Origin of the sequence: Spongiactinospora sp. TRM90649, from assembly GCF_029382225.1 — a bacterium.
Classification (GTDB): Bacteria; Actinomycetota; Actinomycetes; order Streptosporangiales; family Streptosporangiaceae; genus Spongiactinospora.
On the sequence record NZ_JARLTC010000006.1, the window covers coordinates 344564 to 400827 of the forward strand.

At 72.0% G+C, this 56264-nt stretch carries 54 protein-coding genes (1 of these 54 cut by a window edge); 30 read left to right on the forward strand and 24 right to left on the reverse strand.

Annotated features, from left to right (window positions below; all coding sequences use genetic code 11):
- The first annotated feature begins 34 nt into the window (after positions 1–34).
- From rpsB to P3X83_RS08925, 5 genes are all read left to right on the forward strand, one after another.
- Positions 35–1048 carry a 30S ribosomal protein S2 gene (gene rpsB / locus P3X83_RS08905; protein WP_277304409.1) on the forward strand — a complete coding sequence of 338 codons (1014 nt, stop codon included), beginning with the start codon at positions 35–37 and terminating at the stop codon, positions 1046–1048.
- 218 nt (positions 1049–1266) lie between these two features.
- Positions 1267–2100 carry a translation elongation factor Ts gene (gene tsf, locus P3X83_RS08910; protein ID WP_277304410.1) on the forward strand — a complete coding sequence of 278 codons (834 nt, stop codon included), beginning with the start codon at positions 1267–1269 and terminating at the stop codon, positions 2098–2100.
- Positions 2101–2215: 115 nt separating this feature from the next.
- The gene (gene pyrH, locus P3X83_RS08915; RefSeq protein ID WP_277304484.1) at positions 2216–2911 is read left to right on the forward strand and encodes a UMP kinase; all 696 of its coding nucleotides are present in this window, start codon (positions 2216–2218) and stop codon (positions 2909–2911) included.
- A gap of 83 nt (positions 2912–2994) precedes the next feature.
- Positions 2995–3552: a ribosome recycling factor gene (gene frr / locus P3X83_RS08920; protein WP_277304411.1), complete on the forward strand. Its 558-nt coding sequence runs from the start codon at positions 2995–2997 to the stop codon at positions 3550–3552.
- Positions 3553–3639: 87 nt separating this feature from the next.
- Positions 3640–4545: a phosphatidate cytidylyltransferase gene (locus tag P3X83_RS08925; protein ID WP_277304412.1), complete on the forward strand. Its 906-nt coding sequence runs from the start codon at positions 3640–3642 to the stop codon at positions 4543–4545.
- A 15-nt stretch (positions 4546–4560) separates the two neighbouring features.
- On the opposite strand, the gene P3X83_RS08930 is transcribed toward P3X83_RS08925, so the two are convergent.
- The gene (locus P3X83_RS08930; protein ID WP_277304413.1) at positions 4561–5637 is read right to left on the reverse strand and encodes a suppressor of fused domain protein; all 1077 of its coding nucleotides are present in this window, start codon (positions 5635–5637) and stop codon (positions 4561–4563) included.
- A gap of 178 nt (positions 5638–5815) precedes the next feature.
- On the opposite strand from P3X83_RS08930, the gene rlmN reads away from it, so the two are divergent.
- On the forward strand, positions 5816–6910 hold the full coding sequence (gene rlmN / locus P3X83_RS08935; RefSeq protein ID WP_277304485.1) for a 23S rRNA (adenine(2503)-C(2))-methyltransferase RlmN: 1095 nt from the start codon (positions 5816–5818) through the stop codon (positions 6908–6910).
- 4 nt (positions 6911–6914) lie between these two features.
- Here rlmN and P3X83_RS08940 read toward each other — a convergent pair whose 3' ends face one another.
- The 3 genes from P3X83_RS08940 to P3X83_RS08950 form a co-directional block, all read right to left on the reverse strand.
- Positions 6915–7589, reverse strand: a complete 675-nt coding sequence (locus P3X83_RS08940; protein WP_277304414.1) for a hypothetical protein — start codon at positions 7587–7589, stop codon at positions 6915–6917.
- A complete protein-coding gene (locus P3X83_RS08945) occupies positions 7586–8353 on the reverse strand; it encodes an ATP-binding cassette domain-containing protein (protein WP_277304415.1) in 768 nt (255 codons plus the stop codon). Before P3X83_RS08945 ends, P3X83_RS08940 begins: the two co-directional genes overlap by 4 nt.
- A 79-nt stretch (positions 8354–8432) precedes the next feature.
- Positions 8433–9944 carry a PucR family transcriptional regulator gene (locus P3X83_RS08950; RefSeq protein ID WP_277304416.1) on the reverse strand — a complete coding sequence of 504 codons (1512 nt, stop codon included), beginning with the start codon at positions 9942–9944 and terminating at the stop codon, positions 8433–8435.
- Positions 9945–10173: 229 nt separating this feature from the next.
- On the opposite strand from P3X83_RS08950, the gene P3X83_RS08955 reads away from it, so the two are divergent.
- The 3 genes from P3X83_RS08955 to P3X83_RS08965 all read left to right on the forward strand — a co-directional run bounded on the left by P3X83_RS08955 (position 10174) and on the right by P3X83_RS08965 (position 13382).
- Positions 10174–11772, forward strand: a complete 1599-nt coding sequence (locus P3X83_RS08955; protein ID WP_277304417.1) for a cytosine permease — start codon at positions 10174–10176, stop codon at positions 11770–11772.
- Between the two features lie 32 nt (positions 11773–11804).
- Positions 11805–12455, forward strand: coding sequence for a cyclase family protein (locus P3X83_RS08960; RefSeq protein ID WP_277304418.1), 651 nt, complete (start codon positions 11805–11807; stop codon positions 12453–12455).
- Positions 12456–12524: 69 nt separating this feature from the next.
- The gene (locus P3X83_RS08965; RefSeq protein WP_277304420.1) at positions 12525–13382 is read left to right on the forward strand and encodes an LLM class flavin-dependent oxidoreductase; all 858 of its coding nucleotides are present in this window, start codon (positions 12525–12527) and stop codon (positions 13380–13382) included.
- Here the strand turns inward: P3X83_RS08965 and P3X83_RS08970 are convergent.
- Complete coding sequence (locus P3X83_RS08970; RefSeq protein WP_277304421.1) at positions 13379–14206, reverse strand: metalloregulator ArsR/SmtB family transcription factor; 828 nt, start codon at positions 14204–14206, stop codon at positions 13379–13381. The genes P3X83_RS08965 and P3X83_RS08970 overlap by 4 nt on opposite strands.
- A 105-nt stretch (positions 14207–14311) precedes the next feature.
- Positions 14312–15265, reverse strand: coding sequence for a hypothetical protein (locus tag P3X83_RS08975; protein ID WP_277304422.1), 954 nt, complete (start codon positions 15263–15265; stop codon positions 14312–14314).
- A gap of 231 nt (positions 15266–15496) precedes the next feature.
- Between P3X83_RS08975 and P3X83_RS08980 the strand changes: the two genes are divergently transcribed.
- The 4 genes from P3X83_RS08980 (at position 15497) to P3X83_RS08995 (ending at position 18631) form a co-directional block, all read left to right on the forward strand.
- The gene (locus P3X83_RS08980) at positions 15497–16081 is read left to right on the forward strand and encodes a TetR family transcriptional regulator (protein WP_277304423.1); all 585 of its coding nucleotides are present in this window, start codon (positions 15497–15499) and stop codon (positions 16079–16081) included.
- A 99-nt stretch (positions 16082–16180) separates the two neighbouring features.
- Positions 16181–17134: an ATP-binding cassette domain-containing protein gene (locus P3X83_RS08985; RefSeq protein WP_277304424.1), complete on the forward strand. Its 954-nt coding sequence runs from the start codon at positions 16181–16183 to the stop codon at positions 17132–17134.
- A 14-nt stretch (positions 17135–17148) separates the two neighbouring features.
- Entirely contained in the window at positions 17149–17811 is a 663-nt protein-coding gene (locus P3X83_RS08990) for a methionine ABC transporter permease (RefSeq protein WP_277304486.1), read from the forward strand.
- A complete protein-coding gene (locus P3X83_RS08995; protein WP_277304425.1) occupies positions 17804–18631 on the forward strand; it encodes a MetQ/NlpA family ABC transporter substrate-binding protein in 828 nt (275 codons plus the stop codon). The genes P3X83_RS08990 and P3X83_RS08995 overlap by 8 nt, the downstream gene beginning before the upstream one ends.
- Positions 18632–18638: 7 nt before the next feature.
- On the opposite strand, the gene P3X83_RS09000 is transcribed toward P3X83_RS08995, so the two are convergent.
- Both P3X83_RS09000 and P3X83_RS09005 read right to left on the reverse strand, forming a co-directional pair.
- A complete protein-coding gene (locus P3X83_RS09000; protein WP_277304426.1) occupies positions 18639–19772 on the reverse strand; it encodes an AI-2E family transporter in 1134 nt (377 codons plus the stop codon).
- A gap of 45 nt (positions 19773–19817) precedes the next feature.
- Entirely contained in the window at positions 19818–20315 is a 498-nt protein-coding gene (locus P3X83_RS09005) for an Lrp/AsnC family transcriptional regulator (RefSeq protein WP_277304427.1), read from the reverse strand.
- A gap of 240 nt (positions 20316–20555) precedes the next feature.
- On the opposite strand from P3X83_RS09005, the gene P3X83_RS09010 reads away from it, so the two are divergent.
- The 4 genes from P3X83_RS09010 to P3X83_RS09025 are packed head-to-tail and all read left to right on the forward strand — an operon-like array spanning position 20556 to position 22746.
- Entirely contained in the window at positions 20556–21290 is a 735-nt protein-coding gene (locus P3X83_RS09010) for a GNAT family N-acetyltransferase (RefSeq protein WP_277304429.1), read from the forward strand.
- Positions 21283–21840 (forward strand): hypothetical protein, encoded by a 558-nt coding sequence (locus P3X83_RS09015; RefSeq protein WP_277304430.1) that lies wholly within the window; start codon positions 21283–21285, stop codon positions 21838–21840. The genes P3X83_RS09010 and P3X83_RS09015 overlap by 8 nt, the downstream gene beginning before the upstream one ends.
- Before the next feature lie 4 nt (positions 21841–21844).
- The gene (locus tag P3X83_RS09020) at positions 21845–22099 is read left to right on the forward strand and encodes a zf-HC2 domain-containing protein (RefSeq protein ID WP_277304431.1); all 255 of its coding nucleotides are present in this window, start codon (positions 21845–21847) and stop codon (positions 22097–22099) included.
- Positions 22096–22746 (forward strand): hypothetical protein, encoded by a 651-nt coding sequence (locus P3X83_RS09025; protein ID WP_277304432.1) that lies wholly within the window; start codon positions 22096–22098, stop codon positions 22744–22746. The genes P3X83_RS09020 and P3X83_RS09025 overlap by 4 nt, the downstream gene beginning before the upstream one ends.
- A 7-nt stretch (positions 22747–22753) precedes the next feature.
- Here P3X83_RS09025 and P3X83_RS09030 read toward each other — a convergent pair whose 3' ends face one another.
- Together P3X83_RS09030 and P3X83_RS09035 are read right to left on the reverse strand one after the other, a co-directional pair.
- A complete protein-coding gene (locus P3X83_RS09030) occupies positions 22754–25210 on the reverse strand; it encodes a hypothetical protein (protein WP_277304434.1) in 2457 nt (818 codons plus the stop codon).
- On the reverse strand, positions 25207–25566 hold the full coding sequence (locus tag P3X83_RS09035; protein WP_277304435.1) for a hypothetical protein: 360 nt from the start codon (positions 25564–25566) through the stop codon (positions 25207–25209). The genes P3X83_RS09030 and P3X83_RS09035 overlap by 4 nt, the downstream gene beginning before the upstream one ends.
- Before the next feature lie 274 nt (positions 25567–25840).
- Between P3X83_RS09035 and P3X83_RS09040 the strand changes: the two genes are divergently transcribed.
- A complete protein-coding gene (locus P3X83_RS09040) occupies positions 25841–27022 on the forward strand; it encodes a DUF418 domain-containing protein (RefSeq protein ID WP_277304437.1) in 1182 nt (393 codons plus the stop codon).
- Here the strand turns inward: P3X83_RS09040 and P3X83_RS09045 are convergent.
- From P3X83_RS09045 to P3X83_RS09085, 9 genes are all read right to left on the reverse strand, one after another.
- Positions 26950–28968 carry a hypothetical protein gene (locus P3X83_RS09045; RefSeq protein ID WP_277304438.1) on the reverse strand — a complete coding sequence of 673 codons (2019 nt, stop codon included), beginning with the start codon at positions 28966–28968 and terminating at the stop codon, positions 26950–26952. The two genes, P3X83_RS09040 and P3X83_RS09045, sit on opposite strands and share 73 nt — an antisense overlap.
- Before the next feature lie 108 nt (positions 28969–29076).
- Positions 29077–31638 (reverse strand): PEP/pyruvate-binding domain-containing protein, encoded by a 2562-nt coding sequence (locus P3X83_RS09050; RefSeq protein ID WP_277304439.1) that lies wholly within the window; start codon positions 31636–31638, stop codon positions 29077–29079.
- A gap of 60 nt (positions 31639–31698) precedes the next feature.
- A complete protein-coding gene (locus P3X83_RS09055; RefSeq protein ID WP_277304440.1) occupies positions 31699–32421 on the reverse strand; it encodes an SDR family oxidoreductase in 723 nt (240 codons plus the stop codon).
- 97 nt (positions 32422–32518) lie between these two features.
- On the reverse strand, positions 32519–33448 hold the full coding sequence (locus P3X83_RS09060) for an acyl-ACP desaturase (RefSeq protein ID WP_277304441.1): 930 nt from the start codon (positions 33446–33448) through the stop codon (positions 32519–32521).
- Positions 33449–33556: 108 nt separating this feature from the next.
- On the reverse strand, positions 33557–34240 hold the full coding sequence (locus tag P3X83_RS09065) for a DUF998 domain-containing protein (protein ID WP_277304442.1): 684 nt from the start codon (positions 34238–34240) through the stop codon (positions 33557–33559).
- Positions 34237–35481, reverse strand: coding sequence for a glycosyltransferase (locus tag P3X83_RS09070; protein WP_277304443.1), 1245 nt, complete (start codon positions 35479–35481; stop codon positions 34237–34239). Before P3X83_RS09070 ends, P3X83_RS09065 begins: the two co-directional genes overlap by 4 nt.
- A 15-nt stretch (positions 35482–35496) precedes the next feature.
- Entirely contained in the window at positions 35497–36306 is an 810-nt protein-coding gene (locus P3X83_RS09075) for a DMT family transporter (RefSeq protein ID WP_277304444.1), read from the reverse strand.
- A gap of 263 nt (positions 36307–36569) precedes the next feature.
- Positions 36570–37223, reverse strand: a complete 654-nt coding sequence (locus P3X83_RS09080) for a DedA family protein (protein WP_277304445.1) — start codon at positions 37221–37223, stop codon at positions 36570–36572.
- Positions 37224–37460: 237 nt separating this feature from the next.
- Entirely contained in the window at positions 37461–38147 is a 687-nt protein-coding gene (locus P3X83_RS09085) for a VC0807 family protein (RefSeq protein ID WP_277304446.1), read from the reverse strand.
- A 279-nt stretch (positions 38148–38426) separates the two neighbouring features.
- Here P3X83_RS09085 and P3X83_RS09090 point away from each other — a divergent pair, with 279 nt between their 5' ends.
- Positions 38427–38765, forward strand: coding sequence for a luciferase family protein (locus P3X83_RS09090; protein WP_277304447.1), 339 nt, complete (start codon positions 38427–38429; stop codon positions 38763–38765).
- Between the two features lie 19 nt (positions 38766–38784).
- Here the strand turns inward: P3X83_RS09090 and leuE are convergent, their stop codons facing one another.
- On the reverse strand, positions 38785–39423 hold the full coding sequence (gene leuE, locus P3X83_RS09095; protein WP_277304448.1) for a leucine efflux protein LeuE: 639 nt from the start codon (positions 39421–39423) through the stop codon (positions 38785–38787).
- Between the two features lie 48 nt (positions 39424–39471).
- Positions 39472–39624 carry a hypothetical protein gene (locus tag P3X83_RS09100; RefSeq protein ID WP_277304449.1) on the reverse strand — a complete coding sequence of 51 codons (153 nt, stop codon included), beginning with the start codon at positions 39622–39624 and terminating at the stop codon, positions 39472–39474.
- A 424-nt stretch (positions 39625–40048) separates the two neighbouring features.
- On the opposite strand from P3X83_RS09100, the gene P3X83_RS09105 reads away from it, so the two are divergent.
- The 9 genes from P3X83_RS09105 (at position 40049) to P3X83_RS09145 (ending at position 50517) form a co-directional block, all read left to right on the forward strand.
- On the forward strand, positions 40049–41893 hold the full coding sequence (locus tag P3X83_RS09105) for a cellulose binding domain-containing protein (protein ID WP_277304450.1): 1845 nt from the start codon (positions 40049–40051) through the stop codon (positions 41891–41893).
- Positions 41894–41915: 22 nt separating this feature from the next.
- On the forward strand, positions 41916–42287 hold the full coding sequence (locus tag P3X83_RS09110) for a hypothetical protein (protein WP_277304451.1): 372 nt from the start codon (positions 41916–41918) through the stop codon (positions 42285–42287).
- 111 nt (positions 42288–42398) lie between these two features.
- Positions 42399–44249 (forward strand): glycoside hydrolase family 18 protein, encoded by a 1851-nt coding sequence (locus P3X83_RS09115; RefSeq protein ID WP_277304452.1) that lies wholly within the window; start codon positions 42399–42401, stop codon positions 44247–44249.
- A gap of 206 nt (positions 44250–44455) precedes the next feature.
- Complete coding sequence (locus P3X83_RS09120) at positions 44456–44851, forward strand: phage holin family protein (RefSeq protein WP_277304453.1); 396 nt, start codon at positions 44456–44458, stop codon at positions 44849–44851.
- Entirely contained in the window at positions 44848–46122 is a 1275-nt protein-coding gene (locus tag P3X83_RS09125) for a DUF3618 domain-containing protein (protein ID WP_277304454.1), read from the forward strand. The genes P3X83_RS09120 and P3X83_RS09125 overlap by 4 nt, the downstream gene beginning before the upstream one ends.
- Positions 46123–46146: 24 nt before the next feature.
- Positions 46147–46401 (forward strand): DUF4235 domain-containing protein, encoded by a 255-nt coding sequence (locus P3X83_RS09130; RefSeq protein ID WP_277304455.1) that lies wholly within the window; start codon positions 46147–46149, stop codon positions 46399–46401.
- Positions 46402–46902: 501 nt separating this feature from the next.
- Positions 46903–47808 carry an LLM class flavin-dependent oxidoreductase gene (locus P3X83_RS09135; RefSeq protein ID WP_277304456.1) on the forward strand — a complete coding sequence of 302 codons (906 nt, stop codon included), beginning with the start codon at positions 46903–46905 and terminating at the stop codon, positions 47806–47808.
- A 98-nt stretch (positions 47809–47906) separates the two neighbouring features.
- Positions 47907–49097: an MFS transporter gene (locus P3X83_RS09140; protein ID WP_277304457.1), complete on the forward strand. Its 1191-nt coding sequence runs from the start codon at positions 47907–47909 to the stop codon at positions 49095–49097.
- Positions 49098–49173: 76 nt separating this feature from the next.
- The gene (locus P3X83_RS09145) at positions 49174–50517 is read left to right on the forward strand and encodes a hypothetical protein (RefSeq protein WP_277304458.1); all 1344 of its coding nucleotides are present in this window, start codon (positions 49174–49176) and stop codon (positions 50515–50517) included.
- On the opposite strand, the gene P3X83_RS09150 is transcribed toward P3X83_RS09145, so the two are convergent.
- The gene (locus P3X83_RS09150; RefSeq protein WP_277304459.1) at positions 50514–50963 is read right to left on the reverse strand and encodes a hypothetical protein; all 450 of its coding nucleotides are present in this window, start codon (positions 50961–50963) and stop codon (positions 50514–50516) included. The two genes, P3X83_RS09145 and P3X83_RS09150, sit on opposite strands and share 4 nt — an antisense overlap.
- 53 nt (positions 50964–51016) lie before the next feature.
- Between P3X83_RS09150 and P3X83_RS09155 the strand changes: the two genes are divergently transcribed.
- Entirely contained in the window at positions 51017–51886 is an 870-nt protein-coding gene (locus P3X83_RS09155) for a hypothetical protein (protein WP_277304460.1), read from the forward strand.
- Here P3X83_RS09155 and P3X83_RS09160 read toward each other — a convergent pair.
- Positions 51865–52539 carry a helix-turn-helix domain-containing protein gene (locus tag P3X83_RS09160; RefSeq protein ID WP_277304461.1) on the reverse strand — a complete coding sequence of 225 codons (675 nt, stop codon included), beginning with the start codon at positions 52537–52539 and terminating at the stop codon, positions 51865–51867. The genes P3X83_RS09155 and P3X83_RS09160 overlap by 22 nt on opposite strands.
- A gap of 10 nt (positions 52540–52549) precedes the next feature.
- On the reverse strand, positions 52550–53632 hold the full coding sequence (locus tag P3X83_RS09165; protein ID WP_277304462.1) for an AI-2E family transporter: 1083 nt from the start codon (positions 53630–53632) through the stop codon (positions 52550–52552).
- A gap of 170 nt (positions 53633–53802) precedes the next feature.
- Here P3X83_RS09165 and P3X83_RS09170 point away from each other — a divergent pair, with 170 nt between their 5' ends.
- Positions 53803–56264: the 5' portion of a BTAD domain-containing putative transcriptional regulator gene (locus P3X83_RS09170; protein WP_277304463.1), read on the forward strand. Its footprint extends 736 nt past the window's final position; the window shows 2462 of its 3198 coding nt (coding positions 1–2462); its start codon is at positions 53803–53805; its stop codon lies beyond the right edge, outside the window.

Genomic DNA, 56264 nt, shown 5'->3' on the forward strand with positions numbered 1-56264 from the left:
CGCCCAGTGATGGGCGCCCCGACCAGGAGGCACCATGGCTCCCGTCGTCACCATGCGACAGCTTCTCGAAAGCGGCGTTCACTTCGGTCACCAGACCCGCCGCTGGAACCCCAAGATGAAGCGCTTCATCTTCACGGAGCGCAACGGCATCTACATCATCGACCTGCAGAAGTCGCTGTCCTTCATCGACCGTGCCTACGACTTCGTCAAGGAGACCGTCGCCCACGGTGGCACGATCCTCTTCGTCGGCACCAAGAAGCAGGCCCAGGAGGCCATCGCCGAGCAGTCCACCCGCGTCGGCATGCCCTACGTGAACCAGCGCTGGCTGGGCGGCATGCTCACCAACTTCTCCACCGTGCACAAGCGGCTCCAGCGCCTGAAGGAGCTGGAGGAGCTCGACTTCGACAACGTGGCCGGTTCCGGGCTCACGAAGAAGGAGCTCCTGATGCGCCGCCGCGAGAAGGAGAAGCTGGAGCGCACCCTGGGCGGCATCCGCGACATGGCCAGGGTCCCGAGCGCGGTGTGGATCGTCGACACCAAGAAGGAGCACATCGGCGTCAACGAGGCGCGCAAGCTGGGCATCCCGGTCGTCGCGATCCTCGACACCAACTGTGACCCCGACGAGGTCGACTACCCGATCCCGGGCAACGACGACGCCATCCGCTCGGTGAGCCTGCTCACCCGCGTGATCGCCGACGCCGTCGCCGACGGTCTGATGGCGCGCGCCGGCGCCGGGCGCGGCGACGAGAAGCCCGCCGGTGCCGAGCAGGCCGAGCCGCTGGCCGAGTGGGAGCGGGAGCTGCTGGAGCGCGCCGAGGGCGAGGCCCCCAAGGACGAGGCGCCCAAGGACGAGGCCCCCGCCGAGGCCGCGAAGGACGAGGCTCCTAAGGACGAGGAGCCCAAGGACGAGGCTCCTAAGGACGAGGAGCCCAAGGACGAGGCTCCCGCCGAGGCCGCTCCGGAGGCCCCGGCCGTGGAGACCACCGAGGCCGCGGAGACCACCGAGGCTCCTGAGGCCGCCGCCGAGGGCGAGCAGCAGCAGGGCTGAGCCCCCGCCGCACGGTCGCGCGGGCACGCGAGCGGGGTCACCCCCGCTCGTGTCCCCCGGCAAAGACCCGCGGCGAGGCGAAGCGTCCCGTGGCCCCATCCGCAGCACGGTTCCACGGCACCGGTCCGGCCGGGTCGCCGGGAATCTCCCCGGGTGGGTGGGCTTGACCGCCCACCCGGTCCCACGAAGACTTCAGACGACTCCCACGAGGGAAAACAATGGCTTCTGTGAACATGGCGGACGTCAAGCGGCTCCGCGAACTGACCGCCTCCGGCATGATGGACTGCAAGAAGGCCCTTGAGGAGGCCGACGGCGACTTCGACAAGGCCGTCGACCTGCTCCGCATCAAGGGCGCCAAGGACGTCGGCAAGCGCGAGGCCCGCACCGCCTCCAATGGCCTGATCGCCGTCAAGCACGTCGGCGACTCGCTCGCCGCGCTGCTCGAGCTCAACTGCGAGACCGACTTCGTCGCCAAGTCCGAGCGCTTCCAGGAGGTCGCGGCCACCGTCGTCGAGCACATCGCCGACGCCAAGCCCGCCGACGTCCCCGCCCTGCTGGAGTCCCAGGTCGGCGGCAAGTCCGTCAAGGAGCTGCTCGACGAGACCAACGCGGCGCTCGGTGAGAAGATCGAGATCCGCCGCTTCGCCGTCCTCGAAGGCGGATTCATCCTCAGCTACATGCACAAGACCGACCCGCAGCTTCCCCCCGCGGTCGGTGTGCTGGTCCAGCTCGACGAGCCGAACGCCGAGGTCGCCAAGGACATCGCACAGCACACCGCGGCCATGGCGCCCAAATACCTCGACCCGGACAGCGTGCCGGCCGACGTGATCGAGAAGGAGCGCGCGGTCTTCGAGCAGATGACCCGCGAGGAGGGCAAGCCGGAGGCGGCGCTGCCCAAGATCGTGGACGGCCGGATCAACGGCTGGTACCGCGACTTCACCCTGCTCCAGCAGGCGTTCGTCAAGGACAACAAGAAGAGCATCGCCAAGGTGGCCGACGAGGCCGGGGTGAAGGTCCTGGGCTTTGTCCGGTACAAGGTGGGACAGGCTTAGGCTTACTAGCAGCTTGAACAGCCCATACGAGGAGGCCGCCGTCGTGCAGGAGAACCCCGAACCCGCTACGCCGGCGGTTTCATCGCATTCGGCGCCGTTGCGCTGGAAGCGAGTGATGCTCAAGCTCTCCGGGGAGGCGTTCGCCGGGCGGGAGCCGCTGGGCATCGACGGGGCTGTCGTCGGTCAGCTCGCCGACTCCATCGCCGAAGTGGTGCGCGAGGGCGTACAGGTGGCGGTGGTGGTCGGCGGCGGCAACATGTTCCGCGGCGCCACCCTCTCCGAGCAGGGAATGGACCGTGCCCGCGCCGATTACATGGGCATGCTGGGCACGGTCATCAACTGTCTGGCCCTGCAGGACTTCCTGGAGAAGCGCGGGGTCGAGACCAGGGTCCAGACGGCCATCACCATGCAGCAGGTCGCCGAGCCGTTCCTGCCGAGGAGGGCGATCCGGCACCTGGAGAAGGGCCGGGTAGTTATCTTCGGGGCCGGGCTGGGCTCGCCGTACTTCTCCACCGACACCTGTGCCGCCCAGCGCGCGCTGGAGATCGGGGCGGAGGCCCTGCTGAAGGGCACGCAGGTCGACGGCGTCTACGACTCGGATCCTCGCAAGAACCCCGATGCCGTACGCTTCGACCATCTGGAGTACGGCGAGGTCCTCACCCGCGGGCTGGGAGTCATGGACGCCACCGCGATCAGCCTGTGCATGGACAACGGCCTGCCCATCGTGGTCTTCGACCTGCTGGGCGATGGAAACGTGCTCCGGGCGGTCCGCGGTGAGAAGATCGGCACGCTGGTGAGTCCGGCAAGGTAAGTCAAGCCCGCGGTCCGCGGAGGCCCATTCTCTTCGCGGGCGGGGAGGACAACCCCTCGTGGGCAGCGAATTAGGGAGCCGCAGTGATCGACGAAACTCTCCTCGAAGCCGAGGAAAAGATGGACAAGGCCGTGACCGTGGCCAAGGAGGACTTCGCGGGTATCCGCACCGGCCGGGTCGCGCCGTCGATGTTCAACAAGATCAACGCTGACTACTACGGCACGCCGACCCCGGTCCAGCAACTGGCCTCGTTCCATGTGCCCGAGGCCCGCATGGTCATCATCCAGCCCTACGACAAGGGCGCGATGACCGCGATCGAGAAGGCGATCCGGGACAGCGACCTCGGCGTGAACCCGGGCAACGACGGCCAGATCATCCGCGTGGTCTTCCCGGAGCTGTCCGAGGAGCGCCGCAAAGAGTACATCAAGGTCGCCAGGTCCAAGGCGGAGCACGCCCGCGTCGCGGTGCGCAACATCCGCCGGCACGCCAAGGAGGCCCTGGACAAGCTCGTCAAGGACGGCGAGACCGGGGAGGACGAGGTGCGCCGCGCCGAGAAGGAGCTGGACGACCTCACCCAACGGCACGTCGCGCAGATCGACGAGCTGCTCAAGCACAAGGAAGCCGAGCTGCTCGAAGTCTGACAAGCGGCTCGATCGCCCGATCGAGAGCCCTGGCCGAGGCCCGGCCCGGGGCGCTGGCCGCGAAGTGCGTGAGAGAGTGAGACGTGCGTGGAATCTGCCGCCGACGGCGCCAGTCCCCCCGACGCCGGCGGTGACGGAAAGAACCGGCCCGACGGCGTGACCGGCCGCACCGGCCGGAACCTCCCGGCCGCGATCGCCGTGGGCCTGGGCCTCGGTGCGCTGGTCATCGGGTCGCTCTACGTGTTCAAGGTGCTGTTCCTGGTCGTCGCCGCCGTGGCCGTGGGTATCGGGGTGACCGAGCTGGTGCGGGCCTTCGCCACGCGGGGCATTCACGTGCCGCTGGTCCCGGTGCTGGCCGGGCTGGCGCTGATGGTCGCGGGCGCGTACTGGGGCGGCCCCGCCGGGTTGGTCGGCGGTTTCGCGGTCACGCTCTTCACGTTGCTCGTGTGGCGCATGTTCCGGCGAGGCGACGGCGAGTCCGGAGGCCATGTCACCGACGGTTACGTCCGTGACGCTTCGGCGAGCGTGCTGGTCGCGGCGTATCCGGCGTTCCTCGCAGGTTTCGTCGGGCTGCTGCTGGAACCGGCCGACGGCCCGCACCGCGTGGTGATCTTCGTCGCGGTGACGGTCGCCAGCGACATCGGCGGCTACGCGGCCGGGGTGCTGTTCGGGCGGCACCGGATGGCCCCGGTGATCAGTCCGAAGAAGACCTGGGAGGGCTTCGCCGGTTCGGCGCTCACCTGCGTGGTCGTGGGCGCGTGGCTGGTCACCTGGCTGCTGGACGGCGAGCTCTGGCAGGGCGCGCTGCTCGGCGCGGTGTTCGTGGTCTTCGCGACGGCGGGCGACCTGGTGGAGTCCGTGATCAAGCGCGATCTGCGGATCAAGGATCTGGGCACGCTGCTGCCCGGCCACGGCGGGATGATGGACCGCCTCGACTCCCTGGTGGTGACGCTCGTCCCCGCGTGGGTGCTGCTCGAACTGTTCGCCCGCTAGATCATCCGCTGGGCGCTACGCCGTGAAGCGGGAGTCCGGCAGCCGGGCCTCGCCGCGCAGTTCGGCCTCGGTGGCCGGGGCCAGCCACAGCCAGCGCACCGCCTCGCCGCCAAAGGCGAATCCTGAGATGTCCGGCACGCCGGGCGGGTCCGCGCGCATGATGACCCCCGCGTAGCCGGGCCCCAGCGGGAACGTCGCGGGCTCGTGGTACCACTTGGCGCTGTGGCCGTGCCCCAGCCAGGTCACCGAGTGCCAGGGATACTGCGCCAGCCACAGGAACAGCCTGGCGGCCTCCCTGGCGTCGCCACGGGTGGCCAGGGCCAGCTCCACCCGCGCGTACGCCTCCGGCCGGTCGATGTACTGCTCGACCGTGGGCATCCGCTGGCAGCTCATCCCCACCGTGGACAGCACCGTGTGCGCGCGGTCGCGCTCCGGCGGGCGCTCGCTGATGCCCACCGTGGGCAGGCGCTCGCCGCTGATGTCCCAGTAGCGGCCCGCCGTGCCGACCCGGACGTCGAGATGGCCGAGCACGAACTGCTGGAAGGACGGCCACGCGCCGTCGGCCGTCCGCCACTGCCAGTAGGCGGCGGCCTTGGTGACCCGGGGCGACAGGCCTTCCATGGCCTCGTCGAGCCCCCACGCGAACGAGGTCTCGCCGATCGCGTCGCGGGAGTAGCCTGGCATGCCCCGTGTCATGTCGGCCCAGCCGGGGATGACGGCCAGCAGCTCGTTCCCCTCGTACAGCGCGGCGCCGTCGCCCTCCTCGAACCAGAGCACGGACAGCGTGCCGAGGTGGCGGCGTCCCTCCGGGTGGCGCGTGTTGGCGCGGGGCATCACCGGCGGCAGGCCCGCGACCAGCCTGCCGGGGTCGGCGTCGGCCGGCGCGGGGCCGTGGTTGGCCAGCCAGACGGCTCCGTGCACCTCTCCCGTCGGAGCGCACAGGTAAGCTACTGAGGAGATCTCGTCGCGCTCGACCACGAGCGTGCGGCTGCCGTACGGGTTGGCGTCGGTCAGCAGGACCTCGGCGCCGTCCGCGGGCCGGCGGCCGTCGCCGTGGTCGCCTGCCGGGTCGGCCGCACGGGATGTCGCCATACATCCGCACTTTAGATCAACGCCGCCCCCGGTCCACGGGATGTCGCGACAAAGTCGGAGCGATTGTCGGAGCGAGTCAGTGTCGAGCGAGTCAGTGTCGAAAGAGAGCGTCCAGACGGTGCCGTCCACGTCATCCACGTCCTCCAGCCCGAACGAGGTGTCCGCCGACGGGCGTCCGCTGCTGACCTTCGCGGCGCCGCGCCGGGCCAAACCCGCCCGTCACCTGGCCGACCTGTCGATGGCCGAGCGGCGCGACGCCGTGGCCGAGCTGGGCGAGAAGGCGTTCCGGGCCGACCAGCTCTCGCGGCACTACTTCGACCGGCTCACCCACGACGCCGCGGCGATGACCGACCTGCCCACCGCCTCGCGCGACCGGCTGGCCGAGGCGCTGCTGCCATCCCTGCTCACGCCGGTGCGCGAGATCGTCTGCGACGGCGGCACCACCCGAAAGACGCTCTGGCGGCTCTTCGACGGTGCGCTGGTCGAGTCGGTGCTGATGCGCTACCCCGAGCGAGTCACGATCTGCGTGTCCTCGCAGGCGGGCTGCGGGATGAACTGCCCGTTCTGCGCCACCGGCCAGGCGGGCCTGACCAGGAACATGTCCACGGCCGAGATCGTCGAGCAGGTGGTCGCGGGGGCCAGGGCGCTGGCCGCGGGCGAGGTGCCCGGCGGGCCGGGCCGGGTCAGCAACATCGTGTTCATGGGCATGGGCGAGCCGATGGCCAACTACAAGGCGGTGATCGGCGCGGTCCGGCGGATGACCGACCCCTCGCCGCACGGCCTGGGCATCTCCGCGCGCGGCGTCACGGTCTCCACCGTTGGCCTGGTCCCGGCGATCGGCAAGCTGGCGGCGGAGGGGCTTCCGGTCACCCTCGCGCTGTCGCTGCACGCGCCCGACGACGAGCTGCGCGACACCCTGGTGCCGGTCAACACCCGCTGGAAGGTCGATGAGGTGCTCGACGCGGCCTGGGACTACGCCAGGATCACCGGGCGCCGGGTCTCCATCGAGTACGCCCTGATCAAGGACGTCAACGACCAGGAGTGGCGGGCCGACCTGCTCGGGCGCCTGGTCAAGAACCGCCTCGCGCACGTCAACCTGATCCCGCTGAACCCGACCCCCGGCTCCAAGTGGACGGCCTCCCGGCCGGAGGACGAGCGGGCGTTCGTGCGCCGCCTGGAGGCGCACGGCGTGCCGGTGACCGTCCGCGACACCCGGGGCCGGGAGATCGACGGCGCCTGCGGCCAGCTCGCCGCCGCCGCGCCGGAGGAGTGAGCCGCTACGGCCGGGTGCGCCGCAGCAGCGAGTAACCCGCGAGCGCGACGGCCGACCACACCAGCGTGGGCGCGGCCAGCCCGGCCAGGTCGGCGCTCAGCGTGCCGTCGGCCGCCGCGCGCATCCACCGCATGACCGGCACGAGCAGCGGCCCGGCCGGGGTGATGCTGAGCAGCAGCAGGCCGAGGAACCCGCCGAACAGCGCGAGCATCGACACCCCGGGCGAGGGCATGATCGGCCTGCTGGTCAGCGCGCCCAGCGCGGTGCCGACCGCCACACCGAGCAGGTGCAGCGCCACGCCCTGCGCGAGCACGGCCCCGGCGGGCGTGCCGGTGAAGGCGATCAGCAGGGGAGTGACCACGGCGATCGCGGCCAGGCCGCCGTTGACCGCCAGGCAGGCCGCCAGCCCCGCCGCCACCTCGCGGCCGGGGCCGCCCGCCGAGGTCATCGACACGATCCGCTGCGCGTCGGGCTCGGTGTCCAGCAGCCCGCGCGCCGCCCAGGCGAACACCACGATCAGCAGCCCGGCCGAGTCGGCGTACGCGGACGGCTCATCGCCCGGCGGCACGCGCACCGCGTAGAAGATGCCCAGCATGACCACCAGTGCGAAGACGGGTTGCAGCAGCCGGTGGGAGCGGGCGTAGGCGGCCACCTTGAAACGGACCAGTGCCGTCGTCACGCGCCCTCACCCCGTCCGGCCGCCGGGAGCGCCGCCCCGGCCTCGGGCCGCGAGGGGCGGACACGCACTTCGTGGCCTTCCTTACGCAATCGCGCGGCCAGTTCGGCGGCGGTGGCGGAGAGCGTGACCACCTCCACCACCGACAGCGGCTCCTCGTCGCCGCTCTCCACGGGCGTGACCGTCGTGTCGGCCACCGAGAGGATCCGGCGGGCCGCCACCTCCCGCAGTTCGCCCTGGTGGTCGCTGACCACGACGATCCCGCCGTCGGCCGCGATCTCACCGGCGATCAGCGGCAGCTCGGCGCGGGTGCGGGTGTCCAGCCCGGCGAACGGCTCGTCGAGGATCAGCAGCCGGTTCTCCGCCGCGCCGAGCAGGGCCTGGGCCAGGCCGACCTTGTGCGCGCTGCCCTTGGACAGCTCGCCGAGCGGCCGGGAGAGCAGCGGGGTGAGGCCGAGCCGTTCGGGCCAGTCGCCGGCGCCGGAGACACCCCGGATCCTGGCCATCGCGGCCAGGTAGCCCGCCACCGTGAACGGCTGGTCGCCGGGGAAGGTCTCGGGCGAGTAGCCGACCAGACGAGGACGGCCCGCCACCGCCCCCCTGGTGGGGCGCAGCGCCCCGGCGAGCAGCCGCAGGAAGGTCGACTTGCCCGCCCCGTTGCGCCCGACCACCTCCAGCACCTGCCCGGGAGGAAGATCCAGGCTCACGTCGCGGAGAATCCACGGGCCGCGCCGCGCGTAGCGGAATGAGACGCTCGACAGTCGCATAGGCAACCCAGGCTATTGGCCGGATGCCCGAACTGCGGTCAATAAGCAGTTTTCGCCATGTTGACGATATTGAGGGGGTTCAGTCCACCACGCCGATCTGGCGGGCCGCCCGCAGCGCCAGCCACACCTCGGCGAATCCGGCGCTGGACGACAGGTCTCTGCCGGTGAGCGCGGCGAACCGGCGCAGCCGGTAGGCGAGCGTGTTCGGGTGGACGTGCAGCGCCCTGGCCGCGTCGTCGAGCCTGCGATCGCGCTCCATCCAGGTGCGCGCGGAGTCCAGCAGGCGAGTCTCGTGCTCCAGGTCGTAGCGCAGCACCTCGCCGAGCACGTATTCGACCAGCGCGTCCAGCACGGAGGGGTCGTCGGGCAGCCAGCGTCCCGCCGTGTCGTCGCCGTACGGCACGAACGGCTGCCCGGACTCGGTGGCCCGCGCCACCGCCCAGACGGCCTCGCGCTGCGGCACCCGCAGCGACGTTCCCGGCGCGAACGGCCTGCTCGCCCCGGCCGCCACCCCCCGCAGCTCGGCCACCGCGTCGTGGGCGGCGGCGGTGTCGGCGGTCAGCACGTATAGGTCGTCACGACGGCGCAGCATCAGGTGGGGGCACTCCATCAGGGCGCGGTCAAGGCCGTCGTCGTCCACCTCACGGACGATGAGCAGCCGCAGTCGGCCCTGCTCGTCGCCGGGGTCGGCGGGGAGGCCGAGGCGGCGCAGGCGGCGCCGTACGGCGGCCGGTTCGAGCACGTCCTGCAGCATCTCGGCCAGGGTCTCCGCCCCTTCGCGGCGCTGCGCCTCGTGCTCGTGACGCGCCATGGCCAGCCGCAGCGCCGCCACGGTGGCGATGTGCTGGGCCACGGCGAGCCCCGCCGGGCGGGTGTCGCCGCCGCCCAGGGCGACCAGGAACCCGGCCGAGCCGCCCGGCGAGGGCACCGGCAGCGCGAACCCGCCCGGAATGCCCGGCGGCGCCTCGGGGGAGCCCGGCAGCACCGAGGGATCGGGCGGCACGGGCACGTCGGGCAGCAGTGGGCGGCCGTGCGGCGTGCACAGGTAAAGCCGGTAGCCCGACAGCCGCTCCAGCCGGCGGAACAGCGTGGCGGTGCCGAGATCCTCCGACGCCATCCAGCGCAGCGTGTCGAACACCTGGAGCTGCGCCCCGATCCGCTGCCCGGAGTCTTCTCTGACCGCCGCCGCGACCTCCTGCGCGATCGCGATGAACGGCACCGCCCTCGGCACCTCCAGCACCGGCAGCGAGCGCTCCTCGGCGGCGGCGAAGAACTCGTCGTGCAGCGGCGGCGCGTACATCTGCGCGGACAGCGTGAGCGCGGCCACACCCGCGTCGTCGAGGCGCAGCAGGTAGTCGCGCTGTTCGGCGGCCAGGCGCGGAATCGCGATTCCGGTGGTCATGATGACCTCCGCGCCGAGCAGCCACGGGGTCGGGTCGTCCAGCTCGCTGACGTGGGCCCAGGAGACGAGTCGGGACAGCCCCGATTCGCCCGCCAGCACGCGCATCTGCAACTGGGGGAACTGGACGAGCTGCTCGACGGTCAGCTTGCCGCTCGGTGTCACTCTGGTGGGGGCCTTGTGTTCGGCCACAGGGCCTACCGTACCTCTTTGTGGCTATGACAGTTGCGCAGGGCCCCCGCGCTGTTGAAACTGGTCATCAGGTGCGAGACGAGCTGATCCCTCCGCAGGTCGAAACGCATATACCCCCAGTTCCCCCGAAATCCCTCAGGGCATGTGGTCGCGCCGATCATGCGCGATCGGCGCGGCCACATGCCACCCGCGCGGTCGGGAGACCGCGGCCGAGAGAGCCGGAGGACGGATGAACGGACGGGCTGTGGCCGAGGGCGGTTCCCCTGATCCTCGGACGCCGGGAGCGGGTGCGACCGCGCCTCCGCCGATCACTGAGATCGAGACGTACGGGGTCGAGCGCATCCCCGCCCACGACCGCACAGCCCGTCCGCTGGACCTCTTCCGGGTCTCCTTCGGCGGCGCGAACACCTTCGCCACCTGCGTGCTGGGCGCGTTCCCCATCCTGTTCGGCCTGTCCTTCTGGCAGGGGCTCGGCGCGACCGTGGCCGGGCTGCTGGTCGGCGCGCTGATCCTGGCCCCCCTCGCCCTCTTCGGCCCGCTCAACGGCACCAACAACGCGGTCTCCTCCTCGGCGCACCTTGGCGTCCACGGCCGTGTCGTCGGGTCGTTCCTGTCGCTCCTCACGGCCATCGCGTTCTTCTCGATCTCGGTGTGGTCCTCCGGCGACGCCCTGGTCGGCGGTGCCGCGCGGCTCGTCGGACTGCCGGCGAACGGGTTCTCGCACGCCGCGGCCTACGCGGTGTTCGCCGCGCTCGTCCTGATCGTGTGCGTGTACGGCTTCCGCTTCATGCTGTTCGTCAACAAGATCGCGGTCGCCGCCGCCTCGCTGCTCTTCGTGCTCGGCGTGTTCGCCTTCGCCGGTGACTTCGACGCCTCCTACCCGGGCACGTTCGCCTCCACGGCCGATCCGCTGTTCCTGCCGTCGTTCATCGGCGCGGCGCTCATCGTGCTGTCCAACCCGGTGTCGTTCGGCGCGTTCCTGGGTGACTGGTCCAGGTACATCCCGGCCGCCACGCCGCGCCACCGGGTCATGGGGGCGGCTTTCCTCGCCCAGGCGGCCACGATCCTGCCGTTCGGCTTCGGGCTGGTGACCGCCTCGATCATCGCCGCGAAGGCCGCGCCGTACCTGGACCCGGCCGCGCCCAACTACGTGGGCGGGCTGCTCGCCGTCTCGCCGGGGTGGTACTTCCTGCCGGTCTGCCTGATCGCCCTGATCGGCGGCATGTCCACCGGCACCACCTCGCTGTACGGCACCGGCCTCGACCTCTCCAGCGTCTTCCCCAGGTTCAGCCGGGTACAGGCCACCGTGCTGATCGGCGCGCTGTCGATCGTGTTCATCTTCCTCGGCCGCTTCGCGCTGAACCTCACCCAGAGCATCTCCACCTTCGCCACCCTCATCATCACCTGCACCGCGCCGTGGATGGTGATCATGACGCTCGGTTACCTCACCCGGCGCGGCTGGTACGACCCGGAGGCGCTGCAGGTGTTCAACCGCCGCCAGCGCGGCGGTCGCTACTGGTTCACCCACGGCTGGAACTGGCGCGGCGTCGCCGCCTGGGCGGTCTCCGCCGCGCCGGCCATCGCCTTCACCAACATCCCCGGCCAGTTCGTCGGCCCGCTGGGCGGGCTCGCCGGGGGAGTGGACATCTCGCTGCCACTGGGGCTCGGCACCGCCGCCGTGCTCTACCTGCTGCTGCTCGCCGTGTTCCCGGAACCCCGCGCGGTCTTCGGCCCGCGCGGGCCTCGTCTGGTCCGCGCCGCCGACACCCCGGTTCCGCCTATCATCGGCCCCGGAGGCACGGGCGCGGAGCATCCCGCCCGGGTGTGAGCCGGGTGTGAGCACGTGAGAGGGGGGCGGTCATGATCGTCGATCTATCGGTGCCGATCGAGACCGGCATGCCGGTCTATCCAGGAGACCCCGAGGTCACCGTCTCACCGGCGCTGACGGCCGCCGCCGACGGCGTCAACGTGCTGCGCGTGCACCTGGGCTCGCAGTCGGGCACCCATGTGGACGCCCCCAACCACATCGACGACTCCCTGCCCGGCCTCGACGCGCTGCCGCTCGACCGGTTTTTCGGCCCCGCCACGGTGGCCGACGTTCGCGGGCTGCCCCCGGGCGCGGCCATCGGCCCGGAGTCGCTGGCCCCGGCGCTGCGGCCGGGGCACATCCTGCTCATCGCCACCGGCTGGTCGGATTACTGGGGCACCGGCCACTACCTGAGCCATCCCCACCTGACGGCCGAGGCCGCCCGTCTCATCGTCGGGTCGGGCGTGCGCACCGTGGCCATCGACGCCCTCAGCGTCGATCCCACCCCGCCCGACGAGAAGGGGGAGTTCCTGCCCGCGCACCGGGTGCTGTGCGGCGCGCACGCCGTCATCGCCGAGAACCTGCGCAACCTGGGCACTGTGCTCGCGGAGCGCCCGGACGGGCCCTTCGAGGTCTCGCTGCTCCCGCTGCGGCTGGCGGGCGCGGCCGACGGGGCCCCGGTCCGCGCGGTGGCGCGGCTGTGAGCGCTTGATGTCAACCGCGGTTGAGGTTGCACGATAGGTCGCCATACCCGACTTATCGGAGGATTCCGGATGGACATTGGCATCGGCCTGCCCGGGCACGCCCCCTGGACGGACGGCAGGACGCTCGTGGAGTGGGCGCGGCGCGCGGAGAACCGGGGGTTCACCACCATCAGCGTCAGCGACCGCCTGCTGTGGAGCACGCCAGAACCGCTGATCACACTGGCCGCCGCGGCCGGGGCGACCACGCGCATCGGGCTGCTGACCAGCGTGCTGATAGGCCCGCTGCGCAAGAACCACGCGCTGTTCGCCAAGGCGGCGGCGACGCTCGACCAGGTCGCCGGCCCCGGCCGCCTGCGGCTGGGCCTGGCCCCTGGCGTCAGGGACGACGACTTCACGGAGAGCGGCACGGACTATCACACCCGGGGCAAGGACTTCGACCTGCTCCTCGACCGGCTCGCCACCACCTGGCGGGGCGAGACCCAGGCGGGGCCGCCGCCCGCGACGGCGGGCGGGCCGCCGTTGCTGTTCGGCGGAACCTCGGCGGCGACCCTGCGGCGGGTGGCCGCCCACGGGACCGGCTGGATCGCCGGAGACGCCACCGTCGAGGACGTCGAGGGGTTCGCGCCCCGGTTGCGGGAGGCGTGGGCGGGGGCGGGCAGAGACGGCTCACCCCAGGTCGTCGCCTCCGTGATGTACGCGCTCGGCCCGGACGCGCACGCCGCCGTGGCCCGGGCCATCGGCTCGTACTACGCCTTCGCCGGCGCGGAGTACGCCGAGTACGGCGTGGCCGCCGCCTACACCTCCGCCGGCCGGATCCGCGACGCGGTGCCCGCCTTCGCCGAGGCGGGCTGCGACGAGCTGATTCTGATGGGCAACGACCCCGACCCCGCCCAGGTAGACCTGCTGGCCGACACCCTCGGCCTCTAGCCGGAGACGCCCGCGCTCTCCAGCGGGGCGCGGCCGGTCTCCAGGAGGGTCTTGAGGCCGGAGAGGAGTTCGGGCCAGCCCCCCGACCGGTCGGACCCGCCGCTGATCGCCGCCAGCATCGCGCTGCCCTCGTCGAAGTCGTCGTGGATCACGGTCAGCTTGACCCCCTCCCCGGCGGCCTCGATCTCGAAGGTGACCTTCGACCGGCGTTCCTTCAGCGCCTCGGCGTAGCGGTCGGCGTCCCAGCCGAACAGCTCGGCGTGCTCGGGCTGGAAGGGGTGCCAGGAGTAGGAGAGCCGCCGGTTGGGCTCGCTCTCCAGGACGTACTGGCCGAGGTCGCGGAACTCCTCGCCGGGGGCGTTCTGCCACAGCACGGGCGAGCCCACCTGCCAGTCGGACGAAAGGGCCACACCGCCCCAGTAACGGCGGGTGAAGGCGGGCTCGGTCAGCGCCTGCCAGACGCGCTCGGCGCCGGCCTGGATGTAGGTGACGTAGACGAATTCGGGTTTGCTCACGGTCTTGCCCTCCAGAGCGTGCTTGAGATCGGCGAGCGCCTCGACCCGGTGCCGGTCGTAACGGCCGATCCAGCGGTCGGTGATCTCGATGATCGGCGCGGCGTTGAGGTAGTGCAGCTTCTCCCGCCCGCGCCGGATGGTGGCGACCAGCCCGGCGGCTTCGAGTACGGCCAGGTGCTTGGTCACGGCCTGCCGGGTCATGTCCAGATCGGCGCACAGCTCGCGCAGGCTCTGGCCGTTGCGCGCGTTGAGGCTGTCCAGCAGACGCCGCCTGCTGGTGTCCGCGAGCGCTTTGAAGATCGTGTCCATGCTCCACCGGTCGTTCGTAGGTCGCCTCCGGCAGAATAGGCAACCAAATGGTTGCTCGTCAATCCCGCGAGTGCCGCCCGGCGAGCGTCCGGGGGAGGGGCGCCGTCAGCCCGCCCGTGCCGCGCGTACGGCGGGCAGGTGGTCGGTCAGCGTGCGCGCGTAGGCCGCGAGCAGGGCCGGGATCCGGTCGGCGTGGTCCCACAGGGACTCGAGCTCGGCCGACTGCTCCGGGGTCTCGGGCAGCCCGCGCTGGTCGATCTGACGGCTCAGCCGGTCGGCCCCGGCCTTGGCGGCGAGCGCCGCGTCCAGGGCGGAGGAGGCCTCGCGGATCGCGCTCACCGTGGTCCGCGGCACGTCGCGCATGGTCAGGGACTCGACCAGTTCGCCGGTCTCCGGCAGCAGCGGCACCTGGTGGTCGAGCCAGCACCGCCCCCACAGCCTGCGGCGGCGCGCCTCTGGCCGGCCGTCCTCGGCGAGGACCTGGCGGCCGTCGGCCCCCGCCCGGAACGTGAGCCCGAGTTCGGCGGCCGGTCGGCGCCCGCCCGCCGGACCGGCGTCGCCCGGCGCGGGGCGGCCGAGCCACAGCGTCAGTTCGGCCAGGTTCCGCTCGTGGCGGGAGATCGCGGGCAGGCGGCGCAGGTTCTCGTCGGACATCCAGGACTCGGGGTCGGCGGCTGCGGCCCTGACCGGATGCAGGCGCAGGCCGAACAGCGTGGCCACGGTCGCCGACGCGGCGACGTCGGCCCACCAGGCGGCGAACTCGCGGGCCGCCGCGCGGTGGCGGTGGGCCGCGGACAGGGCCTGCTCCTGGCGGAACGACGACAGCGCCCGCGCCGGATCGGGCCACCCGCAGCCGGGCGGCCACCCGGCCCCGGCTCGTTCTTCGAGCAGCCGGTTGTCCTCCTCGGAAAGCCGCTCCAGAAGCCTTTCGGATTCGGCGTGATCCGCCATCACCCGCTCGGTGACACCGGCGAGCGCGCGCAGCGCGTCGTCGAGCGCGGTGTCGTCCATTCCGCTGTCGGACGTGGCCGGTGGCGCCGGGGGAGTCACGGATTCCAAGGAGGTCTCCTCGTGGAAAGGGATCGACGGGCCGGGCGATTTTCGGGAGGTCAGAGGCAGGGACAGGTTAACCCCGCCGCGCCGAGAGACGTGCTGGAAATCAGGAATCCATTGACCCTTCACCTGGACTTTCCATCCGTGTTCGCGTTGTTTGGCGGTGATATTAATTCCTATTCGCATGGGCGTGCCCCGCGATTGCGCGGCCGGTATCACGGCCAGCAGAATCGGGACATGAGCGAGCGACCCGGCGAGGGGCTGCGAGAGCGAAAGAAGGCCAGGACCAGAGCGCTGATCCAGCGCGAGGCGCTGCGCCTGTTCCAGGAGCGGGGCTACGCCGACACCACCGTCGAGCAGATCGCCGAGGCGGCGGAGGTGGCGCCGAGCACGGTCTTCCGCTACTTCCCGACCAAGGAAGACCTCGTGCTGATGGATCACTTCCCGCCGTTCGCCGAGGCGCTTGCCGCCGCGCCCCGCGAACTGGGGCCGGTGGCGGCGGTGCGCGAGGCGCTGCGGGTCACGGTGACCGCCCAGGCGGGTCAGGCCGCCGCCCTGGAGCGTGAGCGGCTGATGCTCACCGTGCCCGAGTTGTGGGCGGCCAGCCTGGAGAACGTCACGACCGCCGTCCGCACCATGCAGCAGATCCTGGCCGACCGGGCGGGCCGCGACCACTTCGACCCGCAGGTCCGCAACGCGGCGGGGGCGATCGTGGGCGTGGTCATGGCCATCTGGTTCGACTGGGTGCGCAATCCGGGCATCGACGGTCCGGCCGAGATCGACCGGGCTCTGCTCCACCTGGAAGGCGGCCTGTTGCTCTAAAGCGCTGGTGGTGGCATATATCACATTGCCGATCGGGAATTGTGCGAGCGTGGGACTGGTTTGAGCCGGAGGTTCGGCAATCCCCGCGATCGAGGTTATGTGATCGAGCTACGCGGCCTGCGCAAGGTCTACCCGAACGGCGTCGTCGCCCTCGACGGCGTCGATCTGAGCGTGCGCGAAGGCGAGATCCACGGAGTGCTCGGCCGCAGCGGAGCGGGCAAGAGCACGCTGCTGCGCTGCGTCAACCTGCTGGAGCGCCCGACCGCAGGCATGGTCACGGTGGACGGCACCGAGCTGTCCGGGCTCGGTCACGGCGAGCTGCGCGCGGCCAGGCGGCGGATCGGCATGATCCACCAGCACTTCGCGCTGCTGTCGTCCCGCACGGTCGCGGGCAACATCGCGTTCCCGCTGGAGGTCGCCGGAGTGCCTCGCGCCCGGCGGGAGCCGCGCGTGCGCGAACTGCTCGATCTCGTGGGGCTCGCGGACAAGGCCGCCGCCGTCCCGGCCCAGCTCTCCGGAGGTCAGAAGCAGCGCGTCGGCATCGCCCGCGCGCTCGCCGCGGGCCCCCGGGTGCTGCTGTCGGACGAGGCGACCAGCGCGCTCGACCCGGCCACCACCCAGTCGATCCTGGCCCTGCTGCGCAGGCTCAACGCCGAGCTTGGGCTGACCATCCTGCTGATCACGCACGAGATGCAGGTGATCAAGAGCATCTGCGACTCGGTGGCGATCATGAAGGCGGGCCGGATCGAGGAGGCGGGCCGGATCACCGACCTGATCGCCACCCCCGGCGCGGCGCTCACCAGGGAGATCTTCCCGCTGCCCGAACCGGCCCCGTCCGGCACGGTGACGGTGACCTTCGCCGGGCAGGCGGACGAACCGGTCATGTCCGCACTGGTCCGCCGGTTCGGCGTGGACGTCAACATCCTCGGCGGCTCGCTGGAGGAGCTGCGCGGAGCGCCCATGGGGCGCCTGCGGGTGCGCCTGACCGGCGGCCGGGTGCACGACGCGCTGGCCTACCTGACCGGCCTCGGACTGCTCGTGGAGGTCGCGTGAACCCCGACGAGCTGATGCCCGCGCTGCTCCAGGCCACCGGCGAGACCCTGCAGATGGTCGCGCTGTCCACCGTGCTGACCGCGATCTTCGGGCTGCCGCTCGGCGTGCTGCTGGTCACCGCCGACCGCGGCGGCCTGGCCCCGGCCCCGGCGTTCAAGGCCGTGCTCGGCGCGGTGGTCAACATCGGCCGGTCGCTGCCGTTCATCGTGCTGATGGTGGCGGTGATCCCGTTCACCCGGCTGGTCACCGGCACCACCATCGGCACCGCCGCGGCCGTCGTCCCGCTCACGCTCGGCGCGGTGCCGTTCTTCGCCCGGCTGGTCGAGACGGCGCTGCGCGGGGTGGGCCGCGACGTAGTCGAGGCCGCCCAGGCGATGGGCGCCCGGCGGGCCGCGATCGTGGGAAAGGTGCTGCTGCCCGAGGCGCTGCCGGGGCTCGTCGCCGGGCTGACGGTGACCGTCGTGGCCCTGATCGGCTACTCGGCGATGGCCGGGGCCATCGGCGGCGGCGGGCTCGGCGACCTCGCGGTGCGCTACGGCTACCAGCGGTTCGACACCACAGTAATGATCATCACGGTCGTGCTGCTCATCGTGATCGTGCAGCTCGTCCAGAGCCTCGGCGACCTGGTCGCCAGAAGGCTGTCCGGTAATGAGAGAAGGAGTGAACGGGGTGCGTAAGTTTCTCGGGGGCGTGGCTGCGGCGGCGCTGGCACTGGTGCTCGCCGCGTGCGGCGGGTCCGGTGAGCCGGCCGCCCCGGCCGCGGACGGCACGCTGAAGATCGGCGCCAGTCCCACGCCGCACGCGCAAATCCTCAAGTTCGTGCAGAACGACCTGGCCGCCAAGGCGGGCCTGAAACTGGAGATCGTCGAGTTCAGCGACTACGTCCAGCCCAACACCCAGCTCCAGGAGGGCAACCTGGACGCCAACTTCTTCCAGCACAAGCCCTACCTGCAGGACTTCGTCGCCTCCAAGGGCGGCGCCGAGCTGACCTTCCTCCAGCCCGTCCACCTGGAGCCGCTCGGCCTGTACTCCCGCACGGTGAAGTCGCTCGCCGAGGTCCCGGCCGGGGCGGACGTGGCGCTGCCCAACGACGCCACCAACCTGGGCCGCGCGCTCAAGCTGCTGGAGGACAACGGCCTGGTCACCCTCAAGGAGGGGACGGGCACCGCGGCCACCGAGCGCGACGTGACCGGCAACCCCAAGAAGCTGGTGTTCAAGCCGCTGGAGGCCGCCCAACTCCCGCGCTCCCTGCAGGACGTGGACGCCGCCGTGATCAACGGCAACTACGCGCTGGAGGCCGGTCTCAAGCCCTCGGGCGACGGGCTGGCGCTGGAGAAGGCCGAGGGCAACCCGTACGCCAACGGGCTGGTGGTCCGCGCCGACCAGGCGAACGACCCCGACCTGAAGAAGCTGGCGGGCCTGCTGGCCGGCCCGGAGGTCAAGAAGTACATCCAGGACACCTTCGGCGACGGCGCGGTGATCCCCGCCCAGGCGTGAGCACGCGTCACTCGCGCGGCACGGGCTCCAGCTCCGGCTGGGCCCCGCGCCGGGTGAGGGTGACGATGACGGCCGTCACGGGGGCGGCGAGGAACGCCCCGGCGATCCCGGCGATCACGCTGCCGATCGCGATGGCGACCAGGATGACCGCGCCCGGCAGGTCGAGCGCGCGGCCGTAGACCTGCGGGGCCAGCACATGGCCCTCGACCTGCTGGACCAGGATGGTCACGGCCACCACGATCAGCGCGACCAGCCAGCCCTTGGCCACGAACGCCACCACGGCGGCCAGCAGGCCCGCCATGAACGCGCCCACGACCGGCAGGAACGCCCCCACGAAGGTGAGCACGGCGAGCGGCAGCGCGATCGGCACGCCGAGGATCCACAGGGCCATGCCGATGAAGAAGGCGTCCACCGCACCCACGATGGCGATCCCGCGCACGTAACGGCCGATCACGTCGAACGTCGTGGTGCCCATGTCGTGCAGGCGCGGCCGGGTGCTCGGCGGGCACAGGTCGACCAGCCAGTTGAACAGGCGGTCGCCGCCGTGCACGAAGTAGATCGACAGGATCAGCGCGATGATCAGGCCGACCACGATCTCGCCGACGGTCTTGGCCCCGGCGATGGCGCCGTTGGCGATGCGCGACCACTGCTCGTTCAGATAGGTCTGCGCCTCGCGGGTCAGCTCCTGCAGACGGCGGTCATCAAGGCCGAGCGCGCCCGCCATGCGGTGCAGGTCGTCCACGACCTGGCCGAAGCTGGTGCTCAGCTCGCCGAGCCCGGCCGTGGTGGGCGGGACGAGCAGCGCGACGAGCCCGGCGAACAGCGCCAGGCCGCCCGCCCACACCACGACGGTGGACAGCGCGCGGTTCATGCCGTGCCGCCGCAGCCTGCGGACGGCGGGGTAGAGCAGCGCGGTGATGAACACCCCGACGACAGTGGCCAGCGCGACGGTGCTGATCAGGCCGACGACGTAGAGGGCCGCCCAGGCCAGCAGGATCAGGCCGACCAGGTTCCAGGCGGCCTTGCCCGCGCGCTCCAGACTGCGGCCGTCGCGCAGCCCGTGCCTGGTGGCCTCACGCCTTGCGGGCGGGGGTCGCCCGGCGCTGGCGGGGGGCGGTGTCTCACCGTCGTCGCTGGTCATCTCCTCACTGTTTCCCACCGTGTACGGGTGGTAACCGGCACACCCTCAGTGCGTACCCCAGGAGTAGGTCTGTTTGTGCAGCTTGAGGTAGACGAACGTCTCGGTGGCGCGGACCGTGGAGATTACCCGGATCTTTCCGAGGATGTCCAGCAAGTGCTGGTCGCTGCCGCAGACCACCTCGACCATGATGTCCAGCGATCCCGCGGTCAGCACCACGTAGGTGATCTCCTGGATCAGCGCCAGCTCGTCGGCGACGGTCTCCAGGTCGCCCTCGCACTTGATGCCGATCATCGCCTGCCGGGGGAAGCCGAGGGTGAGCGGGTCGGTGACCGCGACGATCTGCATGACCCCGGCGTCCAGGAGGCGCTGCACGCGCTGGCGCACGGCGGCCTCCGACAGCCCGACCACCTTGCCGATCGCGGCGTACGGCTTGCGGCCGTCCCGTTGCAGCTCCTCGATGATCCGCTTGGAGATGTCGTCGAGGGGGTACGGCCCCCGCCCCTCCGCTGTGCCCTGGCGTGATGCCCTGGGAGCCGTCGTCATGCAACGCGTCCTTCCTGCGAGCCGGGCCCGGGGACCGCCACCCGGACGTTCCGGAGATCGGGCCCTGTTGCGACATGCTGTCAGGTATGCGGCTTCTGTCAAGCGATTCCGTTGCTCTTTGTCATTTTCACCACGAAATCCCGCGTGGAGTACCGTTTGGCCTGTCAGGGTCGCGCGTAACGCCACTACGGCGGGGCCCCGGCCTTGTAGGGGGCGGGGCGGCCGGTCATGATGGGCTGCATGACCGCTGAGGGTGCCCAGGCCGAGCCCGTTCTGGTGAAATGCGCGGACATCGACGACGACCTGTTCGTCCGCTTCTACGAGACGGTCCTGGCCCCCGCGTTCCCGCCCGCCGAACTGGTCGGCCTGGAGACGGCGAGGGTCGTCTACCGGGCCCCCGAGTACGGCCACTTCGGCACAATCGCCATGGTGGACGGCGAGCCGGTGGGCGGCGCGCTCGGCAGCTTCTCCCCGTCCAGCGGCATCCTGCTGCTCGACTACCTCGCCGTGCGGCCGGAGCAGCGGGGCAGAGGGCTGGGCTCCGCGCTGATCGGGCATCTGCGAACGGCGTGGCGGCCGAAGGCCCGCCCGGTGGCGGTGCTGGCCGAGGTCGAGGACCCGGCGCGGCACTCCGCGAGCGTCTTTGGCGACCCGGTCGCGCGGCTGCGGCTCTACGACCGCACCGGCTGGTCGCTCCTGCCGGTCGACTACTTCCAGCCATCGCTGGCCCCCGGGCTGCCGAGGGTCCAGGGGATGTTCCTGATCTGTCTCGGCCCGGCCGGGCCGACGGTTCCCACCGAGGCCGTCCTGGCGTTCCTCGACGAGTACGTCCGGGGGTGCGAGGGCGACGAGGCGGCGCGGTCCGATCCGGAGTACCTCGCGCTGCGCGAGCAGGTGTCCTCCTGGGGGCCCGGCGTCCCGCTGTGGCCGATCTCCCGTGCTCCCGAGGTGCGCCGCCGCGCCGGTCATGCCTGATCCCGACCACGCGCTGTGCGCCCGCCTCAGGTCGGGCGACCTCACGGCGCTCGACGCCCTTCTGGCGCGCGACCACGGCGTGGCGGGGCTCCTGGCCCGGGTGGCGGGCGCGGGCGAGCCGGAGAGCGTGCTGGAGACCGCCTGGCGGCGGCTGGTCGCCGACATCGTGGCGGGCGAGGTGACCGGCGGCCTGCGCGCCGCCCTGCTGGGCCGCACGCTGGCCGCGATCGGGCCGACCGGTGAGAGCGCCGTCCCGCCCGATGGCCGGTTCCTGCCGCCAGGCGACCCCTGGGCGGGCTGGTGGTCGGGCGACGGCCCTGCGGAGTGGCCTCCCGGGTTCGCGCCGGACGACCGGACGGTCGCCGAGGCGCTTCGCCGGATCCCCCTTCCGCTGCGGATTCTTCTTGTGGCCCGCCATGTCGCCGGGCTCTCGGCGGAGGAGGCGGCGGCGCTCGCCGGCCGGGAGCCAGAACACCAGGAGCCGTTGCTGCGCGCCGCCGCCGAGGCGTACCTGGCGGCGATCGACGCCGTGGTCGCGGACGGAGGCTGAGGGCATGCGCGCGGTGGACATGAGCTGCGAGGTCGTCGCGGGACTCGTGGTCCCCTGGCTGGGGGCGCCGGGCGGCGAGGAGATGAGCGAGCGGGAGCTCGACGCCTTCGAGCAGCACCTGCTGTACTGCCCGCCGTGCATGGCCTACGGCCGCAACGCGCGGATCGCCCTCGACGCTCTGCGCGCGGCGGGCCCGGGGGCCGTGAGCCGGGATCTGCGGGAGTCGCTCGCGGCGCTGGTGCGGGCGGCGGCGACGTGACCCACTGGAAGTTCCTCGCACCGGGCGCGGTGAGCCCGTTCGCCGGTCACGTGTGGACGCCGGGGGAGTGGACGGCCGCCGCCGAACGGCAGGGCTGCCGGTCGGGAATCCACCTGTGCCGGGCCGATGACCTGCCGTACTGGCTGGCGGCGGAGCTGTGGGAGGCCGAGGCCGACGGCGAGGCCCTGCGGCTGCCGCACAAGGTGGTCGTGCGGCGGGCCCGGCTGGTCGGGCGCGTCGCCGCGTGGGACGCGGAGGCGGCCGGCGACCTGGCGCTCGCCTGCGCCGCGCGCACCGCCGTCCACGCCGCCGCCGAACTGGCCCGCGCCGGGCTGGACGGCGACGCCGGGCCGCTCGCCGCCCCCGGTCTCCCTCTCCTCGCGCTCGCCGGCGCCGCCCGCGCGGCGGCCCGCTCAGCCGCCCGAAACGGTGCGGGGCGGGCGGCCGGGCTGTGCGGCTACGTGCTCGACGCGGTCGAGGCAGTCGGCGTCCAGCCCGTCGCGAGCGTCGCCTACATCGCGGCGCGTGCGGCGAACCGGCGCACACCGGACACCTCCGCCGGGCGGCCGGCCGACCCCTACACCGCCGAACGGGCCTGGCAGGCCGCCTGGCTGGCCCACCGCCTCGGCCTCGGCCGGCCCGGCTGACCCCGGCTCAGATCAGCGTGTCCATCCCGGCCGACGCGTCCGGGGCCATCGACTCCTTGAAGTCGGACCACTCGTCGAAGAACTCGGTCGCGTCGGACCCCAGTTCGTCCGGCATGGGGCCGCGGGCCAGGAACCGCTCCCTGATCAGGGTGAGATCGGGCACGAAGAGCGGGGGCGCGGGCGTGGCGGGAGGGGCGGGCGCGTGCCGTCGCAGGGCCGCCAGGAAGGCCATGGCCTCGTCCTCCCCGAGCGCGGTCATCCGGGCGGCCGTCCGCGTGCCGATCTCCAGGTAGAACTGCCGCGAGTACTCGTCCGGCGGGTTGGGCTCGCCCTGGAACACGTAGGCGTGGGCGAGCGCCCGGCCGTACTGGTCGGCGGCGGGCCCGCGCTCACCGGCCGCCCAGTGCAGGTCGGCCCGCACCCGGTGCAGGTTGGCGATCAGTTCGTGGTCCCAGTCGGGGCCGCCGTCGCTCTCGGGCGTCTCCAGGGCCAGGTCCCGCGTGCGCCGGGCCGCCTCCGAGAGGACGGCGACCGCGTGGTCCGTCAGCCCCCGCTCTAGGGCGTGGTCGGCGCGCTCGAAGTGGATCCAGGCGACCGTCCAGGCGTCTCCCAGCTCCTCCAGCGCCGCCGTGGCCTGGTCGTAGTAGGCGTCGGCCCGCTGGTCGGCTGGGTCGCGGTAGCGCCGGGTATGGGCCAGGAACAGCGTGATGAACGCGTTGGTGCGCTTCACGTCCTCCTTCTCGCGCGCCGACAGGGAATGGGCGGCGGACCGCTGCTCGATGCCGCAGATCCGCCGGATCAGCAGCAGGCGCGATCGGATGCCGTCCCAGGGCGCGCCCGGCGGCTTCACGTGGGTCAGCGGGTAGTTGTCCAGCAGGTACGTCAGCGCGTCCAGCAGCTGCTCATCGGGGGAGGGGGCGTCGCGGGGAGACTCCGGCCAGGAGGCGTGCGCCCACTCCCAGGCGGCGGAGGTCCTGCTCCAGTCCTCCAGGAGCCGGCGGTTGAGCGGGAAGGGGATGTAGTAGCCCCACCACCAGAACGCCTCCAGGAACACCAGCGTGAACCGGGCCCGCGAGATGGCGTGGTCGCCGGTGAGCAGGCCGGAGTGGCGCAGCCACTCGCGCTTGTCCTCCTGCCACTCGCGGTCCTCGAAGCGGTACCAGGAGGTGTAGGTCGTGTAGATGCCGTCCTCCCAGCGCCGCAGGCGCTCGAAGAAGTACTCCGCGGCGGCCCGGTGCAGGTTCCTCCAGCGGTCCGGGTGGTAGGTCTGCAGCCGGGACGCCAGGGAGAGCCGGATGAACTCATGGATCCGGAACCGGCCGCTCGGCCCGAAGTCGGGGGTGGGCACGTCCTGGAGCAGCCGCAGCGAGACCAGCTTGGCGATGGCGTCGCCGACGTCGCTCTCCTCGTCGCCCATCGCCCGCACCAGCGCGCTCAGCAGCGTGGCGTCGAAGGTGCGGGTGATCGCGATGGCGTCGAGCACCTGGCGCAGGTGCGGCTCGTGCACGGCGGCGATGATCAGCAGCACGAGTTCCGCCCAGCGGCGGCTCGTCTCCTCCGGCAGCCGCTCCAGCGTGCGCCGCAGCGAACGGGGATCGACGGCGTGCCCGCCGCTCTCCACGACCAGGTCGCCGATCAGGGCCACCCCTCCCGCGTGGCCGTCGGTGTAGCCGTACACGACCTCGGCGAGCGCCGGCTGGACGGGATCGGGGTGCAGCCGCCGGGACAGGTAGTCCTGCACGTCGGTCGGGCCGAGGTTGGCGAGGTCGAGCCGCCGGTAGCGGGGCGAGGGCACGCTCAACGCCACCTGCGCGGGCACGCGCGCCAGGATGACCAGGGTCTTCGCCATCCGCATGGCCATCCGGACCATCCAGTGGCCGAGTTCGTCGTCGGCGACCAGCTCGAAGGTGTCCACCGTGATGAGCACCCGGCGGCGCAGCGTGTACTCCTCCCACGCCTCGGCGAAGGCGTCGTCGATCTCGCTCTGCGCCTCGCGGATCCGCTGCCGGACGGCCTCGTCGCCGATGTGGACGATGCTGGTGAACTCGGCCTTCTCGATCGCCGAGCGCCTGCCGAGGGAGATCTCGTTCTTGGCCAGGAAGTCCTCGGCGAGGCGGCTCTGGAAGCGGCAGACCTCCTTGAACCGGTCGAACTCCGGGACCGGCGGGTCGGCCAGGAACCGCATCATCGCCCGTGACCTGGTGAACGTCTCCCAGAGCACGGCGGCGCTGGCGGTGGCCCCGTAGTCGTCGTGGAAGCCCGCGCCCAGGTCGTACCTGGCCATGTCGAACAGGTAGACCTGGGTGCCGGGATCCGCGCCGGCCAGCTCCGACACCCGGTCCATGAACATGGTCTTGCCGCTGCCGTGGACGCCGACCACGTCGAGGACGACGCCGCCGCTCAGCGATCCGAGTAGCTGGAGCGTTCCATCCACCTCGGCCGTGCGCCCGACGAAGATGCTCATTCCCGCTCCGTGTCATCGTCCGCCGTCCTGCGCCCGGCCTCCATGTCCAGCTCTTCGATCCGGGTGTTCCACCCCGATCGCAGGACGTTGAGGCGGCCGGACCGGAAGCGCGCCCGGCGAATTCTGGTCAGTGCGCCGAATTTGGCAATGTTTGTCGGAGAGTTTTGGTTTTTGGACATTCTTTCCGGCTTGTTGGGGACATTCCGCTTCGCCGAGGCGATCGACATGATCGCCCGCAGGACGCAGAGCAGGAATGTCAGTCCCGCGATGATCCACGCGTACGGCCTGCCCTCCGCCGGTACATACAGGGCGATGACGGCGAGCAGCACGCCGGCCCCCATGCCGGCGAGCAGCACCGGCTCCCCCTTGAGGAGCCTGATGACTTCGAGTGGCGCGCGGAGGAATGATCCTATTTGGGCAGGTGGTTCCGGAGGCCCCTGACTCATGGCACAACTCTGGCATGGAAGATTACCCATAACAAAATATTTCGTGAAAGCGGCTGAACCGTTATGTGCGCCATTGGTAGGCGCGCGGTTCGACTTTGGTTCCGGCGTCTACACCGAAGTGATGACGGCCCGGATGGGCCGCCGCGACGATGCCCGGAAGGCCCCTCGCCGGAACCCTTGAAGTATGAGGCGAATAGCGGCGCTCGACATCCTGCGCGGGGTTGCGATCATGGGCACCCTGGGGACCAACATCTGGCTCTTCACCAGCCCAGGCGGGCCGGCCGCGCAGCTCGCGGCGAGCGCCGGGGGCGTGGAGACCTTCCTGCGCTTCCTGGCCAACGGCAAGTTCCTCGGCCTGCTCACCCTGCTGTTCGGCGTCGGCCTGGAACTGCAGTACCGGTCCGCGCGGCGGCGCGGGGCGCGCTGGCCGGGCTGGTACCTGTGGCGGGCCGCGCTGCTCTGTGCCGAGGGCCTGGTGCACTACGTGCTGATCTTCGAGTTCGACGTGCTGATGGGATACGCGGTCATCTCGGTGGCCGTGGCGTACCTGATCGGGCGGAGCGACCGCGTGACGAACGCCTGGATCGTCATGCTGGGCTCCCTGCACGTGGCGATGATGTCGCTGGTCACCTACGCCATGCTGACCGTCGAGGTGCAGGTGAGCGGGCCGGCCACGCCGCTCTACACCGAGGGCTCCTGGCTGGAGCAGGTCGTCGCACGGATCCAGCTCGCGCCGCTCTACCGCCTGGAGTCGGTCTTCATCATCCCGATGGGGATCGTGCTGTTCCTGCTCGGCGCGCGGCTGACGCGGGCGGGCGCCTTCGAGGACTCCGCGCGCGGCGGGCTGCTGCGGCGTCGCCTGATGGCCGTGGGCCTGGGCGTCGCGCTGCCGCTCAACCTGGTCACGGCCTTCGCCGGTCCCGAATGGTTCTTCCTGGACCGCTACGTGCTGCCGCCGGTCGTCGCCCTGGGGCTGCTCGGGCTGGTGACGACCGTGATCACCGGGATGCGCGGCGAGGGCGGGCCCGCCCGCCGGGGGCTGGCGAACGTCGGCCGCACCGCGCTGTCCTGCTACGTGTTCCAGAACCTGGCCGCCTCGGTGGTCTGCTACGGCTGGGGCCTCGGCCTCGCCTCCCGCCTGGACCACCTGCGCCCCTGGTGGGTCATCGCGGCCTGGGCCGGGATCTGCGTCCTGTTCATGGCGCTGGCCACGCTCTGGCTGCGCCGCTTCGAGCGGGGCCCGCTGGAGCTGGCCTGGCAGTGGGCCTACCGGCTGCCCCAGCGGGCGGAGGATCAGCGCGCCGGCTCGGCGGTGCAGGGAGCGCCGCCGCAGACGTTCACGACCACCCCGGACCGCAGGAACTGAGCCTTCTGCACTCGTGCGCCCGGATCGTTGCGCGGGTCTTCGTGGGAGTCGCGGCCGTACTCCGGGCCGAGCGGCGGGGTGTTGGTGACGGGGGGCGCGGGGGTGCCGCTGTCCCAGACCACCATCGCCGGCCCGGGGTACGGCCCGCGCGGCAGCGACCCGATCCCCCAGTACGGGACGACGTCCGGGTTGCGCCCGGCCGCGATCGCCGGGCGGTGGATCCGCGCCCCGAGCGTCCTGGCCTGCACCTCGGCCGCCACTGTGGTGACCTGGTGGTCGCCGAAGGCCACGTGCATCAGCACCCGGTGGCGGGGCGAGCCCGGCAGCGGGTCGTCGCCGAGATGACGGGCGTAGCCGTTGGTCTCCGCGCGGTCCCACAGCAACTGCAGCAGCGCGAAGCAGAGCTGCTGGGTGAGCTTGTCCGGGTAGGACGCGTTCATCATCTGCTGGAAGGGCGTGAAGTCCACGCTCCGGTTGAGCAGCGTGGAGTAGTTCATGCCGGTCACGCCGAGCACCGCGTTGCGCACGTCGGGGGAGACCGCGACCAGCGCGCCCCCGGCGATGCCGCCCTGGCTGTTGCCGTCGAAGGCGAGCGGCGCGCGGTGGTCGATCAGCGGGCGGCCGCGGTCGTCGCGGAACGCCTCGTGGGCCGCCATCCCGTCCGCCGTGATCATGGCCCGGCCCAGCAGGACGAAGTCGAGCAGGCTCTGCTGGAGCCGGTCGGGCACCGTGCCGAACCTGCTGAAGTCGGTGAAGACCGACGCCACGTTCGGGACGTCCTCGTCGGACATGCCGATCCACTTGGTCGCGCAGAACAGCACGTTGTGCTCGCCCGCCATGGCGCGCACGTGCCCGGCGCGGACCTCGGTGGCGCGTCCGAGCAGGCCGTGGCCGTACAGGGAGGGCAGCGCGGGGCGCTTGGCGGTGGCCGAGCGGGGGACCACGCAGTGGAACCCGGCCCGCAGCGTGTCGCCCAGCGGGCGGGGCAGGCCGTCGGGGCCCCGGTTCAGGTTGGATCCCGGCGGCCCGCCCGGCCGGTTCAGGTAGTTGGGCACCAGGACTTCGCCGGTGACCTCGCGGGACACGTTCGGGTCCTGCTCGGGGGAGAGATCGGTGACCGACGTCACGGTGAACTCCGGCGACCGGCCGCGCAGGGCGCGCAGCGCCTCGTCGCGCATCCGCAGCGCCGGGCCCGCGATGCCCTGCTCGCTGGCCACCGTGAAGTCCCACGCCAGGTAGAGGTCCCTGGCCGCCACTCCGGCCGCGCGCAGGTCGGCGAGGGTACGGCGGAGCGCCCGCTGCCGCGCGGCCAGCGGGTCGTCGCCCGGCAGGTCGCGCCCGGACAGCCGGGTGAAGGTCTCGGGGGCGGGCAGCGCGCCGCCGTCGGCGCCCTTCAGGCCGCGCAGCGCGACGGCGTAGCGGCGGCCCTCCCGCAGGTTCTCGGCGGGCCTGACGATGAGCGCCCGCCGCGCCGGTTCGGTGGCCCCGGCGTCCAGTTCGGCCCAGTACGGCACGCGCTCGCCGGTCCGGGTGTCCACCAGCACGATCGGCGCGTCACGCCGCAGCGAGCGCCCCACGTCGGTCACCGGCGCGGCCCCGGTCGCACGCAGGTCGAGCCCGGGAACGTGGGCCAGCAGCATGGAGCCGGGCGAGAACCCGTCGGCCAGGTTCCACAGGGCGGGGTCGATCGGCGTGCCCGCCGCGTTGCGCGGCATGGCCGAGACGTCGAACGCGACTCTCCTGCCGGTGGGCGTCTTGGCCGGTTCGGTGAACCAGTCGTTGGGGAAGGGCAGCAGGCACTCGGTGCCCGCCACGGGGTCGCATCCGGGTACGGACGCGGAGGTGGACGGGGAGGTGGACGGGGAGTCGGCCTGGGCGGGGAGTGTCAACGGGGTGAGTGACGTTCCGGCCAGCGCGAGCATCGTCAGCGCGATACGCAGGCGCACGGGGGTTCCTCCTACCGGTCACACCGCCGATGGGCGGTGTGACCGGTAGGAGATCCCAAGACGGAGGGCGGGTCAACGACAGAAGTTGATATATAGAGGAGATATGGATCATTGAGCGGACATGTCGTCCTTGGTGAGCACCACCCCTGAGGTGCCGTCCACCGTGATCCGCTGGCCGGTCCGCACCACTTCCGTGGCGTGCGCCACGCCGACCGCGGCGGGGATGCCGTACTCCCTGGCCACCACCGCCCCGTGCGAGTTGGCCCCGCCCATCTCCATCACCAGGCCGCCCGCGGTGAGGAACAGCGGGGTCCAGCCGGGGTCGGTGGACGGGCAGACCAGGATCTCGCCCGGCTCCAGGTGCGCGCCGACCGGGTCGAGGACGACCCGCGCGCTGCCCGTCGCCACCCCGGCCGAGGCGGGGGAGCCGGTCAGCGCGCCGTCCGGCGGGGCGACGGCCACGGCCTCCGGGTCGGTGCCGTCCGACAGCAGCACCCGGGGCACCCGCCGCCTGCCCAGTTCCCGTTCGTATCCCGCTCTGGCCCGCGCCACCGGCTCCCGCAGGTCGGTGCCATGGCGGACGGCCGACCTGGCCTCGGCCAGGGTCACGAAGAACACGTCGTCCGGCTCGTCGAGCAGGCCGCGCCCGGCCAGCTCGGCGCCGACCGCCGCGATCTGCTCCCTGGCCGCCGCCAGCGCCGTGATCAGCAGGAACTTCGGCAGCTCGCGCAACCCCACGAGGGCGCGGGCCCGGCTCAGCGCGAACCGGACGACCCCTCCGCGCACCCCTCCGGCGCGGGCGGCCAGCTCACCGATCATGCGGGTCGCCTCCGCCGCGCCCCTGGCGAACACGGCGTCGGGCTCCAGCTCCCGATCCCGCAGGCGCAGGTAGTTGGCGAGCACGCCGAGCACGTGCTCGGGGTCCTCCGACCAGCGGGGGAGGCCGAGGTCGATCTCGGCGACGGCGCGCCTGCCGTGCCGGCCCAGGAAGGCGGTCAGGCCGGAGGCCAGCGCCTCCGGCAGCTCGCCGTCGCGGCGCATCGCGGCCAGCCGTTCCGGGGGCGTGCCGAGCAGCGCCGCGCTCGACTCCGGATCGTGCCGCAGCCGGACGGCCAGCGCCCACAGCGCGAGGTCCATCTCCGTGGTCACGTTGTGCGGCAGGCCGCGCAGCACCGTCTGCACCTCGTCGGAACGGGCCCGGCCGCGCAGCAGCCGCCCGGCCAGCCCGAGCATCGTGAACCCGGCGGCGGGCCCCGGCACGACCGCCGGGAACAGCGGGAAGACCGACCCGAGCGCCCGGACGGCGTGGTCCAGCCGCTCGTCGGCCGTGGGCGCGGGCGGCGGAGCCAGACGTGCCTCCAGCCGGGCGCGGAGCCGGTTCGCGTCGCGGATCGCGTGACGCGGGCGCAGCAGGTAATGGACTGTGCGCAGCGGCATCCCGCGCCGGAGGGCCAGGCCGCCCGCCCGCCGCAGCAACGGCCGCCACGACCGCCGGTTCACGCTCAGCCGGGGATCGTCCATCAGCCCGCGCAGCACGACGGCCGACCTGGCCTCCATGAAGTCGAGCGCGCGTGGCACGACCGCCCGCCCAGGACGGCTCCGCACGGCGGCGGTGGCGTCCACGAACACCCGGTGTCCCGCCTCGGCGAACACCGGCGGCCCGGCGAGTGGATCGGCGGGCGGCAGCCCGAACAGCGTCGCGACCGAGGAGGCCAGCACCCGCATGGCCGACAGGCCCATCGGCGTGATCGGCCGGTTGAGACCCTGTGCGACGGTCACGCAGAAGAACACGCGCAGGCCGTCGCGGCCGTCCGGGATGGGGAAGAGGGTCGTGATCGGCCGGGACTGGGTCAGCCAGAGGCGGCCCCGCCCGTCGAGCGCCCACTCGATGTCCTGCGGCGCGCCGTAATGCGGTTCCACCTTCGCGCCGAGCGCGGCCAGTTCCCTGACCCGCGCGTCGTCCAGGCACGGCGGCCCGGAGCCCGCTCCGGGGCGGCGTTCGGACACCGTGCCGGTCGCGGTGTCCACGGCGAAGTGGTCGGGGTTGACCGACCCGGAGACGACCGCCTCGCCGAGTCCGGACGCGGCGTCGATGACCGCCATGCCGCGCCGCCCGGTGAGCGGGTCGGCGGTGAACAGCACGCCCGCGACCCGGGCCTGCACCATGTCCTGCACGATGACGGCCAGGCGCACCGAGTCGTGGCCGATCCCGGCGGCCTCGCGGTAGGCCACCGCGCGGTCGGTCCACAGCGAGGCCCAGCAGCGGCGGATGGCCGCCAGGATCGCCTCGGTGCCCTCGACCTGGAGAAAGGTGTCCTGCTGGCCCGCGAAGCTGGCGTGCGGCAGGTCCTCGGCGGTCGCCGAGGAGCGCACCGCGACCGGGCCTCCGCCGGGCCGTTCGTCCAGCCGCTCGCGCACGGCCCGCGCCACCTCGGTGGGGATCTCCGCCGCGAGCAGCCGCTCGCGCGCCCCCGGCGGCCCCTGGACGCCCGCGCTCTCGGCGACCAGGCGATACGCCTCGGTGGTGACGCAGAAGCCGTCCGGGACGGGAAACCCGGCCCGGAGCAGGACGCCAAGGCTGGCGGCCTTGCCGCCGACCAGTCCCAGTGGATCCGCCACGGTATCGGCCAGGCCGGTGACCAGGGGCGGGACGGATGCGGTGCCCTCCATGGACACGACGTTAATCCCGGGGCCACCAGGAAGTCAACAAGTGATGAAATAAGCTCACGCTCACGTCATGGTCTTGCCGCCGTTCACCGCGATCCGCTGGCCGGTGACGAACCGCGCGGCTGGGGAGGCGAGGTACGCCACCGCCTCGGCCACGTCGGAGGGCTCGCCCATGTGGCCGAGCGCCACGCCGTTCATGTAGGGGCCGGTGTCGCCGACGACCACCTCGCCGTGCCGCTCCACCGGGATCCAGCCGGGCTCGACGGTGTTGACGGTGATCCCGTACGGCCCCAGCTCCCGCGCCCAGGAACGGGTCAGGCCGTGCATCGCCGCCTTGGCCGCCACATAGTGTCCCATCTCCGGATTGCCCAGGTCGGTCACCTCGCTGCCGACGTTGATGATCCGCCCGTCCCCGGCCGCCCGCATGCCAGGCAGCACCTCCTGCAGAACCAGCAGCGGGGCCTTGACGAAGAAGCGGAGCTGATCGAGGTGGTCGTTCCAGGTCTGGGACTCCACCGGGATCAGCGGCTGCGGGCCGGTGGCGTTGTTCACCACGACCTCGACCGGGCCGGCCGTGGCGACGATCTCGGCCATGCCCAGGCGCACCGACTCCTCGTCGGTGATGTCGAATCGGGCGGTGTGCGCGCTGCCCCCCGCGCGGGCGATCCGCCCGGCCACGGCCGCCGCCCCCCGATCGTCGTGCGCGTAGTTCAGCGCCACGTGGCGCCCGGTGGCGGCCAGCCGTTCGGCGATGGCGGCCCCGAGCCCCCGTGAGGCCCCGGTCACGAGTACGCACCCCATGGGCATGCGCGCCTCCCCTGGCAGAAGGGTTATTACCGGGGCCGACTGTACGACCCGCCGCGACGGGCCCTTCGGCGGGTGTCTAGCGGGCGGCCGCCCTGGCGCGCTTGGCCTCCCGGCGCTCGACGAAGCGCGCCGCCGTGACGTCGAGCTTCTCCAGGAACGAGGCCAGTTCCTCGCGGGCCTTCTCGCCCTCCGCGCCCAGGTCGGTCTTGTCGAAGACCGCCCACTGGCGCAGCACGGGCATCAGCACGTCGTCGTGGTGCAGTCGCAGGTCGTAGATGCCCTCATGGGCGATCACCATCGCCCGGCGGGCGAAGCCGGAGAGGTCGGAGCCCGGCATCTGGAAGGTGGTGACGACGTCGGTCACCGCCCGCATGGTCTGGTCGGGGTCGAGCTCGAAGGCGGCGGCGAGCAGGTTCCGGTAGAAGAGCATGTGCAGGTTCTCGTCGGCGGCGATCCTGGCGAGCAGCCGCTCGCAGAGCGGGTCGCCGGTCGCCCTGCCGGTGTTGCGGTGCGAGATCCGGGTGGCCAGCTCCTGGAAGGAGACGTAGGCGAGCTGCTGGAGCATGGTGCCGTACTCGGTGGTGAACCCGGCGTTCATGTGCGCCATCCGCTCGCGCTCCAGCGCGACCGGGTCGACCGCCCTGGTGACGGTCAGGTAGTCGCGCAACGCGGTGCCGTGGCGGTCTTCCTCGGCGGTCCAGCGGTGCACCCACGTGCCCCACGCGCCGTCCCTGCCGAAGGTGGTGGCTATCTCATGGTGATAACTGGGGAGGTTGTCCTCGGTCAGCAAATTGACGATGAGCGACACCCGTGCGGCCTCCGGCAGTTTGGAGTCGGCCTCCGTCCACGCCTCTCCGCCCATGAGGCCGTCGAAGTCGCGTCCCTGGCTCCACGGGATGTACTCGTGGGGGAACCACTCCTTGGCGACACCGAGGTGTCTGTCCAGCTCCCCGGCCACGACCGGCTCCAGCTCATGCAGCAGCTCGGTCTGGGTCCACTGACGCATACCCACTCCCTATTACGATCTACGAGAACCGCAACCTACGTTACCGTAACCTTGCGTGGGCTCCCATTTGCCCCGGTTTGTCGGCAGGGGCGGCAGTGGGGATGCGGCTCAAGGGAGGGACGGGGACCTCGTGTCCGTCAGGCGGGGTATCGCGGTGGCGACCAGGAAGAGGATCACCATGCCGCTGATCAGCAGCAGGCGCTGGAGCAGGCCGTAGTACGCGGAGCCGTTCACGAGGTCGGACACGAAGGACCCGGGGTGCGCGCTCAGGAACGCCACCAGGAGGCCCGTGGACCACACGGCGGCCACCCGGAGGCGGCGCAGGCCGTCGTCGCCTCTGGCGAGCATCCAGGCCGCGCAGGGCAGGCCCGTGAAGACGACCGCCGCCGACCAGCGGTGGATCTCCCCGCCCATCGAGGTGACGCCGGGCGTCGGGTCGGTGGGGAAGATGGCGGCGAGCACCAGGCCGAGGGCGCCGAACGTGAGCAGCACGCGCGTGGCGGCGCTGCGCGCGGGCGCGATCTGGGCCAGGCCGTACGTGCTCCACAGGCAGCTCATCGCGAGCGCGAGCGTGCCCAGCAGGATCGCGCCCCTGGTGGCGTCGTTCAGCGCGTAGTCGCTGATCAGCCCGCGCAGCGGGCTGACGCCGACGCCGGGCGTCAGGTGGGCGTGGACCATCGCCGCCAGCGCGAGCGCCGGGCCCGCGGCGGCCGGCCACGCCCAGATCCGCGTCGCGGAGTCCCGCGCCGCCACCCTCGCCGGATTGGCGGAGGAGGTGGGCAGCGCGCTCATCGGGCCACACTCGCGTAGATCTCCTCGAACCTGGCCAGCGAGCTCTGGTGGTCGTGGGTCAGCGCGATCTTCCGGCTGGTACGGCCCAGCGCCGCCCGCAGCGGGTCGTCGGTGAGGATCCGGGTCAGGTGCCCGCCCAGCTCGCGGACGTCGCCCGGCTGGAACAGGAAGCCGTTCTCACCGGGGACGGCCAGGTGCGGCAGGGCCATGGCGTCGGCCGCCACCACGGGCAGGGCGGTCGCCATCGCTTCCAGCGTCGCGATGCTCTGCAGCTCGGCGATGCTCGGCATGGCGAAGACGTCGGCCGCCGCGAACACCCGGGGCATCGACTGGTCGGGCACGAAGCCGAGGAAGTGCACCCGCTCGCCGACGCCGATCCGGGCCGCGAGGTGTTCGAGGTGGTCGCGGCGGACGCCCCGGCCCACCAGGGCGATCTGGGCGTCGGTGACGTTGAGCACGAACGGCAGCGCCCTGATCAGGTCGTCGAGCCGCTTCTCCTCGTCCAGGCGGCCGACGAACAGGATCGTGGGCCGCTCCGGCAGCCCGAACAGCCGCCTGGCCCAGGACTTCGGCTCGGCGAACGGGTGGAACCTGTCCAGGTCGATGCCGCACGACACCGGCTCCACGCTCCCGGTGAACCCCTGCCCGGCCAGCAGCTCCGCCGCGATCCTGGTCGGCGTCGTCACGTGGTCGACCCGGGAGAAGACCCGGTTGAAGTCGCGCCAGGCGATCCGGCCCACCCGGTCGCGCAGCCCGCCGGGGATGTGCGCGAACTGGAAGAGGTTGTCCGGCATGAAGTGGTTCGTCGCCACGATGGGCACCCCGGCGCGGCGGGCGGCCGAGATCGCCGCCCTGCCCACCACGAAGTGGCCCTGGGCGTGCACGACGTCGGGGGCCAGCTCGGTGATCAGCCGGTCCAGGCGCTGCGGCAGCGAGACGCGCATGGTGGGGTGGACCGGCAGCGGCGCCGACCGCAGCCGGTGCTCGGCGGTGCCGTCCACGAGCCGGGTGTCCGCGCGCCCGCTCTCCGACGCGCACGCGACGTGGACCTCGTTGCCCCGTGCGGCCAGGCCGGTGGCCAGCCGGTGCGTGAAGTAGGACGTGCCGTTGACGTCGGGCGGGTAGGTGTCCGTCGCGATCAGCACCCGCAGCGGGCGTGTGGGCAGCGGCGAGACCTCGGCGGCGCGTGCGGGGTGGGGCGCCGAGGCGGCGTTCGGCTCGGCGGGCAAGGGCAGGACCATCAAGGGCTCCATGGTTCAGTGGGACAGCGGTGTGGTGCGTGCCAGGGCGAACGTGCCTATCCCGGCGAGCGCCGCGGCGGCGACCGCGACGGCGGCGCCGCCCGGTCCGGCCGGGAGGGGCTCGCCGAGGAGCAGGGCTCCGAACACCACGGCGGTGAGCGGGTCGGTCACCTGCAGCGAGGCGAAGGACACCCCGAAGTGGCCGACCGAATAGGCGCGTTGCAGGAGCATCAGCGCGAGGATCGCGGGCAGCGGGATCAGCGCGATCAGCCAGAACTCCCAGGTTCCCTGCACCAGGACCCGGGTGAGCGTGGCGGTCGCGCCGTACAGGACCCCCGACCCGGCGGCGAGCAGGCTCGCGCGCAGGGACGGCGTGGCCGTGCGGGAACCGGCCCACAGGACCAGAGCCGCGATCCCGGCGACCGACAGCAGCGTGAAGGTCCCCTTGCCCGTGAGCGTCGGGGTGTCCCACGCCGGGGGCACGATCAGCACCAGGCCGATCAGCCCGGCGCTCACCGTCGCGGCGGCGGTGAGCTCGGCCCTGGCCGGCCTGCGGCCGATCAGAGCGGCCGAGATGGGCAGCGCGAACAGCAGGCTGGCCACCCCCATCGGCTGCACCACGGTGAGCGGCCCGAGCGTGAGCGCGACGATGTGCAACGCGCCACCGGTGGTGATCGACAGGCCGCCGAGCAACCACCGGGGACGGCGGGCGAGCCGCAGCAGACCGACCTCCGCCGTACGGACGGCTTCGAGCTGTTGCAGCGCGGCGCCGAGTGCGAAGAACAGGGCGCCCAGCAAGGCAACGCCGGCGGCGACCACAGTCATTGCGCACTCCTTTCACCTGCATGAAGACATGGCGAGATGGCCGGGACGCCTCCCATGGGCGTCCGGTTACGAACATTTGGCAGACTTGCCGTCAGCGAGCCGGTCAAGAACCGGTTCGGACATACAGCGGAACGGGCCTGATGTCAGCGTCTCCGGTCAACGCGTTCCGGAGCCATAGGGGACATCCCTGAAAGCCCTGGGAGATCCCTGAGAGACCGCCTCGGGGACACCTGGGACCCCTGATGCGTCCCGGGGGTGCGAGGTCAGTTCCGGGGGACGGCCGGCTCGTTCTCGGGCTCGCCCGGCAGCGCCGCGGCGGCGGCGGAACGCTTACGGACGAATCGGACGGTCTCCACGACGAGCGTGATCGTCAGCGCGATGCCCAGTCCCAGCAGGAGCCCCTTGAACGGGTCGTTCTCGAAGGCCATGCCGCCCAGGTAGCCGATCAGCACGGAGTAGATCGCCCAGGACCCGGCGGCCAGGGTGTCGAAGAACGAGAACGAGCGCAGGGGGTAGTTCACCGCGCCCATGGTGATGGTGGTGGCGGTGCGCCCGCCGGGGATGTAGCGGGCCACGACGAGCACCAGCCCGCCCCGCTCCTCCAGCGCGCGTCGTGCCCACTCGAACGCCTTGGCGCGCGCCGTGCCAGGTCGCAGCTTCGCGCACAGGCGTGCCCCGCCTGTTCGACCGATCAGATAGGACACGTGGTCGCCGCAGAACGCGCCCAGCATGGCCGCGACCGCCACCCCGAAGACGTTGGGCTCGCCGGACGCGGCGAACACGGCCGCGGTGATCACCGCCGTCTCGCTCGGCACCACGGGGAAGAAGCCGTCGATCAACGCCACGGTGAACAGCGCGACGTAGACCCAGGGCGAGGTCATCGCCTGGTGCAGGAATTCGAGGATGGCATCAGTCATGATCAGTAAGGTCTCCGGGTCGTGGGCGGGAACGGGCGCCACTAGAACCATCGCGCCGCCCGGCTCTCCGAGGCCATCGGGGATTGCCCCCTAAAGGAGGGGCGACATCCCCGATGCCGGATCAGGGAGCCCCTGAGCAAGACGCTACGGAACGACCCCGTGCGGCCGCATCGGACGAACGTCCGCCGGATCGAGCGGGAACCTGCGACTTTCGGATGACCGGGAGGGGGCGGGAGACTACGCGGGGATCGCGGCCTTCGCGTGCGACTCGTGGTTGAGGCGGCGCAGCAGGCGCCGGAAGGCCCACACGGAGATGCCGATCGCGGTGCCGCTGATCAGCGCGACGATCGCGGTGCGCACCAGCAGGTAGTCGCCGACGGACTGCTCAAGGGAGCGGCCGATCGACTGCCCGATCGACTGGTGGAGCAGGAGCCAGATGCTGACCGTGGAGTTGGCCAGCAGCACGAAGGCCCACAGGAGCGTGATCCGCGCGAAGAACCGGCGCACCCGTTCGTGCTTCAGCACGGCGGAGGGCAGGTGGATGTAGTCGAGGGTGAGCTTCTGCACCAGCGGCCGGCGCAGCCGCACCGAGGCGAGGAAGACCAGGCTGATGCAGATGGTGCCGGCCTCGGGCTGCAGGAAGTAGACGACCGGGCTGCCGGTCCACAGGGCGAGCAGCGCCCTGGCGGTGATCGCGATGGCCGCCACGATCATGGTCGCGGGCACCCGCTGACGGCGGATCAGCCGCCACACCACCCCGCCGTACACCCACGCGGTCGCGGCGGCCAGCGCGCCGTTGAAGCCCAGCACCGCCAGCGCGGCGTAGAAGACGGCCAGTGGCGCGACGACGCCTTCGAGCAGCTTGGGGACCGCCTGTCTGACCAGCGACGTGAGGCGGGGGAGGGTGACGTGGGGGTGACTCAACTTGGCTCCGTAGGTCGGCCGCGCGCCGGCGGAGTGGGCCCGGCGACTACCCGGAACGCCGACGATCAGGCGTCAGGGAATGTCTCGCAGGGGTTACGGCAGGATAACGTTATAGCTCACGGAAGGCGTCGGTGGCCAACGGTACCTGACGGGCGCGAGCGGTTGGTCACATCTCCGAAAACCCACGCAGCTCTAGGCAAAAGTGCTAATTCGCTGGACCTATAACGGTTCGGAAACAGAAGCTTTCCGGATGGCCAAGTGTCCGAGACCATCGGAGACATGGCGGTGCTCGCTAGTGCCGGCGGCACGGCGTCCGAGTTCGCGGCGTTCGTGGCCGCGCAGCTCACCGCGTGGCCGGATCTCGTGCCGCGGCGCAAGCGCCGGAGGCTGGAGTTCCGGGCGGGCGGCGTCCGAATCGTGCGCATGACCCCCGACGGCACCGCCGAACTGCTGCTGACCGAATCCGTGATCGAGCGCATGGCGCCGGTGCTCGCCGACTGTGCGCAGGTCGTCACGGGAGGGCGTCCAGGCTGGGTGAGCATCCGGATCGCGGGCCGGGCCGACGCCGAGCTGTTCCTCTCATTGGTGAGCGTGGCGATCAAGGCCAACGCCGCCTGAGCCCGGCCGGGCTCGGGCGCTACATGGCCAGCCGCGCCCCGAACGCCACGAACAGCGCCCCGACGGCCGACGTCAGGCCCGCCGACAACCGGCGTCTGCGGCTGAACTGCGCCGACAGGAAGGTGCCGCCGAAGATCAGCGCGGACAGGTAGAGCACGCTGAAGAACTGGCAGATCGCGCCCAGGATGAGGAACGACAGCGCGGGCGCGCCGTAGCTCGGGTCCACGAACTGGATGAAGAACGACACGAAGAACAGGATCGCCTTCGGGTTGAGCAGGCTGATCGCCAGCGCCCTGGTGAACGGACGGCGGGCGGGCCGGTGCCCTTCGGCGGCCCGGCCGTCGTCCTCCCGCGCGCGCCAGGACCGCCAGGCGGAGCGCAGCATCTGGAAGCCGATCCACGCCAGGTAGACGGCGCCGGCGTACTTCACGATCGAGAACAGCACCGCGTTCGACCGCAGCAGCGAGGCGACGCCCGCGGCGGCCAGGAACATCAGCACGGTGTCGCCGAGGAAGACGCCGAGGGCGGCCTGGTAGCCCGCCCGCACGCCGCGCTGGGCGGCGGTGGTCAGGACGTAGACCGAGTTGGGGCCGGGGAGCAGGATGATGAGGAACGCACCGACCACGTAGGTCCAGATGTCGGTGATGCCGAAGAACACGGTTCAGAGTAACGCGTATCCCGCCTGAACGGTGATTACCCTCCCGCTCTATGCCTCCTCGGTGAGCAGCGCGGTCAGCGCCTGCGTGTAGAAGGACGCGACCGGTTCGCGGAGCGCGGGCAGGTCCGCCGTGTGCCCGACCAGATGTGCCCGATGGTGTCCGCCCGCCAGGCGTTTCCCGGCGCGGCCTGGCCGCCCCAAAGATCCACGACGGTCTCTCCGCCGACGACCACGCACACCGACGCGCCCACCTCGCCGCGCTCGGTCAGGTCGCGCTCGAACTCTTCGGCAACTTCGGTGAATCCGGGGGCACTCGCCGTATATCGCCACCTACCGACTGCATCACCCCCGGTGCGGCAAGTCCAGGGCCGGTCCACTACTTCCGCAGGTCGCAGGATTGTGGTCAAGTGGCTGTCCGTAACTCCCCTCGGTGTCAGGAGTGGGAGACGGTTTTGGGCCTTGTAAGGCGGTTGAGTCAGAGCTACGATCGCCACAACTCTTAGGAAACTTTCCTAAAAGTAAGTGGTACACCAGGAAGTCGGCGATAACCACGCCGTTCGTCGCGACCTATTCCCGCACATGCGGCCGTCACCCCCCAAACGTTCTACACAAACGCCGAGGCTTCATGCGAATCACGCGCACGCTCATTTCGGTCGTCGTCGCGGCACTCGTCGCCGCGACGTCGCTACTCCTCACACCGGGGTCGGCGGCCGCCGCCGCCGCGACCGCCGTCTTCACCAAGACCGCCAACTGGGGGTCCGGGTTCGAGGGCAAATACACGATCACCAACAGCGGGAGCACGGCCGTCAACGGCTGGTCGATCTCCTTTGACATGCCGTCCGGGGCCGCGATCAGTTCCTCATGGGACACGCTCATGACGCGCACCGGGCAGAAGTACACCTTCGGCAACGTGAGCTGGAACGGTAACCTCGCGCCCGGCGCCAGCGTGACCTTCGGCTTCATCGGGTCGCCCGGCTCCGCCGAGCCGTCCAACTGCACCATCAACGGCAGCGCCTGCGGAGGCACCTCCATCCCGGTGCCCGGTAAGCCCGGCGCGCCGTCCGTGACCGGGACCACCAACAGCGCGATCTCGCTTTCGTGGGGTGCGTCGTCGGGGACGGTGACGGGTTATCGGGTGTATGAGGGTTCGACGGTGCGTGCGACGGTGACGGGTACGTCGGCGTCGATCGGTTCGCTGGGTACTTGTGAGTCGCACACGTACACGGTGAAGGCGTACAACGCCAACGGCGAGTCCCCCGCCAGCGACGCCGTGACCGGTAAGACCACCGGTTGCTCCACAGGCGTCCCCGGCAAGGTCGGCACCGTCAGCTCCAGCGCCATCACCAACACCTCCGCCACGCTGACCTGGCCCGCCGCCAGCGGCACCGTGACCGGCTACCGCGTGTACGAGGGCACCGCCCTCAAGGCCACCGTGACCGGCACCTCGGCCACCATCAGCGGCCTCACCGCCTGCGACACCTACAGCTTCACCGTCCGCGCCTACAACGGCGAGGGCGACGGCCCGGCCAGCGACGCGATCAGCGTCACCACCACCGGCTGCGGCGGCGACACGCTGCCCAAGCACTTCCTCACCGGTTACTGGCACAACTTCACCAACCCCGCCGTGGAGCTGAAGCTCGCCGCCACGCCGAACGAGTACGACCTGATCGCGGTGGCGTTCGCCGAGGCCACCTCGACCCCCGGCCAGCTCACCTTCGGCGTCGACCCCGAGCTCGCGGCGGCCGTGGGCGGCTACACCGACGCGCAGTTCAAGGCCGACATCCAGGCCCTGCACGCGCGCGGCAAGAAGGTCATCCTGTCCGTCGGCGGTGAACTGGGCCGCGTCCAGGTGGCCAGCTCCAGCGCCGCGACCCAGTTCGCCGACAGCGCCTACGCGCTGATGCAGGAGTACGGCTTCGACGGCGTGGACATCGACCTGGAGAACGGCCTCAACGCCACCTACATGGCCCAGGCGCTGCGCCAGCTCCGCGCCAAGGTCGGCAGCTCGCTGATCATCACCATGGCCCCGCAGACCATCGACATGCAGTCCCCGGGGATGACCTACTTCCAGCTCGCGCTGTCCATCAAGGACATCCTCACCGTGGTGCACACGCAGTACTACAACTCCGGCACCATGCTGGGCTGCGACCAGGGCCAGGCCTACGGCCAGGGCACGATCAACTTCATGACCGCGCTGGCCTGCATCCCGCTGGAGAACGGCCTGCGGCCCGATCAGATCGCCCTCGGCCTGCCCGCCGGACCCGGCGCGGCCGGCGGCGGAATGGTCTCGCCGAGCGTGGTGAACCAGGCGCTGACCTGCCTGGCCACCCGGACGAGCTGCGGGAGCTTCGTGCCCCCGCGCGCCTACCCCGGGATCCGCGGCGCGATGACCTGGTCCATCAACTGGGACGCGTCGAACAACTGGAACTTCTCCAAGACCGTCAAGCCGCACCTCGCCACCCTGCCCTAGGGACCAGAGGAGACCACCCCCCATGAGAGTCCGCCGTACGGTCATGGCCGTACTTACGGGCGCCGCACTCCTGGCCGTCGCGCCCCTCGCCGCCACCCCGGCGGCGGCGGGCGCCGGTCAGATGGCCCTGGCCGGACAGGCCGCGGTCGCCGACGCGACGGCCTACTCGCGGATGGGCATGTCCGGTATGAACGGCCTGTCCGACCAGCAGGAGCAGACGACGCCGCAGATCTGGACCCAGATCCGCGACTACGCGAAGTCCAAGGGCCTCACCCGCCTCGCCTACTGGGCGGTCAACCGCGACCGGCCCTGCCCGGGCGGCGGCGTGACGTCCAACTGCAGCGGCATCGCGCAGCAGGAGTGGGAGTTCACCCGGATCACCGCCGGGTTCTGACCCGCTCCCCAGGCGGCGGCCCTCCGCCGCCGCCTCACCAAGCCGGTACGGCTCGCGCCCGGTCCCCCCAACGGGCGCGGGCCGTACCACCCTCCCCGAAGAGGTAGATCGATGAGGTCGAGTCCTAGCCCGAGGCTCGCGCGTGTCGTCGCGCCGCTGGCCGCACTGGTCGTCGGATGCGGCGGCCTGCTGGCCCTGCCCACGGCCGCCCATGCCGCGAACATCGTCACCAACCCCGGCTTCGAGAACGGGCTGGCGGGCTGGACCTGCTCGTCCGCCGCCGGCGCCCAGGCCGTCTCCTCGCCGGTCCACGGCGGATCGGCCGCCCTGCAGGCCACCCCGGCCGGCGGAGACCTGGCCCGCTGCCAGCAGAACGTCAGCGTCAAGCCGAACTCGTCCTACACACTGTCGGCGTGGGTCCGCGGCGGGTACGTCTTCCTCGGCGCGTCGGGCACCGGCACCACCGACGTGAGCACGTGGGCGTCCTCCGCGTCCTCCTACAGCCAGCTCAGCCGCACCTTCACCACCGGCGCGTCCACGACGTCCGTGACCATCTACGTCAACAGCTGGTACGGCCAGGGCGCCTACCAGGCCGACGACGTGGTCCTCGACGGCCCGCCCGGCGACGGCGGACCGGTGGACACCGAGCCCCCGACCGTGCCCGGCGGCCTGACCGTCGGCGGCGCGACCGCGAGCTCGCTGAACCTGAACTGGACGGCCTCGACCGACAACTCCGGCTCCGTCGCGCGTTACGAGGTCTCCCGCGACAACGGCTCCGGCGTCAGCGCGGGCGCCTCGACCTCCTACACCGCGTCCGGCCTCTCGGCCTCCACCTCGTACGGCTTCCGCGTGCGCGCCTGCGACGCCGCGGGCAACTGCTCCGCGTACGGCTCGTCGGTCAGCGGCACCACCAAGGAGGGCGGCGGCAACCCCGGGGGACAGCTCCCCAAGCGGGTGCTGGTCGGATACCTGCACGCCTCGTTCGCCAACGGATCCGGATATATCCGGATGCGCGATGTCCCCTCTGAATGGGACGTGATCAACCTCGCCTTCGGCGAGCCCACCTCCGTCACCTCCGGTGACATCCGCTTCCGCCAGTGCCCCGTCGCCGAGTGCGCCAACGTGGAGCCCGAGGCCGACTTCATCGCCGGCATCCGCGAGAAGCAGGCCGCCGGCAAGAAGGTGCTGATCTCCATCGGCGGCCAGAACGGGCAGGTCCAGCTCACCAGCGCCGCCGCCCGTGACAAGTTCGTCGCGTCGGTGTCGGCCATCATCGACAAGTACGGCCTGGACGGCCTGGACATCGACTTCGAAGGCCACTCGCTGTACCTGAACCGGGGCGACAACGACTTCAGGAACCCCACGACGCCCGTCATCGTGAACCTGATCTCGGCGCTGAAGACCCTCAAGGCCCGCTACGGCGCGAAGTTCGTGCTCACCATGGCCCCCGAGACCTTCTTCGTGCAGCTCGGCTACCAGTTCTACGGCCCCGGCCCGAACGGCACCGCCGACCAGCGCGCCGGATCGTACCTGCCGGTCATCCACGCCATGCGGGACGACCTCACCCTGCTGCACGTGCAGGACTACAACTCCGGCCCCATCGTCGGCCTCGACAACGCCTACCACACCATGGGCACGCACGACTTCCACGTGGCCATGACCGACATGCTGCTGGCCGGGTTCCCGGTCGCGGGCGGCGCCACGTTCCCGCCGCTGCGTCAGGACCAGGTCGCCTTCGGCCTGCCCGCCGCGCAGTACGCCGGCAACGGCTTCACCTCGGTCGCCGAGGTGCAGAAGGCCGTGGACTGCCTCGCCAAGGGGACCAACTGCGGCACGTACAAGCCCAGGAGCGGCACCAACCCCGGCCTTCGCGGCCTGATGACCTGGTCGATCAACTGGGACCGCTACAACAACTTCGAGTTCTCCCGTAACCACCGCAGGCACCTCGACTCCCTCCCGTAACCAGGAGGGCCGTCGCCCACCGAACCCGCCGCGACCCCGCGCCGTCTCCCTTCCCGGCGCGGGGTCCGGCGATATTCGTTTATCGCCCCGTGCCCGCTTTCCCTGTGTGCGCGCCGATGCGGAGCCCGGACGGCCCGGTGTGGGTTTACCGGCCGGGGTGGGGGCACGGGCACTCTCTGGGGTCCTTCGTCAGGGGGGAGACGCGGATGACCACGGTGCAGCGGCAGCCGACCGGCGAGCTGGTCAAGCGAGCCGCCCAGCAGATCTCTGACCTGATGCGCGCGGAATTGCGGCTGGCGGTCGCCGAGATGAAGGGCAAGGGCAAGCGCGCCGGAGTCGGCGCGGGACTGCTCAGCGGAGCGGGGGTGCTCGCCCTTTTCGGGGTGGCGGCGCTGCTGACGGCGGTGATCGCCGCGCTCGCGCTGGTGCTGCCGGTATGGCTGGCGGCGCTGATCGTGGCCGTGGTGCTGTTCATCGTCGCCGCCGTGCTCGGGGTGACCGGCCGCCAGTCGGTCGGCCGGGCCACGCCACCGCTGCCCAGGCAGGCAATGGAGAACACCAGGCTGGATGTCGCCGAGATCAAAGCGAGGGCACATCGATGATGTCGCACAGGACGCCGGGGGCGCGGAAGGGCAAGGGCCACGCGGCCACGCCCGAACAGCTGCGCGCGGAGGTCGCGCGTGCCCGCGAAGACCTCGGCGAGACGGTGGAGGCGCTGGCGGCGAAGGCCGACGTACGGTCCCGCGCGCAGCGACGGGCGGGACGCATGAAGGCCGGAATGACCCAACGGGCCCGGCGCATGCTGCACCGCGAGCAGGGCGCGGAGCCCGGCGGCCCGGAACGGGAGTACGCGGGGTACGCGGAGGCCGAGTACGCCGGCCAGGCCCGTTCCGTCGGCTACTCCGAGGTCCCGGGGCCACGCGCGTCCCGCGAGGGGCCCGTCGCCCATCCGAAGACGCCACCGGCACTGGGCGGCCGCCCGGGCGAGCACACGAAGGCCCATCCCGGCGCCATGCCTTCCGGCGAGGAGGGGGGACGGCAGGCCGCCGTGCAGCGCGCCATGCCGATCGCGCTCACCGCGGCGGCCATCACCGCCCTGACGGTCGCGATCCTCCGCCGACGCCGCGCAAGCGACATGACGGCGCTCATGCCGGAAACCCTCCGCCGAAGGGCCAGAGGCATGGCCATCATGCGCCACCGGGGGCCGACATGGACTGCCCTGCCGTCCTGGACCGGCACCTCGCGCACTCAGCGCATGGGCCGTGCGATGCGGCGGCGGATGGGCCGGGGGTCGGCGTGGGGTGGCATGCAGTCTTGGACCGGTATCTCGCGTACCCGGGGCATGCGCCGCGCGATGCGCCAGATGGGAGGCGGGCCGTCCTGGGCCGGTATGTCACATGGCCGAGGTATGCGCCGTGCGATGCGGCGGCGGATGGGCCGGGGGTCGGCGTGGGGTGCCATGCCGTCCTGGACCGCCACCTCGCGCACTCGGGGCCTGCGCCGCGCCATGCGCCAGATGGGCGGCTGGACCGGCTCCTCGGGGACGGCGCGCGGCATGATGACGCGCGCCCGCCGTACCGTGCGCGGATCGCGGACCGGAGGCTACGGCAGAGCCGCCGGTGGCGGCGGTGCCTCGTCGCTCGCCGCCCTGGGCGTGCTACTGCTCGCCCTGCGCCGCCTGCGGCACCGCGGCGAGACGACGGACACGGAACACGCCCACGGCAAGCGCGGACACCGCCACCACGGCAAGCACCACCACAACGGGCACAGCCACGAGGGCCACGGCCGGCCGGGGGCCGGGCGTCAGGAGTCCGAGCGCCGTGGCCTCTCCGGGGTCACCCGGCCGTGGAGCCAGCCTCCCAACATCGGATGACCCACGGGAGCATGGGAGCACACCATGGGGAAGCTGCTGACCCCGATCTTCGGGATGGTGAGCGGGCTGGTCTCCGGCCTGGTGTTCAAGCGGGTGTGGCGGCTCACCGCCGGTGACCGCGACGTACCCGAGGCCACCGACCCCGACCGTGGGTGGCGCGAGGTCCTGATGGCCGCCGCGATCCAGGGCGCGATCTTCGGCCTGATCAAGGCCGCCACCCGCCGCGCCGCCGCCCGCCCAGGCCACCACCCCTCAGGCGCCCACCCAGCCCCAGGCTGAGTGGCCGGCGACCCAGAGGGGTGAGGGCGGCCCTGCCCGCTCGCTGTTCAGGAGCCCGACAACGACCTGCCACGCGCCACCGGGCCCCTGCCTGAGACAACCCGCGGTGGCCGTGACACGGTCGCTACGCGCCGCCCGTTCCACGGGAGCCCCACCGGCCACCTCGCAGCGCCAATAGAGAGCCTCCCGACCGCCCAGCGGGGGTACGGCCGGGCCGTCGCCGTCCAGGTGCGCGCCTTCGGGGACCTTGGCGTCGCCGAGCTGCTGGCCGCCGGGCACTTTGTACCGCTGCCCGGCCGCCAGGCCCGATTCTGCGCGCGTAGTGCCGTCTGGAGCCGCGTCCGGCCTGGCCGGAGGGGACCTCATCCTCCCGCCCGGAGGACTGGGGTTGACCTCAAGTGGCGTTGAGGTTGCACGCTTGAGCCGATGATCGGGCCGACGGGTGAAAGGGGCATCGGTGAATGATGTGCGGTGCGGGCCGGTGGTGGGGGTGAGTCCGCTGTGAGGGAGGCGGTGAAGGTCGGCGTGTACCTGCCGCCGTTCGGTGGGTACGGCGATGAGGGGCCGTGGGCCCATGCAAGGCACGCGGAGGACGTCGGGCTGGAGTCGGTGTGGGTGGGCGATCACCTCATCCCCACCGCGCCGCGGCTGGACGCCACGATGGTGCTCGCCTCGGCCGCCGCGGTGACCCGTCGGATCGGGCTCGGGTTCGGGGTGATGGTGCCGGTGTTGCGGGGGGCCGCCTGGGTGGCGAAGCAGGTGGTGAGCCTGCAGCACCTCTCGGGTGACCGGGTGCTGCTCGGTGTCGGCGTGGGCGGGCCGGTGCACGGTGACATGGCGTTCCGCGCGGTCGGCGTGCCGTACCGCGAGCGCGGCAGGCGCACCGACGAGCTGCTCGCCGTACTGCCGGACCTGGTGGAGGGCAGGACGGTGGATCTGGACGGCCACGAGGTGACGCTGTCGCCGGGGGCGGACATGCCGCCGTTGCTGATCGCCGGAGGCGCCGGTTCGGAGCCCGCGTTGCGGCGGGTCGCCCGATACGCCGACGAGTGGTTCCCCGCCTTCACCGGTCAGGGGGCCTTCGCCGCGTCGGCGCAGCGCATCGCCGAGCTGGCCGCCGAGTACGGCAGGCCGGTCCCCGGCCTGACCCTGAGCGTGAACCTCGCGCTGGGCGAGGACGTCCCCGCGGAGGTGATCGAGCACCAGGTGCGGGCCACGATGCGCTACGGCATGCCGGAGGCGATGGCCCGCGCCTCCCTGGTCACCGGCCCTCCCGAGGAGGTCGCGCGGTGCTTCGCCGATCTCGCGGAGCAGGGGGCCGACCGGATCATCGGCATGCCGTTCGGCGAGGACCGGTTCCGGCAGAGCGAGCTGCTCGCCGAGACCGCCCGCCTGCTCGGATCCTGAGGTCGCCGCCGCACCCCCGCTTGGTAGCCGAATCATTACATAAGGTTACGATCTGCCGTGACGGCATGTCGTGACTTCGGGGCCTCAGGGGGACCGCCATGAATGAACGACCGGCACACGGCGGCGCGGCGGCGAACCTCGCGCTGGCCACGGCCGCGTTCGCCCTCACCTTCTGGGCGTGGAACCTGATCGGCCCGCTGGCCGGCGGCTACAGCCGGGAGCTCGGACTGTCGCCGGCGCAGACCTCGGCGCTGGTCGCGGTCCCGGTGCTGGTCGGCTCGCTCGGCCGGATCCCGGTCGGGGTGCTGACCGACAAGTACGGCGGACGGCTGATGTTCGCGATCATCTGCTTCGTGTCGATCGTGCCGGTGCTCTTCGTCGGCTGGTCCGACTCCTTCATCGCCCTGCTCATCTGGGGGTTCCTGCTCGGCGTGGCGGGCACGTCGTTCGCGGTCGGCATCCCGTTCGTCAACGCCTGGCACCCGCCGGCCAGGCGTGGGTTCGCCACCGGCGTGTTCGGCGCGGGCATGGGCGGCACCGCGCTGTCGGCCTTCCTCACCCCGCGCCTGGTCGACTGGATCGGCCGGGGCTGGACCCACGTGCTGATGGCCGTCGCGCTCGCCGCGATGGGCCTGATCATGCTCGCCTTCAGCCGCAATGCCCCGTCCTGGCATCCGTCCCACGAACCCGCGCTGCCCGGCATGCGGGACGCCGTCCGGTTGCGGGCGACCTGGCAGTGCGCGTTCCTCTACGCGGTGGCCTTCGGTGGGTTCGTAGCCTTCTCCACCTATCTGCCTACCTTGCTGCAGAACGCCTATAACTACGCGCAGACCGACGCCGGCCTGCGCGCCGCGGGCTTCTCCATCGCCGCGGTGGCCGCCAGGCCGATCGGCGGCACCCTGTCCGACCGGGTCGGCCCGGTCAGGGTGCTGGCCGCCGCGTTCGCCGGGGTCGTGGTGATGGCGCTGATCCTGTCGCTCAAGCCGCCCCCCGAATTCCTCGCGGGGACCAGCTTCGTGCTCATGGCGCTCTTCCTCGGCCTGGGCACCGGCGGCGTGTTCGCGCTCGTCGCCAAGCTGGTCGAGCCCGCGAGGGTGGGCACCGTGACCGGGCTGGTCGGTGCCGCGGGCGGCTTGGGCGGCTACTTCCCGCCGCTGGTGATGGGCGTGGTGTTCACCGTCACCGGGGCGTACACGATCGGTTACCTGCTACTGGCGGTGACCGCGCTCGTCGCCCTCGTCTACACCTGGACGGCCTTCCACAGCCGCGAACCTGCACGCCACCCGTGAATTCGGTTCCGATACCGGAAGAATTCTCGGCCCGAGTGGGCGTCCGGCGGTCGGTTCCGGCAGGCTATGCAGGGTCATGGACTACGCAATTCTCACGGGGGCCGTCCTCGTAACCGGTGTCGTGCTCGCGATCGTCGCCCAGTGGCGCGGTTGGCGCCCGTCGATCGTCGTCATCCTGGCCGTCGGAATCGGCGTCCGGGTGCTGATCATGGGAACCTCCGCGATCGACACCTGGCAACCGGTCGATTTCGTGAACAGCTTCAGACCGGCGGGGGAGGCGGTGCTCAACCGGCAGGACCCGGTGCTCGGCAGCAACGGCGGCTGGCACTTCCTGCCCACCATCCCCTACGTCTACGGGCTGCTGCTGTGGCTCGGCATCCCGTGGGAGTACGCCGGACGCCTGGTCACCGTGGTGGCCGACATCATCCTGATCCCGCTGGTCGGCAAGCTGGCGGGCGGCGAGAAGGCCTCGCTGCGCGCCTTCCAGTACGCCTGCAACCCGCTGGCCATCCTGGTCGCCTCGGTGCACGGGCAGGTCGAGCCGGTCGCGCTGGTCTTCGGTGTCGCCGCGTTCGTCGTGGCCAGGGGCCCCGGTGATCCCAACCGTGAGGGTCTGACGGCCGGGTTCCGCGACCTGTACCACAACGGCGTGTCCACGATCCGGGGGCACGGCCTCGGCGGGGCGCTGGCGATCGCGCTGGCCCCGCATCCCGGCACGACCCGCAGGGCCGTCTACGGCGGCCTGCTGATGGGTCTCGCGCTGTGCGCCAAGAGCTGGCCGATCTGGCTGATCCCCGGCATGCTGCTGCTCCTGCCCGGCATCAGGGCCCGCGTGATCGCGCTGGTCAGCACCGCCGTGCCGCCACTGTTCTTCCTGATCACCCTGCCGATCTTCGCGGGCACCTCACTCGACCAGATCCCCGAGGTGATCCGCGTCATCCAGGACATCCGCCCGATCGTGGGCGAATGGGGCTGGACGGCCATCGCGGTGGACGGCTTCTGGACGCTGCACTCCACCTACGCCAAGATCGGCACATACCTCATCTACGTCACCGTGGTGGGTGTCTGCCTGCTGTGGCGCAGGGCCGACCCGGTCGATCTCACGACCGCGATCCTGCTCGCGTTCATGGTGGTCACCCCCCGCCTGGGCGCGCAGTACCTGCTGTGGTTCATGCCGTTCCTGGTGGCCAGGCCCACCAAGTTCGCCTGGCCCGCGATCATCGGCACGTCCCTGTGGGCGGCGACCGGTTATCTCTGGCTCACGCAGTGGACCGCCGCAGAATGGTCGCTACGGCACTCGCCCTGGGCGATGAGCTCCATCGTGCTGCTGCCGATCCTGGCCGCCGCCATGCCGTGGGGCCGCCGCAACCCGTGGCGCGACCGGCGCGAGGACGCCGCGCCCGGAGCGGTGAACGCCTAGCTGTTCTGTCCAGTGAGGCCGGGCACGCGCGGTGATCCGGTCACGATGACCCGGATCAGGTGACCGTGGGCGGCGTAACCGGGCGGGTCTCCCTGGAGCACCCCGGTCACGCAGTCGAACACGCCGGGGCCGCTCTGCCGTACCAGGAAGATCGGCTCGGCGACGGTCGCCAGCAGCTTGATCACCGCGCGTTGCACGGCGATGCCGTCGATGGGCATACGGGGGCGGGCGCGCACCTCGTAGACCCCGTCGGGCAGCAGGCGCTCGGCCACGATCTGCCACTCGATGGCGCGGCGGAGCCGCGGGAGCAGGTGGTGGTGGGGATCCTCGGTCACCCACCCCGGACCGCTCATCGCGGCGAGCAGCGCCCGCACGGGACTGGCGAGCGCCTCGCCGTCCGCGATGCCGGTGAATCGTTCGTCGATGTCCCATCGTCGGCGTTCCACACGTCCGATTCTTACAAGACGGCCGTACGGGGTCACGGGCTACTCTCCATGGCATGAAAGTCCTGACCAAGGATGCTCTGGCGCGCGCCGAACGCCACCTGCTCGGCACGGCCAGGCTCATCGACAGGTTCCGCTTCGCGGCGATGTTCGGCGACGGGCCGTCCGAGCCCGTCCTCGCCGCGCTCCGCCTCTACCAGAACCCCGACGGCGGGTTCGGCAACGCGCTCGAACCCGACCTGCGGGGCGCCGGCAGCCAGCCCGAGCCGGTCGAGGTCGCGCTGTGGATCCTCAGCGAGGTGAACGCGCTGGACGACCCCATGGTGCCCGCCGCCTGCGACTACCTCGCGAGGATCACCACGCGGGACGGCGGCGTGCCGTTCGTGCTGCCGAGCGTCCGCGAGACGCCGCGCGCCCCCTGGTGGGAGACGCCTGACGACCCGCCGGGCTCGCTCGTGCCGACCGCCTCGATCGCCGGGCTGCTCACGGCGGGGGGAGTCGAGAACCCGTGGCTCGCGCCCGCGACCGCGTTCTGCTGGGACCGCATCGCCGCCATCCGGGAGACCACGCCCTACGAGGCGCGGGCCGTCGTCACGTTCCTGGAGCGCGCCGCCGATCGCGAGCGCGCCGAGCGGGAGTTCGCCCGGCTGCGTGAGGCGATCCTCGCCACCGTCACCCTCGACCCCGGCGCGACCGGCGACGCGCACCTCCCGCTCGACTTCGCGCCCCGCCCGGGCGGGCTCCCGCTGTTCGACGCCGACGTGCTCGACCGGCACCTGGACGCCCTGATCGAGGCGCAGTCGCCGGAGGGCGGCTGGACCTTCGGCTGGGCGGCGTGGGCCCCCGCGACCGGCCCCGAGTGGGACGGGTACATCACCATGGCTCGGCTCGCCACGCTGCGCGCCTACGGCCGGGTGAGCAACTGACCCAAGGTCATGCCCGCCAGCCTGCGCACGTCGTTGGCCATGTGCGACTGGTCGGTGTAACCGCTGTAGGCCGCGATGTCGGCCAGCGGACGGCCCGCCCTGGCCAGCCGCAGCGCCCGCTGGAAGCGCACCACCCGCTGCAGCGTCTTGGGGCCGTAGCCGAACGCGGCGGTGCATCTGCGGTGCAACTGGCGCTCGCTCAGGCCGAGGTCGCAGGCCACCTCGCCGATCCGCGAGCCGTCGGCCAGCGCCCGCGCCAGGGCCCCGGCCGCGGGGTCGGGCGGGGGCGTCTCGCCCAGCCGCCCGGCGACCGCCCGCAGCAGGTCGGCGGGGCCGTCCAGGCGCAGCCCGGACAGGCCGGGCAGTAGGTCCATCGGCACCCGCTCGTCGCGCAGCGCGGCGGGCGGCACGCCGAACACCTCGCCCACCGCGCCCGGCCGGAACCGTACCCCCTCGTAGCGGTCGCCGGGCATCATCAGCACCGGATGAGGCCCGGTGTCGGGCCCGGCCACGTGCGGGCCCTCGGGGCCCCAGATGAGGTCGACGCAGCCGTCGGGCACGACGGGCTGGGTGTAGCCGGTCACGATGACCTGCGACCACACACAGGCCACCCGCCCGGCAAGGGCCGGATGCGGAGGCCGTTCCACGTACATGCGCTCCAGGCTATGTCTTCTTCGGCGGCGGCCTGTCCTTCGGCGGCGGCCTGCCGGAGATGAACGCGGCGGCCCACGTCGCCGACGGGTCGCTGTCCACCAGCAGGGCGCGCGCCAGCAGGCTCAGCGGGATCGCCAGCACCGCGCCCAGCGGGCCGATCACGAACGTCCACAGCAGCAGCGACAGGAACGTCATCGTGGTGGACAGCTCCACCGCGTCGCCCAGGAACTTGGGCAGGATGAACGACTGGGTCACCACGTTGATCGCCATGTAGGCCAGGATCACGCCGATCATCGTGCGCGGGCCGCCCTGCAGCAGACCGAGGACGGCGGGCGGCACCATTCCGATGACGAACCCGATGTTCGGGATGTAGATCGTGATCAGCGAGAGCACGCCCCACAGCAGCGGCAGCGGAACCCCGAGCAGGTACAGCGCCACCACGTTCAGCGTCGCGTTGAGCAGCCCGAACACCGTCGAGACGAGCAGGTAGCGGCGGGTCCGCTCGGCGAACTTGGCCAGCGCCGAGGCGAGGCCGGGCAACTGGCCGGAGCCGCTCGACATGATCCTCGCGAAGCCGGCCGCGTCCAGGCACATCGCCAGCACCAGCACGACGATCAGGAACAGGCTCGACGCCACCCCGAGCAGGCCGGAGAACAACCCCTGCACCAGGCCGATGACCTGGGTCGGATTGAAGGAGTTGATGGCCTGGTCGACCTGCTGGGTGCTGATCCCGAAGCGCTGGGCGAGCGCCTGGAGCTGATCGACGAGCCGGGCGAACTCGGCGGAGTAGTCGGGCGCCAGGGAGGCGAGCTGGGCGATGGACACCGTCAGCACCGCACCCATGGCCAGCAGCACCACCAGGATCACCAGCAGCGGCGCCGCCACCAGCACCCAGGTGGGGGCGCGCCGGGCGACCAGCCAAGAGCGCACCGGGGCGACGGCGATGACCAGGACCAGCGCCAGGAACATCGGCCCGGCCACGGAGGCGATCGCCTTGAGCCCGGCCAGCGTGATCACGGCGCCGGCGGCGCACAACAGGACGACGAGCGCGCGCGGCGTGCTCGGTCGGTCGGGTCTCAGGCGATCAGCCATAATGCTCTATCTACCCTCCAGGGATAATTCACCGCACTTCGTCGAGGCGCTTGCGCCGTGGCGGACGAACGAGTGAAATCCCACGTATGTGGGAGTTCGGCGTTCTTGGCCCCGTCGAAGTCCGGGGAAAGGACGGTCCTCTCCAACTCGGCGGACGATCGGCACGTGCGGTGCTCGCGCGCCTGCTGGCCGCGCGCGGCGCGGTCGTCCCCGCCGACCTGCTGATCGCCGACGTGTTCCCCGGCGAGGCCCCGGCCCCTGCGCTCGCCCGCCTGCAGCGGTGCGTCACCGCCCTGCGCCGCGTCCTGGAGGCGCACACGCTGGTCAGCGTCCCGCCCGGCTACGCGCTGCGCCCCGGCACGCTCGACGCCGAGGAGTTCGAGCGCCTGGTCCGTACGGCGGGCGCCGTGCCCGACATCGACCGGGCGCTCGAACTGTGGCGCGGCACGCCGTACGAGGACGTCGCCGACCGGCCGTGGGCGGCGGCCGAGATCGGGCGTCTCACCGAACTGCGGCTGCGCGCCCGCGAACAGCGCCTCGGCCTGCTGCTCGCCCAGGGCGACGCCGGCTGCGCCGTGCCCGAACTGCGCGAACTCACCGCCCGGCATCCCTACCGGGAACGTCTGTGGTGCCTGCTCGCCGTCGCCCTGCACCGCCTCGGGCGCAGCGCCGACGCCCTGTTCACGGTACGCCTGGCCGCCGACGTGATCGGTGACGAACTGGGCGTCGAACCCGGTCACGACCTGCGCCGCCTGGAGGCCGAACTGGCCGCCGACCCGCCCCGGGCCAACGAGCCGGTGCTGTGCGTGGAGCTGCCCCCGGCCGTGCGCCGCGTCGAACCGCGCGATCCGCTGGTCGGGCGCGACGCCCTGCTCGCCGAACTCACCGAACGGGCCTGCCAACAGGGGGCGCCGGGGCCGATCGTGATCGCGGGCGATCAGGGCAGCGGCCGGACCCGCCTGCTCGACGCGCTCGCCGACACCCTCGGCGACCGGGGGTGGACCATACTGCACACGTCGTGCCTGCCGGACGCCCCGGCGTTCGACCCGTGGAGCCGCCTCCTGCTGCGCGAGGCGGCTCTCCAGCCGCCGCCGGCCGTCCTGCGCCTGCTCACCCACACCACCCCGCGGGCCGACCCCTCAGGACCGCACCGCGACGTCCTGGACGAGCCGGACAACGCGCCTGAGCGGCCGGACGACGACCGCCACCCGCTGTTCACCGCCGTCGGCGGGCACTTGGCCGCGCTCGCGGCCGAACACCCGCTCGCGATCCTCATCGACGACGTCCATCACGCCGACCAGGCCACCATGGACCTGATCGCGCACATCTCCCGCGCCGAGCCCTTCGCCAGGACGGCCGGCGACCGCCCCGCCTCCGGCAGCGTCCCCGGCGGCGGGCCCGTGGCCGACTGGGCCGCGGTGCGCGGACGGCCCGTGGTGATCGTGTCGGCGTCCGGGTTCTGCGGCCTCGGCGGCGTACGAGTTCCCGCCGCCGCGCTGGACGCCGACGAGATCGAGACCATGGCGATGGCGATCGGCCTCCCGATCGGCAGGCGCACCGCCGAGGAGATCGTCGACGCGACCGGCGGCAACCCCTACTTCGCCAGGGCGATCCTGCCGCGCGTGTCCCGCGCGCCGGACGAGCTCCAGGCGGTTCGCGCCGAGTCGGGCGGAGGGCTCCTCCCCGCCGTGCGGCGCGGCCTGGCCCGGCTGCCCGCCCCGGTCAGGAGCGTCCTGGAGACGGCGGCCGTGATCGGCGCGGCCGTCGAAGCCGGCCTCGTGGCCGAGGTCGGCGGGCACTCCGCGCAGGACGTGGAGGAGGCGTTCGACCTCGGAGTGCTGCTCGGCATCCTGGTCACCGAACCCGGGATCGGCCTCCGGTTCGCGCACGAGCCGGTGCGCACGATCCTGCGCGACGACCTCGCAGAAGCGGCGCGCTCCCGCCTGCACGAGGCCGCTCTGCGCGCACTGCTCACCAGGCCGGGCGTCTCCGCCGAACGCCTGGCGGTGCACGCCCTGGCGGCCTTCGACGGCGAGGCGACGGCCGTACGGTGGGCCGTCGCGGCGGCGGAGGAGGCGGCCCACCGGCAGGCGTTCCACTCGGCGGCGCGCTGGTGGTCCAAGGCCGCCGACGGCTGCGGTGGGACCGCTCGCGAGCAGGCGGAACTGTGGCTCGGGCAGATCGGGGCGGAGGCCGGCGCGGGGGAGCCGGGGGCGGCGCGCCGTACGCGGGCGCGGGCCCTGGAGCGGGTCGAGAGCGATCCGGCGGTGCGGGGGGATCCGGTGCTCGGGGCGCGGTTGCTGACCTCGCTGGACGGCCCGGCGGTCTGGACGCGCCTGCCGTACCGGGAGACCGAGCACGCGCTGGTGAAGCGGCTGGAGCACACGCTCGCGGCGCTGCCGTACGGTGACTCGCCGCTCCGCTGCCGGATGTACTCCAACCTGGCCAGGGAACTGAGCGGGATCGCGTCCGCCGACCGGTGCGAGTCGCTCGCGTACGAGGCGGTGGAGATGGCCCGTCGCCTCGGCCGTCCGCGCGCGCTGGCTCCGGTGCTCCAGGACCGGCTGCAGTCCGCCGCGCAGGCCGGAGACCTGCTCGGCGCCGAACGCCTGGCGTGCGAGCTCATCGAAGT

What these genes read in the sequence shown, in the direction of transcription:
- P3X83_RS09125 (WP_277304454.1), top strand. Translation starts at nt 44,848, where the DNA reads ATGATGTCGCACAGGACGCCGGGGGCGCGGAAGGGCAAGGGCCACGCG.
- rpsB (WP_277304409.1), top strand. Translation starts at nt 35, where the DNA reads ATGGCTCCCGTCGTCACCATGCGACAGCTTCTCGAAAGCGGCGTTCAC.
- P3X83_RS08990 (WP_277304486.1), top strand. Translation starts at nt 17,149, where the DNA reads ATGCCCGCGCTGCTCCAGGCCACCGGCGAGACCCTGCAGATGGTCGCG.
- P3X83_RS09060 (WP_277304441.1), bottom strand. Translation starts at nt 33,448, where the DNA reads ATGCGTCAGTGGACCCAGACCGAGCTGCTGCATGAGCTGGAGCCGGTC.
- P3X83_RS09020 (WP_277304431.1), top strand. Translation starts at nt 21,845, where the DNA reads ATGCGCGCGGTGGACATGAGCTGCGAGGTCGTCGCGGGACTCGTGGTC.
- P3X83_RS08945 (WP_277304415.1), bottom strand. Translation starts at nt 8,353, where the DNA reads ATGCGACTGTCGAGCGTCTCATTCCGCTACGCGCGGCGCGGCCCGTGG.
- P3X83_RS09050 (WP_277304439.1), bottom strand. Translation starts at nt 31,638, where the DNA reads ATGGAGGGCACCGCATCCGTCCCGCCCCTGGTCACCGGCCTGGCCGAT.
- P3X83_RS09115 (WP_277304452.1), top strand. Translation starts at nt 42,399, where the DNA reads ATGAGGTCGAGTCCTAGCCCGAGGCTCGCGCGTGTCGTCGCGCCGCTG.
- P3X83_RS09120 (WP_277304453.1), top strand. Translation starts at nt 44,456, where the DNA reads ATGACCACGGTGCAGCGGCAGCCGACCGGCGAGCTGGTCAAGCGAGCC.
- P3X83_RS09080 (WP_277304445.1), bottom strand. Translation starts at nt 37,223, where the DNA reads ATGACTGATGCCATCCTCGAATTCCTGCACCAGGCGATGACCTCGCCC.
- P3X83_RS09075 (WP_277304444.1), bottom strand. Translation starts at nt 36,306, where the DNA reads ATGACTGTGGTCGCCGCCGGCGTTGCCTTGCTGGGCGCCCTGTTCTTC.
- P3X83_RS08965 (WP_277304420.1), top strand. Translation starts at nt 12,525, where the DNA reads ATGGACATTGGCATCGGCCTGCCCGGGCACGCCCCCTGGACGGACGGC.
- P3X83_RS08970 (WP_277304421.1), bottom strand. Translation starts at nt 14,206, where the DNA reads ATGGACACGATCTTCAAAGCGCTCGCGGACACCAGCAGGCGGCGTCTG.
- P3X83_RS08955 (WP_277304417.1), top strand. Translation starts at nt 10,174, where the DNA reads ATGAACGGACGGGCTGTGGCCGAGGGCGGTTCCCCTGATCCTCGGACG.
- P3X83_RS09110 (WP_277304451.1), top strand. Translation starts at nt 41,916, where the DNA reads ATGAGAGTCCGCCGTACGGTCATGGCCGTACTTACGGGCGCCGCACTC.
- P3X83_RS08930 (WP_277304413.1), bottom strand. Translation starts at nt 5,637, where the DNA reads ATGGCGACATCCCGTGCGGCCGACCCGGCAGGCGACCACGGCGACGGC.
- P3X83_RS09145 (WP_277304458.1), top strand. Translation starts at nt 49,174, where the DNA reads ATGGACTACGCAATTCTCACGGGGGCCGTCCTCGTAACCGGTGTCGTG.
- P3X83_RS09005 (WP_277304427.1), bottom strand. Translation starts at nt 20,315, where the DNA reads ATGACGACGGCTCCCAGGGCATCACGCCAGGGCACAGCGGAGGGGCGG.
- P3X83_RS09155 (WP_277304460.1), top strand. Translation starts at nt 51,017, where the DNA reads ATGAAAGTCCTGACCAAGGATGCTCTGGCGCGCGCCGAACGCCACCTG.
- P3X83_RS09030 (WP_277304434.1), bottom strand. Translation starts at nt 25,210, where the DNA reads ATGAGCATCTTCGTCGGGCGCACGGCCGAGGTGGATGGAACGCTCCAG.
- P3X83_RS09105 (WP_277304450.1), top strand. Translation starts at nt 40,049, where the DNA reads ATGCGAATCACGCGCACGCTCATTTCGGTCGTCGTCGCGGCACTCGTC.
- tsf (WP_277304410.1), top strand. Translation starts at nt 1,267, where the DNA reads ATGGCTTCTGTGAACATGGCGGACGTCAAGCGGCTCCGCGAACTGACC.
- P3X83_RS09040 (WP_277304437.1), top strand. Translation starts at nt 25,841, where the DNA reads ATGAGGCGAATAGCGGCGCTCGACATCCTGCGCGGGGTTGCGATCATG.
- P3X83_RS09000 (WP_277304426.1), bottom strand. Translation starts at nt 19,772, where the DNA reads ATGACCAGCGACGACGGTGAGACACCGCCCCCCGCCAGCGCCGGGCGA.
- P3X83_RS09165 (WP_277304462.1), bottom strand. Translation starts at nt 53,632, where the DNA reads ATGGCTGATCGCCTGAGACCCGACCGACCGAGCACGCCGCGCGCGCTC.
- P3X83_RS08980 (WP_277304423.1), top strand. Translation starts at nt 15,497, where the DNA reads ATGAGCGAGCGACCCGGCGAGGGGCTGCGAGAGCGAAAGAAGGCCAGG.
- P3X83_RS09070 (WP_277304443.1), bottom strand. Translation starts at nt 35,481, where the DNA reads ATGGTCCTGCCCTTGCCCGCCGAGCCGAACGCCGCCTCGGCGCCCCAC.
- P3X83_RS09140 (WP_277304457.1), top strand. Translation starts at nt 47,907, where the DNA reads ATGAATGAACGACCGGCACACGGCGGCGCGGCGGCGAACCTCGCGCTG.
- P3X83_RS09015 (WP_277304430.1), top strand. Translation starts at nt 21,283, where the DNA reads ATGCCTGATCCCGACCACGCGCTGTGCGCCCGCCTCAGGTCGGGCGAC.
- P3X83_RS09010 (WP_277304429.1), top strand. Translation starts at nt 20,556, where the DNA reads ATGACCGCTGAGGGTGCCCAGGCCGAGCCCGTTCTGGTGAAATGCGCG.
- P3X83_RS09130 (WP_277304455.1), top strand. Translation starts at nt 46,147, where the DNA reads ATGGGGAAGCTGCTGACCCCGATCTTCGGGATGGTGAGCGGGCTGGTC.
- P3X83_RS09065 (WP_277304442.1), bottom strand. Translation starts at nt 34,240, where the DNA reads ATGAGCGCGCTGCCCACCTCCTCCGCCAATCCGGCGAGGGTGGCGGCG.
- P3X83_RS09160 (WP_277304461.1), bottom strand. Translation starts at nt 52,539, where the DNA reads ATGTACGTGGAACGGCCTCCGCATCCGGCCCTTGCCGGGCGGGTGGCC.
- pyrH (WP_277304484.1), top strand. Translation starts at nt 2,216, where the DNA reads ATGCTCAAGCTCTCCGGGGAGGCGTTCGCCGGGCGGGAGCCGCTGGGC.
- P3X83_RS09090 (WP_277304447.1), top strand. Translation starts at nt 38,427, where the DNA reads ATGGCGGTGCTCGCTAGTGCCGGCGGCACGGCGTCCGAGTTCGCGGCG.
- P3X83_RS08960 (WP_277304418.1), top strand. Translation starts at nt 11,805, where the DNA reads ATGATCGTCGATCTATCGGTGCCGATCGAGACCGGCATGCCGGTCTAT.